This is a genomic window from Halomonas sp. 25-S5 (assembly GCF_029889845.1).
Classification (GTDB): domain Bacteria; phylum Pseudomonadota; class Gammaproteobacteria; order Pseudomonadales; family Halomonadaceae; genus Halomonas.
In genome coordinates this window covers 1-57671 of the sequence record NZ_JARANV010000023.1, presented here as the reverse complement: position 1 = coordinate 57671, position 57671 = coordinate 1, and the positions used below count along the sequence as shown (strand labels likewise).

Below are 57671 nucleotides of genomic sequence, written 5' to 3'. Positions count from 1 at the left end.
AATACTCAGGACTGGCCGCCGACCCCCGCCGGCTGAGCCGCTGGACCGCGGATGAATCAAGGAGAACGACACCGATGAAATACGAAACCCAGAAGGTGGCGCTGCCATTCTTCATGGTGGCCATGGCGCTCTTTGCCCTGCAGATCGTCTTCGGGCTGCTGGCCGCCAGCGTCTATGCCTGGCCCAACTTCATGTCCGAGCTGATGCCCTTCAACATCATGCGCGTCAGCCACACCAACCTGCTGATCGTCTGGTTGCTGATTGGCTTCATGGGTGCCACCTACTACCTGATGCCGGAAGAGGCCGAGCAGGAGATCCACAGCCCCACCATCGCCTACATCCAGCTGGCGATCTTCGCCTTTGCCGGGGCCGCGGCACTGGTCGGCTACCAGTTAGGGATCCACGAGGGGCGCGAGTTCCTGGAGCAGCCGTTCTGGGTCAAGGTGCTGATCACCATCTCCTTCCTGATGTTCTTGTTCAACACCAGCATGACCCTGCTCAAGGGCCGCCGGACCGCCATCAACCTGGTGCTGATGCTGGGCCTGTGGCTGGCCGCGGTGTTCTGGCTGTTCGCCTTCTACAACCCCTCCAACCTCGCCGTGGACAAGCTCTACTGGTGGTGGGTGGTGCACCTCTGGGTCGAGGGCGTGTGGGAGCTGATCATGGCGGCGCTGCTGGGCTACCTGCTGATCAAGATGACCGGCGTCGACCGCGAGGTGATCGAGAAGTGGCTCTATATCATCGTCGGCCTGTCGCTGTTTTCGGGCCTGTTGGGTACCGGCCACCACTATTACTGGATCGGCGCGCCGAGCTACTGGCAGCCCATCGGCAGCATCTTCTCGACCCTGGAGGTGATCCCCTTCTTCGCCATGGTGGTGTTCGCCTTCACCATGTTCTGGAAGGGCAGCCGTAACCATCCCAACAAGGCCGCCATGCTGTGGGCCCTGGGTTGCCCGGCCGTGGCCTTCTTCGGCGCGGGTGTATGGGGCTTCATGCACACCCTGTCGTGGGTCAACTACTACAGCCACGGCACTCAGGTCACCGCCGCCCACGGCCACCTGGCCTTCTACGGGGCCTACGTGATGCTGATGCTCGGCGTGATCACCTTCGCCATGCCGCAGCTGCGCCGCGTCCAGCCCTACAACCAGGTGCTGAACATGTGGGGCTTCTGGGTCATGACCGGTGCCATGTGTTTCATGACCTTCACGCTGACCTTCGCCGGTGTCGTCCAGACCCATCTGCAGCGCGTGCTGGGCATGAACTACATGGAGGTGCAGGACCAGCTCGGCCTCTTCTATATGATGCGTCTGGGCGCCGGTATCGCGGTGGCCGTGGGAGCGGTGATGCTGCTCTACGCCTTCTTCGGCCCGGCCCGCGAGCAGGTGCCGGCTGGTGGCACCCAGCTGACCGCAGGCCCCGAGCGCGCCTGACCACCCGAGGGCCCCGCTCGGGGCCCTCTTTCGTTCGGTTCTTCGTAAATCACCCTGACAGGAGTGATCTTCATGCCCCTTTCTTCCGTGGCCGCCAACGCCAGCGAGCAAGAGATTCCCTATTACCAGAGCGTGGGCAACGAGTGCGCGATGTTCGAGCAGGCGTTCCAGCAGCGCCTGCCGCTGCTGCTCAAGGGGCCGACCGGCTGCGGCAAGACCCGCTTCGTCAGTCATATGGCGGCGAAGCTCGGCAAGCCGCTGTTCACCGTCTCCTGCCACGATGACCTGACCGCCGCCGACCTGACAGGGCGCTACCTGCTGCAGGGCGGCGAGACCCGCTGGGTCGACGGCCCCCTGACCCGTGCGGTGCGCGAGGGCGGCATCTGTTACCTCGACGAGGTGGTGGAGGCGCGCAAGGACGTCACCGTGGTGATGCACCCCCTCACCGACGACCGGCGGCTACTGCCGCTGGAGCGCACCGGCGAGCTGCTCGAGGCGCCGGACGACTTCATGCTGGTGGTCTCCTACAATCCCGGCTACCAGCACATCCTCAAGTCCCTGAAACCGAGCACCCGCCAGCGCTTCGTGGCGATGTCCTTCGACTTCCCGCCGCCGGCGGTAGAGCGCGACATCGTCGCCCGGGAGAGCGGCCTGCCAGCCGACCAGTGCGCCGCCTTGGTCAACCTGGCGGCCAGCCTGCGCGCCATGAAGGGCCAGGACCTGGAGGAGGGCATTTCTACCCGCTTGCTGGTCTACTGCGCGACCCTGATCGGCGCCGGCATGCCGATCCTTGATGCCGCCCGCGCCACCCTGGTGGAGCCGCTCTCGGATGACGCCGACGTCCAGGAGGGGCTGATGGAAGCCATTCACGCCACCTTTGGTTGAGATCTGATCATGCTGGACTTTCTTGAGGTCGAGGAGACCGTCGGCCGCTTCTGGCACCGCTGGGCCTCCGGCGCGGCGAGCTACCCGGACCACCCCGAGGCGGCGGTGACCCTCGAGAGCCTGCGCCCCATGCTCGGCGTCTTCTTTCGTGCCGGCGGCGGCGAGGCCGGGGTCGAGGTGGCCGCCATCGCCCGGCGTGGTTCCGCCCACCGGCTGAGCCTGCGCCAGCGCCTGGGCCTCGACGAGGAGGACCTCGACCAGGCTCGCCGCGACGAGGAGCACCTGCTGCTGCCGCCGCGCCTGGCGCTCTTCCCCGAGGCCGCCCTCAACCGCGACCTCTACCTGTGGCTCACCGCCTTCCTGGCCGAGGCCCGGCCGGTGACGTTTCCCGCGGACCCGCTGCAGGCCGATCTGGCGCGCCTGCGCGAGGCACGACGCACCGCACGGGCCGCCCTGGCCCGCTTCCCGGGACTGACGGATCGCTATGTACGCCTGTGCGGCGAGTTGCTCGCCATTCGCCCGCAGCGCAAGCGCCTGCCGCCCATGGAGGCGGCCCTGGAGGCGGTACTCTGCGCCGAGCTGGGTGCCCCCGACCCCGACGAGGCCTGGGCCGCGGCCATGCAGCGCGCCATCCGCGAGTCGGACGTTTCGCTCGCGGCATTTCGCGCCCCGCGCGGCTACCGCCCGCCGTTGCCGGTGCCGCTATGGGGTCAGGCCGTGACCCTCGGGACCCGCGACGGAGCCCGCGAAGCCACCGTCGACGACGATGACGACATGACGACTGCCGGCGACTCCCCCGAGGATGACCAGGGCAAGCGCAAGGCCGACCGACGCGAGCAGGACCAGGCCGACCGCGACGACCCGCTGATGCTCAACAACATGGAGAAGATGCTCTCCTGGGCCGAGATGGTGAACCTCAACCGCCTCGTGGACGACGATGAAGAGGAAGAGGCCAAGAAGGCCGCCGACCAGATCGACGAGATCGTGCTGACGCCCAACCGCAAGAAGGCGGCCACCCGACTAAAGCTCGACCTCGACCTGGCCCCGGATGAGGTCGCTGGTGGTCGGCTGACGGGGCGTCATACCTATCCCGAGTGGAATCACCGCAAGCAGGCCTACCTGCCCGATCACTGCGTGGTGCTCAGCGACGTGCAGAGCGAGGAGGGGGAAAACTGGACCCCCGACGAGGCGACGCGTCGGCGCATCCGCCGGGTGCGCCGCGAGTTCGAGGCCCTGCGACCGCGGCGCGAGCTCCTGCGTGGCCAGCTGGACGGCAGCGAGCTCGACATGGACGCGGTGATCCGCGCCCGCTGCGACCTGGCCGCCACCGGCGAGTCCAGCGACCGGCTCTACGTGGACACCCGCACCCAGGCCCGCGACCTGGCGGTATCGATCCTGGTGGACGTCTCGCTCTCCACCGAGGCCTGGCTGCAGGATCGCCGAGTGCTGGACGTGGCCAAGGAGGCGCTGCTGGTGCTGGGCCATGGCCTGGCCGGCTGCGGCGATGATTATTCGATCCACAGCTTCACCTCCCAGCGCCGCCACAAGGTGTGGGTCAAGACCTTGAAGGACTTCGACGAACCCATGGGCGATCGGGTCTCGCGGCGTATCGCCGCGCTCAAGCCGGGCAGCTATACCCGCATGGGGCCGGCGATCCGCCACCTGACCGGGCAGCTGGCCGAGCGACCCAATCGCCATCGTCTGCTGCTGATGCTCACCGACGGCAAGCCCAACGACAACGACTACTACGAAGGGCGCTACGGTATCGAGGACACCCGCAAGGCAGTGCTCGAGGCACGCCGCCAGGAGGTGAAAGTGTTCGGGGTGACCATCGACCGCGAGGCGGGGCAGTATATCCCCCACCTGTTCGGCCGCGGCGGCTATGCCATCGTGCAGCGTCCCGAACACCTCTCGCTGGCGCTGCCGGGCATCTACCGCCAGATCATCGCCAGCTGAACCAGCGCCCGTCGAGACCCCGATCCATGAGGAGTTCCGCCATGACCACACAAACCCGACTCATCCTCGCCATGGCGGCCTGGTGCCTGGTCGCCGTGGCGCTGGTGCTGCCGCTGGTATGGCTGATCAACAATCGCGACTGGGGCGTGGCGCTGATGCTCGCCGTGCCCTTCGTGGTCTACGGTCTCATGCGCCTGGGGCGTGCCCTGGAAAGCTGGGCTCGGGCGAGCGAGCCGCCAGGTTCAAATCGCAAGGCTTGACGCTGTGGCACGGGCAGAAATCTCCAGCTTGGTACGATGATAACTTTGGTATTCCCGAGTCTAATCTCCGATCGATTTGAGCAGCGCGTCCCGGGCATCCAGGTAGAACTGGATGCCGACCTTGGTGGCCATCTCGTCGGAGAGGTCGAACAGCAGTTTGCGGCAGGTGACCGGCATCAGGATCGCCGTGGCGCCTTTCTCCACGGCAATTTCCACCAGGGTCACCGGGTTGTGGATGGGTTCGATGGAGCCGCCCAGGTTGATCTCGCCGATCACGATCAGCCCCCCGCGCAGGCTGCGCTTGAGCAATGCTGAACTCATGGCGATCAGCGCCGCGACTCCCAACTTGGTGCCGGCCTTGGCGGCATCGAAGGCGCGCAGTTGGATAGTGAACTCATGCTGTCGGGGTTCCTTGTCGCCGACCAGCTGGCCGGCGCGGGTGTAAAGGTTCTGTTCGGCGTAGCCGATGCTTTCCTTGAAGGCGGAGGGCACCGGCTTGTTGAGGATCTTGACGCCGGTGCCCGGGCCCTCGTTGACCTCGATGCGGTACAGGCCCGGATGCTCCTCCTGGCCGTTGCTGGCCTGGCCACCGGGGCTGATGCTCCATACTTGGCCGGGCTCCAGTGGATCGCTGCCGATGCTGTTGTCGCTCTGCAGCTCTGGGGTGGCGACAAACGTCTCCACGCCATCCTCGCCCATGGTGTAGCTGAAGTGGGTGTTGCGGAACTCGGCGGCGCCGATGCGTTTCTGCTGCTCCTTGACCCGCCGGCGCGCCTCCATGGCGATGTGAATCGCCCACTCCAGGTCATTGTCGCTGAGCGGGAGGTCATCGCCAGGATAGAGCAGTTTCAGCAGGCCGCTGGCGGTCTTGTTGACCGCGTTGGTATCACGGCCGGATAGCGCCCCCCCGAAGAAGACCCGCCCCTGCCACTGCGAGACGCGGCTCTGGTTGCGCAGCTGGCTCCAGCACTCCGAGAGGAAGTCGCTGACCAGGCCGAAGTGGTCAGTGAGCAGCTCCTTGCTGACCTTTGGCACGTCCCAGCCGGGCAGGAAGGCGTGGATGCGGTCCATGAAGGCGGTATCGTGGCGCATCTCCTCCGGCAACGGACCGAACAGGTGGCCGATGCGCTGCTGATGCTCCACGTCCACCTCGAAGTTGCCCACCAGCACGATGGAGCCATCGGCGCGGATGCTCTCCTTGCCGCGGGAGAACTCGCCGCTCTCCATGTAGCCCTTCATGATGTTGACGCCGTCCTTGTTGTCGAACGAGATGCCGGACACCTCGTCGAAGCAGACCACGTCGTACTGGCACACCAGGCCTCTGCGACCAGAATTGTTATCCACGAACATCTTGGCCACGGTGGCCTTGCCGCCGGAGATCAGGTGCGCGTAGGGCGAGACCTGCTGGAACAGGTGACTCTTGCCGGTGCCGCGTGGCCCCAGCTCGACGACGTTAAAGTTGCGCTCCACGAAGGGCACCATGCGCAGCAGCAGGGCGTCCTTCTGGCGCTCGGTGAGGCCTGCTGGCTCGATGCCGGTGGAGCGCAGCAGGAAGGCCTTCCACTCTTCGGTGGTGAAATGACGGCGGGCAGTGGCCAGCTCGTCGAGCACGTCGCGCTTGGAGAGCTGGATCTCGCGCAGGGCGCGGATGCCAAAGGGGCGCCCGCCCTGTTCCTGGGCGATGCTGGCGTCGTACTCCAGGGTCAGCTCGGCGTAGAAGCCGCCGGTCAGCATCCGCTCGTGCTCGCTGACCAGGTCATCCGGGATCCGCACGTCGGTCAGGCGCAGGCTGGGCAGGCTGGCCATGTAGGTGTCGTTCTTGGTGTCCAGGCGGGCCTGGATCAGATCGATGATCTTGATTTCGCCCTTCTCGCGGGCGCGGGCCTTGAACAGCTCCTCCTCGCCGGCCTTGATGGTGCGCGACTTGAGCTGCCGCTGCACCACCTCCAGGCCCTCCTCGATCTCTTCCGGATCGGTGCTGGCACAGTAGCGGCCGAGCAGGAACTCCACCACGTAGGTGGGAACCGGAAACTGCCGAGCGAAGGTGCGCACCAGGTCCTTGCGCACCAGGTACCCATCCAGCAGCTCAGCCGCCTTGCGATCCAGTTCATCGAGTTCCATGACGTCTCCGTATGTCTGTTCTCAAGGGCGTCTGTTATCAAAGGCTATTCACTGCCGCCGATGGTGGTGGAGCGCTGGGCGATCACCTGGCCACCGTCGTCCAGCACCACGGCGTAGGCGGTCTCTCCTTCGAGGTCGTCGTCCTCGACCACCACCGAGGCCTTGCCACCGGCCTTGAACGGCTTGGGTGAGAGCACCAGGCTGCTGGCCGCGTCGCCGGCATGACGGCGAACATCCAGCGTCAGCCCGTCGCTGTCGCCTTCCACTACAAGGGTACAGCGCAGCCCCTTCCACACCAGATCATCGATCAGCACCGAGGGCTTGGCGCCGGCGCTGCCGGTCACCACCAGTTCCGGTGTGACGCACTCCTGAAGGCTGAGGCCACCATGGGTGTAGGTCTCGCCCGCCTTGAAGCAGTGAATGCTCTCCGCCAGGGCGAAGTGTACCTGTTCGTTCCAGTACCAGGGGAAGCGCGCTGCGTCTGTATGGGCTCCCGGCTTGAGCGCGGCACAGCGCCCCCACTTGGTTTCCGCCAGGCTCGCCGGCAGCTCGGTCTTGGGCAGCTCGCCCGGCAGCAACAGCCAGCCGTGATCGGTGACTATGCGAATCTGTGACCAACCCTGGGCCAGCAGCACCTGGATGCGCTCTGCCACCTCCGCCAGCATGTCATCCACGTGCTGGGCCAGCTTCCAGCCGCGCTCATGGCCGGCATGATCGATATCGCCGAACTCGCACCAGGCCGGTCGGGAAGTGTCCAGGGTCTCCTTGTGCAGCTGTTCCACCTGGCGGCGTTCCAGCACCTGCCAGCCGTTATCGCGCAGCAGTTTCTGGAAGATGTGGCGGGTGATGGGGGTGAACTGATAACCGTCCGGTTCCTCCTGGATGGCGTTGCTACCCAGGATGGGCGCCACGGCGTACTTGCCGGTGCCGGTCACGCTGGGCAGTGCCGACCAGGTGCTGTGCTCGGCGACCTCCAGCCCTTGGGCGACAAGGCGCTGGGATAGCCGTTTGCCGCAGTCCATGCGCAGGCCATCCACGAAGAGCACACACTCGCCTGGCTGGGCATGGGGAGATGCCTCGCCGCGCTTCAGGCCATCAACACCCGGTTGCCATACTTTCTGAAGGTGGCGGGCGGCCTCGTCGGCCCAGCGCAGGTACATCGCGCGTATCGCCGCGAAGATGGCCTCCTGTTCGCGCTGGCCGGTGACCTGCTCCAGTGCTCGGAGCAGGGCATCGTCGGCCTTCCAGCCCTTGTCCAGGTACGCCTGGCGCATATCCTCCGCCTGGCCACCCGCCAGGCTGCGCGCCGTCACCCTTGCCAGCTCGGCCAGCGGTGCCAAGGCCATGGCCAGCGGGCTTTCGCCCAACTCCGCCCATACCCAGTCGCGGCGATGGCCGTGTTCCTGCTCCAGGGCTCCCAGCCGTTCTCTCGCCTCATGGGCTGGAAGCTGACCCAGCGCGCACAGCGCATGATAGAGCCGCTCCTCCTCCTGGCGGTTGAGCTGTGGCCAGACGGCCATGTCGTCAGGCTCGGGGAAGAGCCCAAGATCCGGTGGCGTAAGCTGCGCAAGCTGCTCGATCAGCTGTGGGTAGCGGCGGGGGGCCTCGGTGAAACGCGCCCAGACTGTCTTCCAGTTGCCCTGGCGCTGGGTAAAGCGTTCCAGCGCATCCAGTACGCTCTGCTTCTCCGGGTGTACGCCGTAGCGGGAGAGGCACACCTGGCAGAAGGCCTGCCATTCGTGGAGGGGCCAGCTGGAGCGCATGGCGTCGGGCTGATTGAGCCAGTCCAGCAGGTCGCGCACCGGGTCGCCGCCGGTGAGCAGGGTATTGAAGGCCTCGGCGTCCAGATGACGGCCTTGAAGGTCGGCTAGTGATTCCCTCAGTAGCCGGGGCAGGGCGGCCAGCAGCGCCTGGCGGGTTGCAGCGTCCCCGGCGATCTCAAGGCCGAGCCCACCCTGCTGGGAGGAAAGAAACGCCCGCGGCGTCCAGTCCTTGGCGTTGATCTGAGACCAGAGCGCTCCTCGATACTGCAGCTCCGCCAGCGGTTTCAAGGCTTCTGGGCACTCGCTGACGGCGCGCAGGTCCTGGCGCCCCACGCCCGGCAGGTAGAGGATCGGCGGTGTCTCCTCGTCCAGCTCGATGTCGTCTATCGTTCCTGCAATGGCGCAGCGCAGCCAGATTGCCGGGCCGCGACGCTGCTCGGGGGCATAGTCGCCCAGCACCAGGAGCTCAGGCAGTTCGGTCTGTATCTGCGCGATCACCGGCTCCCACAGCCGCTCGCGGTCCGGCCACAGGATGCAGGCCGGGGCGGCCTGCACATCGGGGTTGTAGGCGGCGGCGCCGCGGATGGGGTGTCTAAGTTGGTCGAGCAGCGTCATGGCAGCAGTCCTTGTCGCAGGGCTTCCCGGTACACGAAGGGAGAGCGTTTGCGCAAAAACGCGGCCGTGTACTCGCCTTCCAGAAATTCCTGAAAGTGCCTGGCACGGAGTTCCCGGTTGCCCGCATCGTCGAGTCCGAGTCGCTCGATGGTGTCTGCCACCTGCTCTTGCTGCTTACCCTCAAGCTCGGGCGATGGGTAAATGCTGCCGCTGACCAGTTCCAGTCGAAACCAGCCATCCTGCACCTTGAAGGGGTCCAGGACCTTGCTGTAGTCCCTCTTCCGGCTGTTCATGATCGAGCAGGCCAGGCGATAATTGTTCCATTCGTAGGCCAGGTCCGGTCGTGGCGACTTGGCCACGAAGTGATCCACCGTAGCGCCGCCGGTCACGCGCTCGATGTAGACACAGAGATAGGCGCAAATACCGCTGTAACGACTATGCAGATCGGTTAGGCACTCTCGCCAATAGGTCGGGAGCTCCTTGCCCGTGCCAGCAGGCAAGGGCTGAGGGCGGAGCCAGCCTCGCTCTTGTAGCCAGGCACTGCCACGCTGACGCACGCGCGCATCGAATTCGGCAGGTTCGGGTTGCGGCACCACAGGAATCATTCCAACCACCCCTTCTGTTCCGCCACAAACCGCCAGCGCATCCAGAAGGGGTCGGTATCGCCGAGGACCTCGCGCAATCGCCTATCCAGTTCCAAGGCTTCCTTCTGGCTCAAATCCTCGCGCTTGAGTGCCTCGGAGGCGTCGCTCAATGCCTGCTCGGCCTCCTCGGAGCGAGCGCTGGATAGATCGAAGGCCTCGCTGGTCAGCCAGCGGCTGGCGTCGCCGCGGCGAATGAACTCCCGGCGGGTCAGCTGTACTCGAGGTACTTTGTTTTTCTTGTCTCGGTGGATATCCAGATCGAACCAGGCATCCTGCTGGTGATCGAACCAGGGTTCGACAGAGGCCATGATCAGCGGCGAGTGTGTCGCGGTGATCAGCTGCGTCTCGGCCTCCTGGGCCAGGCTATCCATCAGCTTGAGCAGCGCCGGTACGATCTTGCGCTGCCAGCTGGGATGAAGGTGGGACTCCACTTCATCGATCAGGAAGATGACCTGGTGGGTCTCGGACTGCTGGAGCAGCCGGGAGGCCTGACGGTGCTCCTGCCAGGCCCAGACCAGGAAGTAGGCCAGCGCCATGATACGGCGCATGCCGGAAGAGGCATGGATCACCGGCACGTCCTGCTGATAGGGCATGCGTACCGTGGGGATATCGCGCACGTCATCCAGGCTGACCCGGGTCAGCTCGCCAGGTGCCAGCAGCTCCTCGGGGGAGGGAGACAGTACCTCCAGCACCGTCTTCAGTTGCTGGAACGCCTGCCCGTTCTCCTTCTGCCACCCCGCCCAGTCGCGAATCAGGCCGTTGCATAGCCACTTGCCGTCATCGGTGCGTAAGCCGTCCCAGACCTCGGCCGGGCTGAAGACATAGGCCGGCTGCCGTTCCTGGGTATCCAGGTTCTTATGTGCCACCCAGTAGTTGCGTGCGGGGTCCCAGACGGCAAAGCTGCCGTCGGACATGGCATAGAGGACAAGACCCGGGTTGGCGGGACGTCCCTGTCGCCCCGTCCAGTCCTGCTCCTTGGGCTTGAAGGTGCTGGTGTAGCGTTCCGCCTTGGCCTTGCCCGTGAACTCGAAGGTGATCTTCCCTTCACCGCTTGTGGGCCTGGCCATGTTGCCGGATGTCAGCTTGGGGTTGATCTGCGCCGGCCACTTGCGCGTCAGCGCCCACCAGGCGATATCCAGCAGGAAGCTCTTGCCCAGGCCGTTGTCACCGGTCAGCAGGTTGAGTCGCGAGCCGAAGTCCAATGCCATCTTCGGCGCCGGGCCGACCCCTTCAATAATTAGGGATTTGATCATTGCCAGGCTCCTTCGTGGTTTGAGCTCGCGCCTGCCGCTTCGCCGCCAGCGTGAGGTGGTAATCGATGATCTGTCCCGTCCATATTGACTCTGCTTCGCCAGAAAGAGCTTATTCATTCTGGAAGGATTATGGTGTCAGCGCCCCGATAGACACCGACACTTTGGATCCCCGGCGCGCCTCCCGCAGTAACTGCAGGCCGCATACCATGCCCGCTCTTCGCGCTGTATCGGGCTTAGCTCCTCGATACGGTTGAAGTGGCCACCAGGCTTGGTCATCTCTTTCCTGATCAGGGCCTCTCCAGGTACCAGCGAGATATCCTCGTACCTGGCCACATTGGGTCGCAGCAGGACGCTGCCTACCGGCTGCTCGCTCTGGCTGCTGCGACCCTTAGGCTTTTTTGCCGTTTTCTCGGCCCCGCGGCTCTGCTTTTGTGGTTCGTTCATTGAATGACCGGTGATTCCCTGCATGATGTCCAGGCCGAATTCCAGCTCGTGAATGGGCCGGTAGTCGTTGTCTCCTTTGATGGCTGACTTCGCCGAGGCATGCAGGATCAGGTCATCGTCCACCTCCAGGTCGAGCATGATCCGCTCGAACAGTTGCTGCATCGAGGGCTCGACCTTGATGTTCAGGGATGCCAAGGGCTGGCGAGAATCGTTGGGCTGCACCTGGCGCCCGTGGCGGATGGGGGAGAGCAGGCTGATCTTGCCGACTCCGTCCCGAGGATCGGTACAGTAGAGCGTCAGCCTCTCCGCTTCGCTGACATCCCCGGCGGTGGGCATTTCGTAGCCTGCGCCAATGACGGGAAAGTATGCGTTACGCGCCACATGGACCTCGATGTTCTTGGCCAGGCGCAGGCGTGCGCGATCATGAGCGATCCAGGCGGCCCCTTCCGAAATAATGGAAAAGCCACGTTCAGAGATCTCGACCCGGGTGGCGCCGAACATCTCATAGAGGCCCGACTTGACTGCCGGCATGTTGACGATACCGCCGGTCGCCAGGCATAGCGAGATATCCGAGGTGGTCAGGTCGGCGGATTCGATCAGGGTCTTGGCACGCTTCACCCCCTGGCGGATCTTCTGACCGATGATCTCCTCCAGCTCGCTGCGGGTCAGCAGGATGTCGATATCAGGGTCCTTCACGTCATTACGGAAGTATGCCGGGATGTAGATGGGCTCCTGCTCCCGCGAGGAGAGCTTGATTTTGGCTTCCTCGGCCCGGGTCAGAAGGCGCAGGCTGGCATCAGGGTTAATGTCCGCCTCATCGGAACCGAGCCCTGCCGCTTCGACGGCGCGTTTCTCGACCTCACGGCGGATCGCCTCGTCCATCACATCGCCACCGAGCCCGTGAGTACCGTCGTTTCGTATCTGCACGAGCATGCCTTTTTGCACCTGGCACAAGGTCAGGTCCAGGGTGCCGCCGCCCCAGTCGAATACCAGCAGGTATTGCCCTTCAAGGCGGCGGATCTCGTTTTCCGGATCTTCCTTGGTGCGCAGGTAGCCGTAGAGTGCGGCCATGGGTTCATGCACGAACTGCTCGATGGTCAAGCCCGCCTGGTGAAAGGCCTCACGCAGCTCGCGACGTTGTCTGCCATCCATATCGACGGGAATCGTGACGACGGCCCGACCGATACCCCGATCAAGCTTGTAACGCCGGTCTTCCTCGGTGGCCCTCACGACGTGTTTGACGACATCAGCGACCATGTCGCGGGGGCGCCGCGGCACTCCATCGACATGCACATGTTCCCGGTCCAGCAGCATCTTGGGTGAGCGGACGACGTTGCCGATGACACCAATCTCGTGGGTGGCTAGGCGCTTCTTGGCCTCGCTGCCACAGATGACGCTGTCGCCCTCGTAACACACCACGGAAGGGTAGGGCTCATCCCCCTGGTCGAATACCACCGTTTGACCGCCGATGACCTGGCTGATCAGGCTGTTGGTGGTGCCGAAATCGAAGCCGAAGACCTCCATATCATTCTCCTTCCGTATCGCGCAGGATCTTCTTCAGATGGCCAAGCGTTTCATCCACGTAGTGCGAGACGATATGCAGCTTGGGCGGGTCGCGTTGCAGAGCGGTCAGCGCCTCCTCCAGGCGGGGCACCTCGCTCTTCAGTGCCTTGGTCACCTGGGAGCGCAACCGGTGCTTGTCATCCTCAAGGTGGACGCTGGTGGTCTGGGCGTTCTGCTTCTCCCGATTAAGCGCCTGCCCAAGCTCTTCAATCCTGGCCAGCAGGGCTTCGTGCTCATGGCGCAGGGCCGTGTGCTCCTGGCGTGCCTGATCGCGCTCGGCAGTGAGGCGCTTTGCGTCTCGCTCCAGCCGTTCCAGCTCGCTTTCCTGTCTGGTCCTGGTGTTCTCGATCTGGCGCGACAGCCAGCCCAGCGGAGAGAAGTCGGCAGTGACCTGGGTATAGGCCGCCTTCAGTAGTGCCTCCTTGGCCTGGGTGGGGTAGTGAGTGCTGGTGGTGAACACGCCCTCCGCCCTCAGGAAGCGCAGGATCTCGTCTTCTCCGGCCCACCCCTGATTGGCTTGCCAGATCAGGCTCAGGAACAGCATATTCCGCAGCTTGGCCAGACGCTCCTTCTTGTCCTTGTCCTTGTCCTTGTCCTTGTCCTTGGCCTGTATATCCTTGTCGGCTCCCACCTGCTGCGCTCGGCTGGCGTAGCGCCTGAAGAGCTCCTTGGCGGGGAGGCGATCTTCGTCGCTGAGCGGTAGCCAGTCATCCGCAGGCTCCATGGGGAGATCGAACCCTTCCCGGCCAGCGTCGATGGCGAACTTCAGCAGCAGGTCCTTGATGGTGCGATTGCTGTGGACCTCGAAGGCGGCGAAGGCCAGGTTGACGGTACGGGCGAGCGAGTCGTCCTCGCGCTGGGCAAGGTCGAGAAGCTCCGAGCGCTGAGCTGCCGAGAGCGTCCGCTCCTCCAGCTTCTTCAGGGCCGGTTCGGTGATCGTCTTAGGAGTGCCCGAGGAGGCATAGAAACGCTTGATGATATCAAAGACACGCGTGACCGGCTTACTGCCCTTGGGACCCTTGCCGGAGGAGTTGTCATTCTTGTTGGTCCCTTCCTGCCCTGATGAAGGCGATACCGTCGCTGCGTCCTGGTCAGTTTCGCTTGCGAGATAGTGCCCACTGGGCCGCCTGTCCCGGCCAGTCGCTGACGTCTGCTGGGACGCAGTCGACGATGAGGTATCGGTTCCCCGATGGGACTCGTCGTTGTTGGGCTTCTTCCCGCGAGACACGCCTCCTGAGACGGCGCCGGTCGCCTTGTTCATGATTGGCACAGTCTTGCGGTCTTCCTTAGGGGAGTCACTCATTCTCTACGTCCTCGATGATGCGGGTGGCCAGAGTCTCGAATAGCGGGCTGTGGCGAAGCTTTTTGGCCCAGGCGGCAGCCTGTTCATGGTCGCCCGCACCCCAGCAGGTATTCATGGCCAGTACTTGGATCTTTACCCGGTCGTGGTCGGTGGTGAACCGCTTGCTGGCCAGTTGCACAAGCTGCGGAAGCTGCTCCTGCTGCTCTGCCAGCGGCAGGCTGCAGAAGCGCATGACCTCGGCGGTCAGGGTATCCACCGGTAGGCTATGGCCGGAAGCAACCCTGGTATCGGGGGCCGGGCAGTGCTTGCCGGCGCGTAGCCCGTTCAGCACCCGGCAGGCGATGGCGACCTGACCAGCGAGTGCCAGGGCTTCCGCCTCGCTGAAGGCGTTATCGTTGAAGTTGACCAGCGCCTTGATCAGGTTGGCCAGTGGGCGGTAGAGGAAGCGGAGTGCCTCGCGGGCAGCGTGGTATTTCGCCGAGTAGCCATCGTGGCCAAGGCTGGAGCCGCCCCGCTGATCCTTGGCCAGCACGCCGTAGAGGAAGTCGCTAACGCCTTCCAGGTAGTACCTGGCACCATCCTTCTGTTTGGCCTCCGTGATGAACTGGGCGATACGATCACTTTCCAGCGGCTGGTTGACGATCAGGGTGTTGAAGGCCCGCTCCACCGCGGCCAGCTGTGCCTCGGTAGGGATTTCGAATTCGATATGGTAGGTCACCGAGTAGTCGGCGCTGGTCAGGGTGACCTCATGGAAGCCCGAGGTGATCTCGTTGAGTCGGCGGCATGCCTGCCGGTTGGTCACTTCTTGCTGGTCGATCACGATCCGCTCTGCCTGCTGGATCACCCAGTCCGCCAGCGGGAACGGGCTGGCCACCACCTCGCCCCGCTCCTTGACCATGCGGCTGCCTATGAGCAGCTGGGGGCGCTTGAAGGGGTGCTGGTCAAAGACGTGCTGCCGCCGCGCCTCACGGTCCGCAAAGAACTCGCCGCATTTGTCACATTTGAAGGTGACGGGGCGGTTGGGCTCCGTCGGAAACTCGGGGATCAGCACGCTGCCCCCGGCATTGCCGGGGTCCACTGCATCGGTGATCTTGGCCATTGCTAGCCTCCCTGCGTATTACTAAACGATTTTTATTTCCTCAGCACCACCTTTAAATAATCATCTGTTAGTTCAAACTGTGGCTCAGTGCCATTGTGCTCGCGCATGGAAGGAATGATTTTTGTTCGTACTCCCATGCCGCGAGCATCTACATAGCCATAGTCACGTAAAACTTCGATAATAAGTGGGTTTCGTGGCGAGCGTTGCCCTGCGATCATCTTCTCTATCGTCATGGAGTTTTGCAGCGCCCCTGGGCTTATGACTTCCAGTCGATCCGAGTAACACGCGACTTCGATATCCACAGAGCGAGTCCAGTCACGGTGAGCAAGCGCATTGATAAGAAGCTCTCTGATAGCTTCGCGAGGATAGTGCCATCGGCGCTCACGCCGGAATCCCGAATCAATATCTGTATCTTCTTCGGAAATAAATGGCTCGATAGTGTCAATAAAGCGTTCTACAAGTCCGTAGTCATTCTCTGCAAGGCGCCGGCTACCCTGCTCATCTCGCCGCCACAGGCCTACAATGGGAGCATCCAGAATACTATCAAGCTCGGCGCGGTAGGTTTTATCCTCACCATCAAAGGCCAGCACACGAAGGCCCGACTGACGAAGATAGCGACGCGGGGATACACCGAAAAGCACAAGTCCGGCAATGGTACAGACCACCTGGTCGCCAATACCTTCCACCATAAAGCCCAGCGCAAGAAGACGATCTACCCACTCGGCTTTATCCTCGGGTACGTCAGGGTCTTCGATGACATTGCGCAAATAATCATCCAGACGATCAAGGTTGAGCGACTGAAAGTTTGTGCCGGTCACCGGCAGCGTTTCCGGGTGTAGAATGCCACCACTGGCAAATAGGCGCGCCTGCTGTTCACGAGTGGCAAGGCGTGATGTCGAGCCTACTCGGATGTAAATCTCTTCACGGCCTTGGTGGCGAAGGACGTAAGGTTTGGTGATGCCTTGGGTAAAAGAGACAATCGCGACACGGCGTTCATCGTCAATCTTCACTTCTTCGTAGAAAGGCAGGATTAGGGGGTGTATCTTGGCGCCAAAGACACTATCCATTACCCATTCTTCAAGATTCGGCCGCTGAATACCACTGACGGTGCCGTCATCTTCGACACCCAGTATTACCATGCCACCGTTAAGGTTGGCCATGGCCACGACTTCTTTGGCGAGCTGTTCAGGTCGAATATCGTCTCGTTTGAATTCGACACCTGAATTTTCGCTATTGGCGATAATCTCCAGCAGTTCGGTTTTTAACATGTGAATGTCCTACTCGAAGCCATATTTTTCACGCCGTTGGTTAAAGGCACTCTCGCCACCTTCGAGAATCTCTGCCGCCAAGCGCTTAACTTCAGGAAGGTCTATGGCGCCTTGCTGGTTGCTGGGTATCTCGCCCTTACCTTCAGTAACATTGAGCACTCCAATCCATTCAGCGTCTCCAAATACGGGGATGTTAGCATTATGAGTTGCAAAGAGAAACTGGCGAGCAACTTTAGCTGATCGTAGCTCAGTGACGATGCGATCGGCTATAAAAGCATTGTCCAAGTTATCCTCGGGCTGATCGAGAATAAGTGGGTCTTGGTTTTCCAAAAGAAGCAAGTGGAGAATTGCAGTGCACTGCTGGCCTGTGGATAATCTTTCTAATGGGCGGTAGTTTTCCTCATCCTCAGTGTGTCCAACATTTAATTCCAGCTGAATAGAGTCTGGAAGATCCAGCTCTTCAAGCTCTAACAGTTTACTCCGTGGCAGCTTGGTTAGTGCTTCGGCTACGGATGGTGTGACAATGCCACTTAGGCTGATTTTTAATTCACCAGAACCACTGCGAATTAATTCCGCCAGGCTCGCAGGAGACTCTGAACACTCGTCTCGAATACTGGCGAGGCGTTTTGGGCCGACACCTTCCAGGGCGCAACTGCTAAAAAACTGGAAAAGCGGCTCTCGATCACCTTCTGTCACGATCATCAGTTTTAGCTTACCCTTTAGTTTTTTGTTTAGTTTCTTCAAGGCTCGATGTAGTGTGGTGGAGCGCTTGGTGCGTGCCTCTCCAAGGTCGGCTAATAGAGATTTTCTTTTATTTTCTAGTTCGGTAATCAGAGCTTGCCGCTGGGTAAGGGTCATTTTCATGGGCTTGATACGCTCAATCTCACGCAATAACGACTGGTACTGGGCCCCGATTTCTCGACCGCTCTTTCCCTGACTAGCAGGTATTTCCTTAAAATCTTTTTCCAGGTCTTCTTCCGAAGAGGTAATGTGACCAGTGAGCTGGTGTTGGAGTGGCTGTAATACCTGTTGGGTGGTTACTACCTTCTGGTTGGCTTGGTTGAGCAGGTCTTTGACTTGGGTCCCAACTTCGTCTAACAACTTGCGCTGTTCTACGAGAAGGGCAGCATGAGGTAATTCTTTAAGCGCCTGATCACTTAAAAATATAGTATCTGGTAAGGTGTCATAAGTTGACTCAATAGCTTGTTGAAGCTGAGTCAATTCCTCGGCAATGCGGGCGGAAAGACGCTTTTCTGTTTCCAGTTTGGGTATGGCTTTTAGCTTTTCATCAAGCCCCAGTGATTGAAACTGAGAAACCTGATCCTGCAGCTTGGGTAGCTGAGATACCTCGGATTCAACGTCACCTAACTGCTGATAGGCACGAATTATCGCCTGCCGATTTTCTTTTAACTTTGTCAATATCTCCTGGCTTTTTGATTCGTAGGATGCTTGTCCTCCTTCTAAAAACCGACCTAATAAAAGGTGGAGGCGACTGCTGTCTTGGGACAGTTCATATATTTCGTTTTGTCCGAATATTTCTAGCCTAGGTAACAAATCACAAGGGGTGTAAGGTGATAGCGCACCACTTTCATCCTTGACTACCGGTTGATCGCCAAAACGCCGGGAAATCTGGAAAGTTCGCCCATGCATGGCAGAGGAACGAACCTTGAGTTTTATCTGGCCTTTTTCACGCCCCAAGTTTTCCTTGATGATTTGATCATGCTGCCGTTGGGCGGATTGTCCTAAGGGGCGGATGCTCAGAGCAAATCGGATACACTCCAATAGCGTAGACTTTCCAGTTCCTCGTCCGCCAATTACGGCATTTAAGTGGTCAGAAAACTCGATTTTTACTCCGTCGAGATAGCCTCCAGTAAACTCTACAGCCTCAATAGCCGACGAGTGATTTTTTGGTACATCAGAGTTTAAGCGTACCCGGGATTCTGGATCAAGAAAAGCAAGCTTGAAAGATTCAAAGCAGGGGGTTGTCATCTTTATCAGGCAGGATGCACCGGGTTCTTTCAACGTTTCCGGCGCTTCTACATCCTTGGCATTTATCACGGCTATAGGCCGCTTTCGCTGGTATTGAGTATTCTTGTTCAGTAGTACCTTGCGATAGAAATCATCCTCGATGCCCCTGAGGTCCTCAATGCCGTTTGAGATTTGTGCAGCTCGTAATTTTGTGTTTTTCCAGACATGATCTAATCGGCGTTTCAATAGCCCATTGTCATTGGTGCAGTGTGCTGAATAGATGAATCCCCCAAGTTGATCAACTTCATCGATGAGTTGTTCTGCACTTAGGCGTGAGGGGCGAATGCCATCTTCTGTATCTAGAAGCTTGAGGTTGCCAAGATACCGTTCAAGCTGTTGTGAGCTGGTATTTTCAGCGAATAGGCAAACGAAATGCACCTTCTCGCTGGAGGCAATCTCGAATCCAGGGAAGACCACAATATCATGCTGAGCCATCAGGTATCGAATGGCATCAACACCAGTCACGTCGCCGTGATCAGCGATACCCACGACATTGATGTTTTCTTCTAGGCAGATGTTCAATAACTTTTGGTTATAGTCTCCCTCTGTTGAGGATTGCTCCTGACCACGATACTTAATATAACCGGCCGGATTAACCTGCAAGGCACATTTCCAAAACCGGGCTTTGGTGTATTGTTTAGCCATGCTTAGCTTCCTCGATTTCGCGGGCAGCACTTTTCGCCATAAGTGTCAAATGGTAGTCGTTGATCCGGTCGCCCTTGGCGCCGCCCAGCTGGGGGCCGAGGTTATACCAGGGGGCGGATTCGACGTCCTTGCCGCGGTCTTTCTTCCAGTGGATGTTGGGCTTGTGGACGAGCACGCCGGCGCCTTTCTTCTTGACGTCGGGGACGGACAGGAAGGGGCGGATATTGAGGCGCACGCCGTCGTTGAGGTCCGGGTGCCAGCCGATGGGCTGTTCCTCCAATGGCTTCCAGCGCACGAAGATATCGTAGCCGTGATCCTGGTCTGGATAGCCTTCGCCTTCCAGGATCAGCTCCAGGCTTTTCTGCAGCGCTTCAGCGGCGGCCAGGCGGGCCTCGGCGCCGTCGATGCTGTCGTTGATCTGCTTCTTCTGTTGGGTGATCCAGTCGCCCAGATAGGTGTAGGTAAGGGTCTCCAGGGCCTTATAGTCGAGCCTGTGGTAGTTCACGAGCGCCGAGAAGCCGTCCTTGAGGCCGTCCCAGACGTGCCAGATGAAGGGGCGGTTCTGGAACAGCTTGCAGTGCTGGGCGAAGAACTTGTCGCGCAGCCAGCTCTCCAGGTCCTTGCCGGCGTGATCGACGCTCTCCAGCAGCTTGCTCTGGATGGAAGCAGACCACTGGTCGCCGTAGGCGTCGGCCAGCAGGGCCACTAAGCGATCCACGGCTCGGCGTTCACCGCGCACCGCGGGCAGGCAGACGATGCCGTCGCGGTCGGCATGGCCGAGCAGCGCCTCACAGCGGTTGACCCACTCTCGCTGCTCCTCAGCCAGCTCCATCTCCGGGTCCCGCTCTGCCGGCCAGCGGTATCCCAGCAGCCGGGCCACTGCGACCTGCAGCACCGTATCGTCGGTGCGCAGCGGGCCGTGGGCAGTCCATTTGGCCTCCTCGTCCCAGATCACCGAGCCGCAGGGGTGGCCGTGGAAGATCCATTGGGTGGGGTCGTCGGAGTAGGCCTCGGGGAGGCCGTGGGGGTAGTTTTCTTCAGCAACATTTTTCCAGTGGTTGATGTCGAATCCAACTTTACCTAATGTTGAATTTGTTACATTAAGTTTTTGGTCAACCTCTCTTATTTTGTTTCTGAATATTGAAGATAAGCAGAAGCATAAAATGGCGGCTGTATTTTTTTTATCGTTAGGTATTATTGCTGACACGTTGCTATCGAACGCTGTTCCAGAGTAAAGGGATGCAGGCAATTCGCCCATCTGGCTAATCACTACACCTTTCATCCCCCAGACATCAACGCCTCTTTTCCATGAGCCGCCCAATCTTCCATTTAGTGACTTGATATATCTTAAATACTCTCCCTCGCCTTTTTGCCATTTGAAAATCTGTGAGAAACCATTGTAATGGCCAGGCTCATTCGTCGTGCTTTGTTGATACTCCCAGGTGTTATTTTTTTTTCTTATTTCCCAAAAATATTTTCCCCACCTCGGGTAGTCACCAGTATTGACTCCAGCTAAAGCAGAAGCGTGCTCATTGAGAAGAGATGACGCTTCAAGTTCGCCAAGAACCACTCGTGCGTCGGGGTTTTTTAATTGATCGTTCTGTTTGTTGTATTTTATTTCGTATTTGATCAGCCCTAGTGCTTTTTTATCAGCTGTTCGAGGTTCCGAAACATCCAGCCCTCTTAGCAAGTTTCCCTGAGCATCTGAATTCAGAAGGTCTGCTGGCTGGCCAGCCTCATTCCCACGGCTCAAGGTGATCAGCTGAACGTTAAAGTCCCACATAGGCGTCTGAAATCCTTTTGGGCCTAGTCGCGCTATCAGATGCCAGCGATCATTCTTCAGCAGCTTTTCCCGAAACTTTTTGTAGCTGGCGAGGAACAACCAGTTCTGCGGCAATACATTGCTGGTGGTGCCACCCTCCACACATAGCTCCAGGCAGTGTTCGAGGAACACCGTGGCCAAGTCATTCTTGGCGGCGGGGTAATAGTCGGCACAGAATTCCTGAAGTCTTGGATGCTGCTTGCCACGCGCCAGGTAGGGCACATTGGTAATCACCCAGTGGTAGCGATCCCCCAGCAGAGTGGCCGCCTTGGCCAGGCCTTGGGCGGTCACCGCCGTTTCATGCTGCTCATCGCTGCCTTCCTGGACTCTTTCTTGGGAGAGGGCCTGATTCAGCGCCTCGGAGAGCTCCTCCCACTGGGCGATCTTGGCGGCGCTGGTGCGGGTGGGGTCGAGCAGGCTGCCGAGGATGGGGGCGTCCTTGAAGCTGTCGTAGAGCCAATCCAGGGCGATGGTCAGATTCTTCTTGCCCAGCCCTAATGCCTTCCACTCCTCCTTGGCCACGCTGATGGGCAGGCCGGAGCAGGCCAGGTGCAATTCGGGCAACTTGCGATAGCCGCCGGCTTCCGGATAGCGCCAGGCGGTAAGGGCCAGGGCAAAGGCGGCAAGCTCCACGCAGCGCTGGTCGATCTCCAGGCCATGCAGGTTGTCGCGCAGCACCGCATCCACGGCGTCGCGGGCGTTCAAGCCCTCCAGCTCCATGCGCATGGGCACCAGCATCAGCAGGGCGGCGACCAGAAAATGGCCACTGCCGCAGCAGGGGTCCAGGGTCTTGAGCTCGGCGAGGTTCTGTGGCCAGGCGTCGAAGGTGCCGGCGGCAGGGGTCCAGTTTCCGGTCTCCTCGTCCTTGACGAAGCGCAGGTATGCCAGCGGCACGCCGGGCAGGCTGGCCTTGTCGCGCAGTTCCTGCTCGCTTTCGGCGCTGGCCAGGTCGGCTTCCGACAGGCGGCGGGCGGCCCACCAGGCGCCCAGGCTGTTATCCAGCAGGAAGCTGACCATATAGGGCTCGGTGAAGAGCTGGGTGACCGCGGGCAGCTCGTCGGCGCCGATCTTCACCTCGGAGCGGTTAATGCGCTCCTTGTTGTCGGTCTGCCAGAACTGGTAGACCCAGCCCAGGCTGTCGCTGGCGTGGAAGACCTCCACCGGCAGGCCGGCCAAGAGTTCTTCCAGCTCGCACTGGTATTCCGCGGCCAGGGTGAGCTCGAACACCGGGCTGTCGACGCGGAACACCTGGGGCAGCATGGTGCTGGCCAGCCGGGCGGCCAGGGCCCAGCCGCTGGTGCGCTGGCCCTGTTCGGCTTTCTCCTCGTTCCGTTCGTCGGCCAGCTCCTCGCACTCCTCCAGGGTGACGGCCACGCCGTCGTACATCAGCAACTCGTTCTCGGCCAGGAAGCGGGCGAACAGCATGCGGTGCCAGTGCTCGTAGGCGATCTCGGCGATCAGCCGGGTGACCGCCTGGGCGCCCTCCTTGAGCGGGTCACCGAGGCTGCGGGCGTGGGCGCGCAGCCGGCGGCGCAGGGCCCGCTGGTCATCACTGAGGTAGCTTGGCGGGGTCTCTTCGCCGACGCCGAGCTGCTCCAGGGCGGCCTCGGCGGCCTGTTCGGCCACCGGGCGGGCCTTACGCACGGTGCGGTCGAGCCGGTTGCGGAGTGTCTTGTCGAGTGGCTGCATGCTGCTGTCCATGTTGTTTCCTTCCACGGTGTCCCTGCGAATGCGTGTTCCTTTGCACATAAGCATTGCTGTGCGCATTGGGCGGCGTTTAATGCTCAGCCGTGTGCATTACGGCGCCGGTCGGTCGTAGCCGGCAAGGTGCTGATCCAGCGACCAGATGGTCACCCGGCGCTGCGGGTTCTGCTCACAGAGCCGCTGCCAGTCGTGGATGATGGATAGGTCACCCAGGCCGCTCCCTCGTTTGGCGTGGTCAGGGAATTCCGACAGCCATGCCTGAAGCTGCTCGGCCTCCAGGAAGTTGATTGGCTTGAAAGGGCTCTGCCCGTCTAATGCCGCCTCGACCTGCTTTACGAAGCGCTGGGCACAAGCCCGGCGCTCGCGGCCGTCGCCGTGCTGGCCGATATGGTTGCCGGTCTCCAGGATCGTTGCCATGGGCAGAAACAGGGACTCCTGTCGGGTAAGCCGATCTCCCAGCTCTGCAACGACATCAGCGTGGTTACTGTCCATCCCGGGAACCCTGAGGATTTCCACGAATACCGATGTATCAATGAGACAGATGGCGCTCATCCCTGAGACTCCGTGTCCTGCTTGAGCTCCTCCAGCCAGGCCAGTGCCGCGGCGCGGCGCTGTTCCGGGGAGGTATCGTCCTTGAGGAAGCGCTCCAGCACCTTGCGGGTCATCAGCTGGCCGAGAGGCCCCTGGGCCACCAGCTCGCTGTAGCGCTGCATGTCGCCCAGGCGTACCAGGCGGCTATCACCCTGCTGCGGGTCGCGGTAGCAGCACAGCACATCGGCCAGGGACGCGTCGGGCAGGGCATCCAGCAGGGCCGGGTTGTGGGAGGTCATCAGTACCCGCAGCTGCCGTTGGCTGGCCACCTCACGAATCTGCCTCACCAACACATCGGCCCGGCTGGGGTGCACGCCGTTGTCGACCTCCTCGATGATCAGCAGCGCACCCTCGGGCGCTGACAAGAGCGCGGCGCCCACGGCCAGCACGCGCAGGGTGCCATCGGAAAGCAGCGGGGCATCCACGAAGCGCTGCTGTTCGCCGAAGGTCTCTTCCAGGCTGACCATGACATCCTGGCGGGGCGTCTCGATGAACTGGATATCGGTGATGTCCTGCTCAGGCAATGAGCGGATGAAATCGAGCAGTGCCTGCTTGCTAGCCGAGTGCTGACAGAGCTGATAGACCACCGCGGAAAGGTTGCTGCCGTCCTCCTTTAGGTGCTTGTCGCCGGCGTACTCGTAGTCGCGCATCTGCGCCGGGCGCGGGTCGAGGAAGACAATATTCCGCAGCGTCTCGCGCAGTGTTCGGGTCACCTCGGGAATCAGCTTCTGGGCCTCGGTGTGGGATTGCTGGAAACGGCCGGGCGTCTCCAGTTGATAGAAAACCGCTTGGCGATTGGAGCAGGGGATATGGGGCTTCTTTGGCCCTTTCCGGAAGTTGTTGTAGGCGATGCTGATCTCGTCGCTGTGTTCGTTGGGCACACTGTCCACCCGGTAGAGCGGCACCTTCTGGTCGGGGTGGGTGATCTGCTCGTCCGCCACCACCAGCTGATCACTGAGCTGATCGATGGTGATGGAGAAGTCGCCCCAGCCCTCGGGCGCATCAGCCAGGTGCGCCTCCAGCGTGAACGGCTCGCCATCCTCTCGGAACAGATCACGGGCCTGGCCTCGCACCACGGTATCGCCGCCCTGGATATCGCGCTCGATATCGTCCAGGCGCTTTCCCTTGGCCAGCCAGTTGAGCAGGCGAATGCCCTCCAGGGCGTTGCTCTTGCCCGAGGCGTTGGGGCCGATCAGGAAGGTCAGCGGTGCCAGGTCCAGCCTGGCCTGCCGGTAGCTCTTGAAGTTGGTCAGCTGGATGGAGGTCAGCATGGCATGGCCCTAGGGTGATTGGTATTCCGGCATCTTTGCGTGTTTGGGTTATTGGACTCGGTGATTTGGTACAAATCCAATCCCGAACCAATTTTTAGTAAAATTGGATCAAAAATTGGCTCGAATCAATTTCTGGCCAACTCTGGTTCGCTAGCGTGCCAGCGTGCCGCTGGGCCTTTTCCTTCCAGGTGTGCCAGCCCCTGCTGGCGGAGCTCATTGAGCTGTCGCTTGGCGGCACTGCGGTTGAGGCCGGTCAGCTCCATCAGCTGGCTGATGGAGCTGGGGCCTTGCTGCAGCAGCTCAAGGAGTGTTTCGCGCTGAGTTTCCGGGTCCTGCTCCGTGAGCGGAGCTGACTGGAACGCCCCTGCCAGTCGCCACAGCTGCCCCTCTCCTTTGCCGGTGACGCTGGCCAGGTGTCGCTTGGCAAGAGCCTTCAGCACTTCTTCGACTCGCCGCTTACTCAACTGGGACTCCCAGGCGATGGTGTCACAGTCGGCAAGTGGGTGCTGGCGTAGCGCATGGACGACCAAAAGCTGGTCGGTGGTCAGCGGGGGATCGTCCAACTGGGCGATGCTGTGGCGGAACGCTGCATCCAGCGAGGAACGCAGGAAGGTGACGGTGATCGACTCGCCGACCTCGCGAATCAGCGGCGGGTGCTTGCCTTCGACGAGAAACGCATCGAACATCCGCGCGACCCCGAGGTTGCTTCGATTGACCAGCCTGAGGCGGGTCAGTGCCTCGACCAGGCATGGATTGCGCGCCGCCGGGGGATGATGAAGGATGTTGTCGGGGCGGATGCCGGCGATGAACCCACCACCGTTGCTGATCTCTACCTTGTCGGCGTACCACTTCACCATGACGGGGCCGTGCAGACGGTAATCGGCGTGGCAGAAGGCGTTCATCAATGCCTCGCGCAGCGCTATCTCGGGATAGTCGCGGTACTCGAAGTGGTACATGCCGCGCTCGACGGTGCTGATGGGGTTATAGGCCCGCGAGAGCTCTTCCAGCCGGGCGATGGCGGACGGGATGGCACTGACGCGATCTTCCCGATTGTCGTAGTGGGTATCCGAGCGCATGGCAAGAAACAGCCAGTAGAATCCCGGAAAAACCTCGCGAAGGGTGGCTTCGTTGCCACACAGCAGGATCGCGGCGCGCGTCAGCTTGCCTTTCCTGAGTACACCCAGCGCCTCCAGCAGTTTGCGGTCATCCATGCGCAGCAGGTCACCGGGAGCGTCCTGCTCCTTGGCCATCTGGCGCAGGGATTCCAGGGCCACGCTGGAGATGGCGTCCTGGAACGTGACCGAGACGTTCTCGGCGGTGTAGTCGGTCTCTCCGGTCTCGACGCCGATCTTGCGGCGCAGCGTGCCTGTCAGTGGCTGGCAATCCTTGCCGATGCGTATGGTGCCGCCACCCCTGGTGTCGGTATGGGGCGGCATGCCCGGATACACCTGCATGATCAGCACCCGGCCGGTGCCCTCCGGCACGTGGAGCTCCTCGAATACCGGGGTGATGTGCGGGTCGGTCTGGTCGTAGACGGCCCGCTTCAGCACATTGACGTCGACTTCCGGCGGGACGCCCAGCACCGCGTTCTCGCGTCCGGAGACGCGGTCGGCCACGCCGAACACCACGCTGCCGCCTCCGCCATTGGCCATGCAGATGGCCATTTCGACCACCTTCTTCACGGCCTTGTCGCGGCTCTGGGTGTTCCACTGCTTGAAGTCCAGGTCCTGCTCTTCCAGGTCATCGGCGATGCCGTGCTCCAGTTCCGCCAGCAGCGCCTCGATGTCACGGCGTGATCTCATGGCCTGTGGGCTCCTACTGGGTGATCACCGGCCCGTCCTGCAGGGCCTCGCTCAGCTCATTGCGAACGTCCTCCAGCCAGGCGTCGATATCGTCCTCGCTCTTGAGGGTGCGGCGCGGCAGGCTGACGAACTGCACCTCGGGCTCCATCTCCTCGGCGGCCTTGACCAGCACCTCATCGAAGCGGCTGGACAGCGCGGCGATGCGGTCGGCCAGGGCGTCGGGGCGCACATGGTTCAGGGTTTCCAGCACCTGGTCGGTGCCGCCGAGGGTGATCTGGGGGGCGTCGTGGGCCGTCAGGCGTTTGGCGGCCAGCAGGTCGTGGCGCTGGTCCGGCGAGAGCTGCTGCCAGTTGTCGTCCGCCTCCAGGCGCTGCATGCCGGCGGCATGCTCGGCCGCATAGCGCTGCTGCAGCGTATTGAAGGTGTCGCGAAACTGCTGGGTGAGGTTGGCCAGCAAGGGCTGGACGGGGTCGGGGTCATCCAGCAGCGAGCGGTGCTCGCGAATCTGGCTGACCTGGGCCAGCAGCGGCTCGGCGTCGGGCAGGCTCCTGGCGTGGTCGGCCAGTTGCTTGAGCGTGGCCCAGGCGGGGCGGCGCTGCTGGAGCTTCTCGGCGGTGGCCCGCCACTCGTCGATGGCGGCCAGCAGCTCGGCCTGGTTGCTGACGATGGCCTTGAGCTGGTCGTTACCGCTGCTGGTGCGCACGGCTTCCAGGGCATCCAGGCGCGGGGCCTCCGGGGCCGGCGGTTCGCCACCCGCCTGTTCGGCCAGGGTTCGGAGCTTGTCGGCGAACTCCGGCGCCTTGGCGGACTCCTCGCCGGACTTGGCCTGCACGCCCAGCTTCTGCATCACCTTGCGGATCTTGATGCGCTCCCCCGCGGAGATGGTAGTGGCCTCGACGCGGAACTCGGTCTTGCCGATGGCGCGGCGGTCGAGCTCCTGGGGGGCGGTGCCGTCGGCGGTGCGGATCTGGCCGGCGACCAGTAGCACCTGCAGGGCGCCATCGATGGCATCCTGGGGCCAGCCGTAGTCGCCATGCTCGAAGCGGTCGCGGATCTCGCTGCCCTTCTTGCCGTTCCCGAGGTAACTGAGGATGGCCTTGCAGACAGCGTGGCTCTGGGGCTCGCCGTCGTAGCCAACGGCCTTGAGGGCATCCGGAGCACCCTGCTTGGCCTTGGCGTAGACCTTGTCCCAGCCGGCGTGGTCGGCCAGGTGGAACTTGGGGTGCAGGCGGGCGAGGGCGTTCTCGGCGCCTTCCTGAATGGCCTCGCGCAGGGTGGCACCGACGATCTCGTTACCGCCGCCCTGGAACACCTGGGCGCCGTTGAAGGCTTCGTCGAGCAGCTCGCGGATGCGCCGCTGGGCGGCGTCGCGGGTGGTCTGCATGGCGGCTCGCGCCTCCTCCCCTTCGGGAGTGCCGGGGGTGCCGCGGGTCTCCAGGGTAGCGCTGGCGGCCTTGAACTCGATCAGCTGGTTGCGCAGCTCATCGGCGGAGCGCTTGGGAATGAACACGAACAGGGTCGGAGACTCCGACCCCGCCTGGCGCGCATCGGCGCGCACCTGGCTGATGTCGTCCGACCAGCCGTTACGCACCCACACATAGAGCCTCTCGGCGGCATCGCGGGGCAGCGTCATGTCGAAGACCGGCGAGAGCGGGCGCGGCACCCTGGACTCGCCGTGGTTCACCGTGAGGTTGCCGACCTGCTTGGCGAAGTGCTGGCGGATCAGATCGTCGCGCTCGGTCTCGATCTGGTGCGTGGCGTTGCCCAGGGTGCTCTTGTGGGAGAGGAAGGCGTCGTTCCAGGCGGCGCTCTCCTCGGTCTGAATCCGATACTCGTCACCCACCTTGATGATGAACTCGCACGTGTCGAGTAGCCCCGGCAGGCGACAGCGCAGCGAGCTGCTGCCGGCCTTGAGGTCATCGACCAGCAGGTCGGCGATATTGGCAAGCGTCGGATGCAGGCCGAGCTCGGTGTTGGTGCTGGCCACCTTGTTGATCAGGAACACCACGGCGCAGGCCCGGGCCATCAGCCGCTCGTCGTCGCTGCCGCTGCGCCACTGCTGGGTAGCGTCGTGGAGCTTGCGCGGCAGCATGCGGAACTGCAGCAGCTTGTCGGTGGCGTCGAAGTAGAGGTAGTCGCCGGGGATGATGTTGCCCAGCGGCGTGTCCAGGTTGGTCTGGATCGCCTTGTGGATCATGCTGAGCTGGTTGCGCAGCTGGCTGTCGGTACCGGTCTGGTCGAGCACGCGCAGGGCGGCATCCCAGAAGCGGCGGCGTACCGGCAGGATGGGGTAGTCCTGGGCGAAGTGGCGGGTGTCCTCCTGGCGGTGTGCGATGGAGGTCTCGGCTAGGTGGCGGGAGATCTCGCCGAGGTTGCTCTCCATCACCTCGGTGACGGGCGCCTTGGCCTCTGGCTTCTTGGCCAGCACCACCTGGCGGATGACGGCATCGACGTCGGCATCGGAGAGCTCGATGCGGGTGGTGAAGCGGCCCTGCAGGCGCGCCAGATTGCTGGTGCCCGTAATGGCGGTCTGGCCGGTACCGATGAACATCAGCCGGCTGCCGATCTCCTTGCAGCAGGCTTCCACCGCTTCCTGGACGTCGATGGAGCGCTGGCCATCGGTGCCAATGTACTGCTGCACCTCGTCCAGCACCACCAGGGTGAGCGGCATCTTGCCGTCATGGCTCAGCGCCTGGCGGATGGCCTTGAGCATCTCATCGCTGCTGATGTCGTTGACGTGGGGGTAGAGGTGGCTGAGAGTCTCGGCGCAGGACTCCACGCTGCTGAAGATCTTCGGCTTGGCCTGGACCAGTGCCTCGTGCAGCGACTCGGCGACATAGAAGTTGTCGAGCTCCTCCTGCCAGTCGTCGCCGCGGCTTATGAGGTCGTCGCGCACCTGGTCGAGGATGCCCTCGTCGCGCAGCCACATCACGAAGCGGGCTACTGGATAGTGTTGGGGCAGACCGGCGGCGCGGAAGATCACCGAGAGCAGCGCCAGGCGCACGCTCTTGTCGCGGGAGCTCGCCCCCAGGGTGCCGGAGGCGGCGAACAGGCCGCCGTGGCGTTTGCCCTGGGTGGAGAGCTCCTTGAACAGGTCCTGGATCTCCTGGGGCAGGTGGGCGAGGCCGCGTGCGGTGGCACCGTCGTCGAGACTGACGTCTTCCCACAGGTTGCGCAGCATCTTGGCCATATGTGACTTGCCCGAGCCGAAGAAGCCGCTGATCCATACGCCGGGCTGCTGGGAGGCACCGCTGCCGAGGTTTCGCAGGTAGGTGTCCAGGATGTCCTGCATGCCCCTGGCGTACTGGCCGTCGCAGACGAAAGTCTCCAGCTCGTAGCGCAGCACCTTCTGGCCTCGGCTGCTGGTGTCGTCGTTGACGTAGGCGACGCCTTGGTTTTCCAGGCGTTGCTGGGCTGGGTCCTTGGCGTAGATATCGCGGTTGCGCATGCGTCCTTTCCCCTGCGGAAGCGAAATTCGAATTCGTGCGGTGCGGCGGCTCAGCGGGCCCCGTCGGCGGTGATGGGCGTGGCCAGGTAGTTCCAGCCGTCGTAACCGTTCAGCAGCCGGTAGTTGTTGTTCTCGAAGCTGCCCGGGAACAGCACGGCTAGCCGGCCGCTGACATGAGGAGCCAGACGGTCCACCACCTCCTTGACCTTCAGCAGGCCAAACAGGCTGCCCACGCCATACAAGGTGACGACGTGGTTGTCGCCGGCGCCTTGGGCGGACAGCTCTGCGGTGAAGCGGGCCTCCAGCCAATCCAGGTAGCGATGTATCACCGTAGCCAGCTTGGCCGGCGACCTGAAGTATCCTTTGGCATATTTCTGCTCGGCCATCCACAGGGCAAAGGTGTCTGTGAGGTCGAATGTCATCCACTCATGGTCGTTCTGACGCGTCACCAGCTCGAACTCCCCGAGGTTGGCGCGCAGGCGCAGCTCCTCGGTTTCCGGATAGACGCAGAAGACCACGCGCTGGGCCGCTGCGGCGTCGTCGCGCCAGGGCAGGGCGATGAAGCGGCCGTAGGAGTCGATCAGGCGCTTAACCTTGCTCATGGAAGATCTCCTGCTGGGCGGCAGTCGCGGGTTCAGAGGTGTTCAAGGCCTGGGTGACCACCTGGGCCAGGGCCGGGAAGTCGATATCGATCACGTTGTCGATGCGGCGCATGACCATCCAGCCCTTCGCCGAGGCCTGAGCCGCCAGCTCCAACAGGCGGTCCTGGCTGGCGTCCAGAAGCTTGCAGCAGGGGCTCTGCAGTAGCAGCTCGCCTCGGCCGCCCTGCAGCCAGGCAAGGTAGAGGGCATAGGCGACAGCGCCTGTCGCGGGTTCCAGATGAACGCGCACCTTCTTGATGGGGCCAAGCAAGTAGCCCACCTGTACCAGGCTACTGTTGACCCGCTGGGCGATGGATTCCCGAGTGACATCACTGAAGCGCCCCGGCCAACGCTGCTCGATGGCCGACTCGACCGATTCACGGGTGATCGAGGTACCGAGCGGCTTGGCGAGAATGGCCGGGGCGAGATCCCTGAGCAGGGAGTCGCGGGCAGCCGCCGCCAGCAGCGCGAGCTCGGGGCGTGCGGCCTCGTCTCGTGACCAGAAATAGCGCAGGCCGGCGTGAATGGGGTTGGCAGGGTCGAGGCCATAGAGATCGGCCAGGTGGCTGGCCGTCAGCTGGCGACTGCGACCGGAGCGCTTGGCCAGACAGTTGGCATCGCGGATGGCGGCCAGGTATGCATCCTTGTCTGCTTCAGCTGGGACATGGTCGAAGAGAGTGCACACCTCGCTGAGCATCAGGGTGCGGGCCGTATGGGTGCTGCCCTGCCGGGTCATGAAGCCCAGCCGCTTGAGGGTGGCCTGATCACGCATTGGGCTTGCTGCCCTCGCTGGCACCGCCGTTGCGGACCCAGTCATCCACCTCGTCGCGCTTGAATTTCCATAGCCGCCCGATACGGTGGGCGGGCATCGCCCGCTCGGAGATCCAGCGATAGACGGTGTCGCGCTTCACGCCAAGGTACTCGCCGATCTCATCGACGGAGAGCCAACGGTCTTCCATGGTGGGGTGGTCCCGGCTATAAAATTAAACCCATTTCAAGCGAGTCTAGCCGAGTTTGGTCGATTATCGAACCGTTGGAGTCGATCTTGCTCTTGAAAGGTGTGCGGCAGATCCCAGGCAAAGCGTGTGATCTGCTAGCCGTCGGCAATCAGCGCCAGCATCAGGATCAACAGACTCCTAGGGAGTTGAGCCCACCCATCAGCGGGTTGAGGTGTCTGAGGTGTCCGCGTCACTCGGGCGAGCCGTCCCTGGCATAGACTCGCTTCCCTGACACGAAGGTTTGCTGCGGCTGGAGGTCGCCGTCGAGCAGGGTCACGTCGGCGTCATGGCCGACGGCCAGGCGGCCTTTCTGGCCATCGAGCCCGAGCACTCGTGCCACGTTTCCCGAGATCACGCCCAGGGCCTGCTCCAGGGGCAGCACCTCCTCGCGTACCAGGCGCTGCCAGTCCGCGATCAGGGTGGTGTTGCCCGCCACCCGCATGCCGATATAGGCGCCCCGGGCGTCGAACTCGGGCAGGCTGCCGTTGCAGTCCGAACTCATGGTGATGCGCTCGACCGGGACGCCGCGCCTGAGCAACCGCGACACCGCACCGAAGCCGCTCATGTCGTCCTCGTCGGCGTCGTCGAAGGCGGTCACATCCACGTTGGCGTCGAAGGTCAGCGCATAGTCAGCGGCCTCCTCGAGCAGCTCGCGATGGCGGTTCACATGCGTCGGGATCACCTGCTCGGCGGGGATCTCGGTCTCGCTGAGCAGGCGGCGCAGCGGCGTCAGCCCCCGCTTGCCATCGCCGACGTGGAAATGACAGATGCCCAGCTTGCCGGCCAGCATGGCACCGACTCGCACCTCGCTGACCAGTCGCTCGATCTCGTCCTGGCGCGGCTGGCTGGAGCGATGATCCGAGATGGCGATCTCGCCCAGGCCGATGACCTCGGGGATCCAGGCCAGATCGCGCTGCAGGTCGCCGGTGAGAGTCGGTGGCGGAACGCGATAGGACCCCGTGTACATGTAGGCGGCGATACCCTCGGCCCTGAGCCCGCGCACCTTGGCCAGCAGGTCCGCCGGCGAGCGGCTGATGCCGTCGGTGCCCAGCACGCCCACCACGGTGCCGATGCCCATGGACGCAATCTCGTGGGCGGTGATCTCCGGGCAACGGGTGCCGCAGCCGCCTTCGCCGCCGCCACCGGTCACATGCACATGCTGGTCGATGAAGGCGGGAACGGCGACGAGATCGCGGGCTTCCACGACCCGCACGGGCCACCCTTCCGGTACGGCGAGATCTCGCCCCAGGGCCGCGATTCGGCCGTCGGCGATGAGGATCTCGGTGGCCTCGAGCGGTTGTGGCGCGAAGATGCGTCCAACGCGCAGCAGAGTCAGCAGGGGGGCGTCCCGATCCTCGCGGGGCATCATGGCAACGCATCCGTGGGGGGCGTCGCCGCTGGCGGCGAGAAACGACGACCCTTCAGGCGCTCGATGGCGCCTTCGACATCATCGATCAGCAACACCAGCAGGTCGCCTTCACTGGCCTCATCGAAGGCCCTGTCGACGGCCTGGGACTCTTCCATGATGATCTCTACCCGGCAGGCGCCCGGCACGGATTCGGCCCCGTCGCGCAGCAGGCCAGCGGCGTCACCAATGGCACGACCGCGGGCATCGGTTTCGTAGATGAACAGGACGTCGTGCATCCGGGCAAGCAGCCTGCCCAGCGTGATCAGGTCCTCGTCGCGGCGATTCCCCGGGGCGCTGGCCACGCTGACGCGTCGCCGGGCCGGGATAGCGCTCACCAGTTCGCTCAAGGCCTCGAGAGCCGGGACATTGTGGCCGTAGTCGATCAGCACCTTCATGCCGTCGGCGTCGATGAGGTTGGTGCGGCCGGGATTCTGCCCCGGCGTCGGGTGGAAGGTCTGCAGACCCCGCTGGATATCGGCGATCGACAGGCCCAGGGCATAGCCGGCGGCGCTGGCGGCCAGGGCGTTGGCGACATTGAAGCGTGCGTGCCCCTCGAAGGTGATCGGTACATCCACCACCGGGATCACCTCGGCCTCGACATGGCCCTGGCGCATCACGATGCGCTCGTTGTGGACGGTAAAGGCGACGCCGTGTTCGCGGACATGCTGACGGACGGGGCGCGAGTCGGGGTCCAGCGTAAAGAAGATGATCTCGCCCCGCGCCCACTCCTGGCCCTCCAGCACCCTGGGATCATCGGCATTGAGCACGGCCGTCCCGCCCTGGCGGACGGCATCGATCACTACCGTCTTGCAGCGCGCCAGTTCATCGAGCGTATGGATGTCGTGCTCGCCCAGGTGGTCGCTGGCGATATTGAGCAATACCCCGACGTCGCACTCGTCGAACCCCAAGCCGCGGCGCATGATGCCGCCGCGGGCGACCTCGAGCACGGCGCACTCGACCGTGGGCTCGCGCAGCACGATCGCGGCCGCCTGGGGACCGCTGTAGTCACCGCGCAGGATCACATGGTTGTCGACCTCGATGGCCCCGGTGCAGGCCATGCCGACATTGCGTCCCGCCTGGCGCAGCAGGTGCGAGAGCAGGCGCACCGTGGTGGTCTTGCCGTTGGTGCCGGTGACCGCAGCGACGGGAATGCGCCCCGTGTCTTCGCTGTCGGGGAACAGCATGTCGATCACCGGGCGACCGACATCCCGGCCCTCCCCGTGGGTGGGCGAGAGGTGCATGCGAAAGCCGGGCCCGGCGTTGACCTCGACCACGGCGGCGGACTGCTCCTCCAGCGGCCGGGTCAGAGTCTCGGCCAGCAGGTCGATGCCGATGATGTCGAGCCCCACCAGTCGCGCGATGCGCTCTGCCGCGTAGCGTACCTCCGGATGGACATCGTCGGTCACGTCGGTGGCCGTGCCGCCGGTGCTGAGGTTCGCCGTGGGCTTGAGGAAGACCATCTCATCGGCTGGTATGACGCTCTGCAGGGTCAGGTTCTGCTGGCCGATCATCCTTAGCGACTGCTCGTCCAGCGGGATCTGGGTCAGCAGGTTCTCGTGGCCGATGCCGCGGCGCGGGTCCCGATTCTCTTCGTCGACCAGGGCCTGCAGGGTATCGACTCCGTTGCCGACCACATGCGCCGGGCGGCGCCTCGCGGCGGCCACGAGCCTGCCGTCGATGACCAGCAGGCGATGATCCTCGCCGCGGATGTATTGTTCGACGATCACCGAGGGGTTGCGATGGGCGGCGATCCCGAAGGCGTCATGCAGCGCCTGATCGTCCTCGATGTTGGTGCTCACCCCGCGGCCATGGTTGCCGATGACGGGCTTCACCGCGACGGGATAGCCGATGGCGCCCACGGCCTCGAGCGCCTCGTCGAAGGAGTCGCACACCCGTCCCTGGGGCACAGGAATCCCGGCATCGCCGAGTACCTGCTTGGTCCACTCCTTGTCGTCGGCGATGCCGAAGCCGATCAGGTCCGTATGGCCGGTCACCGTCGCCTGGATACGCTGCTGCCGATGGCCATGGCCAAACTGGATATAGCTGTTTTCCTCGCTCAAGCGGGTATGGGGAATGCTCCGCTGGTTGGCAGCGCCGACGATGGCGGCGGTGGACGGCCCCAACATGTGGGCGTCGCGCACCTGCTTGAGGCGGTCGATGATCGCCGGCATGTCGACTTCCTCGCCGGCGAACAGTCGCTGGACGAGGTCGACGGCCTCGACGCCGGCGGCCAGGCCACAGGCCTCATCCCGGTAGCGGTACACGACGTTATAGATGCCTGTCTCATAGCTGTCGATGGTCTTGCCATAGCCCACCGAGAAGCCGATCAGGTTCTGCATCTCGATGGCAACATGTTCGACGACATGGCCGGCCCAGGTGCCGCGCTCCAGCCGCTCGAGGAAGCCACCGGGCCGGCCCACCGAGCAGCGGTGCTCGTGCAGGGTCGGCAGCAGGGCGCTAAGCCGTTCGACGATGCCGGGGACGAGGTCGCTTGGCGTCTCCTCGAGGTCCTCGATGTCCAGGCGCAGGAAGATCGCCGGGTAGCGGCTGTAGTAGTTCGGGCCGCGCAGGGCCCGGTGCTCGAGAATGTTCATTGACTCTCCGCGAGAATGGCGCCGAGTTCCTGGGGAACGAGATAGCGCCGCGCCTCGACATCGAAGCCATGGCCGCTGACCAGCGCATGGAGAATCATGTGCTCGATGGCCACCGGTTCGCCCATGGAAAGGTCGGCGATGTTCGAGCTCGTCAATTCCCGGCTATCGATGAGGATGACATGGCCCGGACCGATGGCCTCGAGAATGCCATGGGGGTGGATGATCACACCGGCATCCTCGCCCAGGCCCACCCCGAGGTGTTCCGGGTTGCTCGCTCCGACCTCCATCAGGCGGGTGAAGCGCCCACGCTCGAGAAAGTGGCTGTCGATGATCAGGCCATCGACCAACCCCAGGCCGAAGGTCATGTTGACGGCGCCCTTGCGCAGGGCATCGGCGGCGGCACCATTGTAGATCATGGTGCCCGGCATGGCCGCCGCGCCGGCACTGGTTCCGGCCACCACCGCGCCGTCTTCCAGGCGCTGGCGGATGGCAGACAGCACCGGGGAGCCCCCCAGGACATTGGTCAGGCGCAGCTGATCACCGCCGGTGAAGAAGATGACGCCGCTTTGCTCGATCAGGCGTATCGCATCGCCGTCGGCCGCCTGCTGGCGATCCCGGATCTCCAGCAAATGGACGCGGCTGGCGCCCAGGCGAGAGAAGGCCGCTTCGTAGTCGGGCAGCACTTCGTCGGGAATGCTGCTTGCCGTGGCGATGACCGCCACCTCGTGGTTACCCGCAGGGGCCAGGGTGAAAACCCGTTTGAGGATCTCCAGGTCGGATTTCCTGTCCTCGGCACCGCCGATGGCCACGAGGGTGCCGGATGTCGAGGAGGGTGGCGAGGTCATAATCCTTTCGTCGCCCAGCGACGCTTTTGAGCCAACGCAGAAGCCACGTTCGCGTGAGTCACTTGCCGAATGGCAGGATGCTTGCCGCCTGCACTTTCACTTATAACAGGCATCCCGACGCGGGGCACGTTCTCGCTGGCTCGGGAGTAACGGTAAGCGGCGATGCGATACCGCGGCTGGCCAGGAGGCGCCAGGTGGAGGCTCGCGCGTTCGATCCGCGGCGGCGATACCCGGGTGCTGGAGTCGGCGTCAGCCGGCCAGCCGCGCCACCAGGTGGCCGCCGGCGATCAGTGCCAGCGTCAGCACCACCAGGCCCACGAAGGTGCCTTTCCAGGCCGGGGTGGCGGCGCGCAGATTGAGATAGACCATCAGCAGCCGGTGGGCCTTGAAGCCGGTGGCGGCGATCACCAGGCCTGCTGACCAGAGCGGCAGCGCCTGCCAGCTGTCCTGGTCGAGGCGCGCCAAGACCATCGAGAGCAGCGTCAGGGCCATCAGCGTGGCCCAGGTCGCGAGCAGGCGGCGGGTGCCGGGCAGGGCGGTCATGGTCACCTCAGTAGGGAGCCTTCAGCTTGAGGGAGAGCCCTCAGCTTAATCGAGAGCCCTCAGCTTGATAGAGAGCCCTCAGCTGGATAGAGAGCCTTCAGCGTAATAGATAGAGCAGCGGGTAGAGCAGGATCCAGATCAGGTCGACCATGTGCCAGAAGGCGGCAGCGGTCTCCACGTTTTCGGGGGAGGTACGCCAGGTCACCAGCGCCAGCAGTGCCAGGCCGAATAGCACGTGGGCGAAGTGGAAGGCGGTGAGCCCGTAGTAGAAGCCGAAGAAGGTGTTGGTTTCCGGGGTGATGCCGGCGGCGAACTTGCTCGAGTATTCGACCACCTTGATCACGCCGAACAGCACGCCCAGCGCCATGGCGGCGCCCAACCACTGGCGGGCACGGCGGACCCGTTCGGTGTTCACGGCCTCCACGGCCAGGGCCACGCAGAGCCCGCTGGTCAGCAGCACCAGGGTGTTGAGCCCGCCCATCAACGGGTCGAGCTCGCGCTGGGAGGCGTCGAACATGGCCGTCGCCGCCACCCGCTCCGTGGCATACAGGGCGAAGAAGGCGCTGAAGACCAGCATCTCGCTTAAGATCAGCACCCACATCAGCGGATTGCCGGGCAGCGCCGAGAGTGGCCCCCACCCAGGGTTAGGCAGCTCGCGTGACAGGGCGCGCTCGTTCATCCGTCCGCCAGGGTCACCCGGGCGCCGCCGAAGGCCAGGCTGCACGGGTTGGTCACCGGCTGGTTGGCGGTCAGGCGGCTGATGCCCACGCCACAGCGCGCCACCATCCAGATCAGACAGGCGGTGAAGTAGATGTAGCCCAGCGCCCAGGGCGCCACGGCAGGGGCGCCCACCAGCCCCAGTAGTTGCCAGGTGGCGATGAAGAGACCGCCGCCCAGCACGCCCAGCCAGAAGGTGCGGATCTGGAACTGCAGGTGGCTCTGCACCCAAGGCTCGGCGCCTCGGCGCTTCAGGTGGGCGATCAGCACGCCGACAGGCGCGGTGACGACGGCGAGCACGCTGCCCAGGAAGAGCATATAGACGACGATGGCCGCGCCGCGGCCGCGGTCGGCCTTGTGGGGGTTGGCGGAACCTTCGTGGGCCAGGGTGTGGGACATGGGAGACACCTCGCATCTGGCATATGGCCGGGACCCGCATCGGGGGTCGGCCTATTGATGTATTTCAGATGCCACTATAGCGCGAGGCGCGGCAGATTTTCCTGGCCTGGATCAAGACACCTCGCCGAAAACGAGAATGCCACCCGCAGGTGGCATTCTCGACGCTTGGGATGCGGAGTCACTCCTCGGTCTGCTGGGTCCTTCTGCGCTCGGCATAGTGCTCCGCAGGCCCCTGGATCTCCGGCAGGTAGCGATAGCGCTCCTCGCCGAGTTCGGGAACCCTCTGGCGCTCCATGCGGCGAATGGCGCCATGCATCCAGGCCAGCGAGACCGCCACCAGTACGAACAGCACCATGTAGGAGCTGGTCCAGACGCCGGTGAGGTCGAGCACGATGCCGAACATGATCGGCAGGAAGAAGCCGCCCAGGCCGCCGATCATGCCGACCAGACCGCCCACCGAGCCGACATTCTCGGGATAGTAGACCGGGATGTGCTTGTAGACGGCGGCCTTGCCCAGCGACATGAAGAAGCCCAGCAGCACCGTCAGCACCACCACGCCCCACAGCGGCATGGCCAGGGTGAAGGCGATCTCGCCCTCCTTGCCTTGCACTACGTAGCTGGTCTCGGGGTAGGCCAGCAGGAACAGGCACAACAGCGAGGCGATGAAGGTCATATACATGATCGACCGGGCGCCATAGCGGTCGGACATCCACCCGCCCAGGGCGCGAAACACGCTGGCCGGCAGGGTGTAGAGGGCCGCCAGGCTGCCGGCTACGGCGATGCTGACATCGTAGGCGCCGACGTAGTAGCGCGGCAGGTAAGAGGCCAAGGCGACGAAGGCGCCGAACACGAAGAAGTAGTAGAGGGCGAAGCGCCACACCTGCAGGTGCCTGAGCGGCTCCAGCTGTTCGCGGGCAGAGGAGCCCTTGCCGCCTTGGCCGCGCCGGGCGCGGGTCAGTGGATCCTCCTTGGAGAAGACCCAGAAGCCCACGGCGACCACGGTCAGCACGATGGCGTAGACCACCGCGGTCTGCTCCCAGCCCAGCGCCAGCAGCAAGAAGGGCGCGCCGAAGTTGGTCACCGCCGCACCGGCGTTGCCGGCACCGAAGATGCCCAGTGCGGTGCCCTGCTTCTCCTTCTCGAACCAGTAGGAGGTGTAGGCGATGCCGACGATGAAGGAGCCCCCGGCCAGGCCCACGCCGAGCGCCGCGACCAGGAACATGGCATAGGTTTGGACGTAGGAGAGCATGAAGACGCAGACCGCGGTGATCAGCATCAGCAGGCTGAACACGCGGCGGCCGCCGAACTGCTCGGTCCAGATGCCCAGGAAGATGCGGCTGATGGAGCCGGTCAATATCGGCGTGGCGACCAGGATGCCGAACTGGGTCTCATTGAGCCCCAGGTCCTGCTTGATCTGGATCCCGATAATGGAAAAGATCGTCCACACCGCGAAGCAGGTGGTAAAGGCCAGGGTGCTGAGTCCCAGGGCCCGGTATTGCTGGGGTGGGGTCACCCCCTCGAGATGTTTCATGGTATTCCCCTCAGGCAAGCATGAATGGTGCTGTCCAGTGTGGCGGTAGCCTGTCGATTGCCCTTGATATGCATCAAGCGTCTGCCGCCAGTACCCCCGATGTGTCTATCCGCTACCCCTTGGTAGGCAGCGCCTGCGGTGGCAGGTCACTGCCGGGCCCCTCGGACCCGGCAGTGTCCATCAGGGGTTCTTTACGTAGGCGTTCTTGCGCAGATAGAACCACCAGTTGACGACCAGGCAGAGTGCGTAGAAGACCGCGAAGCCATACATGGCCATCTCCGGGGTGCCGGCCTTGATCTGCTCGCCCATCACCCGCGGGGCGATGAAGGCGCCGTAGGCGGCCACGGCGGAGGTCCAGCCGAGCACCGGGCCCTTCTGCTGCAGGTCGAAGATGAAGCCGATGCTGCGGAAGGTGGAGCCGTTGCCGATGCCGCTGGCGGCGAACAGCGCGATGAACAGTACCAGGAACATCCAGAAGTACTGGTTGGGGTCGGTGGCGTTGTAGGCCAGCATCATCACGTAGCCCACGGCGGCGGAGGCCAGCACCATCACCACGGAGATCGCCTGGGTGACGATGGCACCGCCCACCTTGTCGGAGATCCAGCCGCCCACCGGGCGGATCAGCGCGCCGACGAAGGGACCCATCCAGGCCCAGGTGAGGGCGCTGGGGGCCTCCGGGTTGGCCACCCGAGTGATGGTGCCGTCGGCGGCCACCTCCATCATGTTGCCGAAGATGACGCTGATCGAGAGCGGCAGCGCCGCGGAGAAGCCGATGAAGGAGCCGAAGGTGGCAATGTAGAGCACCGTCATCGCCCAGGTATGCTTGTTGGAGAAGATCGCGAACTGCTTCTGGATGTTCGGCTTGATGTCACCCGGGATCAGGCGCAGCAGGAACAGGGTCAGCACGATGGTCAGTGGCAGGGCGAGCCACATGTTGAGCCAGCCCAGCGCCACCACGCCGAGGATCGAGGTCAGGAGGCCCACCGCATAGAGGCCCAGGATCTTGCCGAAGGCCTGCAGGGGAGAGCCGGGGTTGGGCGTGATGGCGCGGATATTGTTCATGCCGAACCAGCCGGCAAAGGCCAGTGGGATCAGGAAGATCAGCCAGATGAAAGCGGCGTTCTGGATCCAGGTATCGGTGCCCGCCTCGATACGCCCGATCAGGGTGCCGCTGGCCTTCTGCAGCTCCATTGGCTCGCCGCCCAGGGCGCCGAAGATGCCCACGGTCATCACCAGCGGGATCAGGATCTGCATGGTGGTGACGCCGAAGTTGCCGAGGCCGGCGTTCATGCCCAGGGCGTAGCCCTGCTGCTTCTTGGGAAAGAAGCTGGAGATGTTGCTCATCGAGTTGGCGAAGTTGCCGCCGCCGACGCCCGAGAGCAGCGCCAGGGCCTGGAACACCCAGAAGGGCGTGCCCGGGTTCATCAGCGCGATGCCGGTGCCCAGGGCGGGCACCATCAGCAGGGCGGTGGTCAGGAAGATGGTATTGCGCCCGCCGGCGATGCGGATCATGAACGAGGCCGGGATGCGCAGGGTGGCGCCGGCGAGGCCGGCAATGGCGGTCAGGGTGAACAGCTGGTCCACCGTGAACGGGAAGCCCAGGTTGCGCATCTGGGTGGTGATCATGCCCCACATCAGCCAGACGGCGAAGCCCATCAGCAGGCTGGGAATGGAGATCCAGAGGTTGCGGTTGGCAACCTTCTTGCCCTCCTTCTCCCAGAACTCCTCATTCTCGACATCCCAATTTTCGATGTCGGCATTCTTTCTGGTCATGGCATTTCCCCTCAGAGAGCTTGCGTGGGGCCCCGGCCCACGGTCACGGTTGACCAATATCAAGGCGTGGGGCTTTGCCGCGAAAGATACGCCTCGTGGGGAAACGGCGAAACGGGGGAAAAATGCCGGAAAATCCGCAGGATACCTCCAGAGTGGTAGGAGGTATCCAGCTATAGCTCATTGATCTGCAAGGAATTAGTCGTGTCGGGCGGGGTGGTGGGTGCGGCGGCGGAGGCCGCGGGAGTCTTTGGAGGTATCCACACAGGATCTACTTGTCCACACCCTCCTGGACGGCCCATACCGCGGCCTCCACCCGCGAGCGCAGGTTGAGCTTCTTGAGCAGGTGCTTGACGTGCACCTTCACCGTGCCCTCGGTGATGTCGAGCTTGCGGGCGATCAGCTTGTTGGAGAGACCGGCGGCCAACTCGCGCAGGATCTCGCGCTCGCGCTGGGTCATGCTGTGGATATCCGGGGCCGCCGGCTGGTTGCGCTGGCTGCGCAGCGCCTCGGCCAGCAGGGCGGTGAGGCTCTCGCTGATCACCATGCGCCCCAGGGCCGCCTGGTGCAGCTGGCGCACCATCTCGTCGGGGTCCATATCCTTGAGCAGGTAGCCGTCGGCGCCGCTGCGCAGGGCGGCGACCACGTCCTCCTCGTGGTCCGAGACGGTGAACATCACGATGCGCCCGGCATAGCCCTGCTCGCGCAGCGCCTTCAGGGTGGCGATGCCGTCCATGCCGGGCATGTTGAGATCGAGCAGGATCATGTCGGGGTCGAGTTCGCCGGCGAGCCGGAGTCCGACCTCCGGTTCGCCCGCCTCGCCGGCCAGGTCCAGGTCGTCTTCCAGCTCGAGTAGCTGCGCCACACCGCGCCGCAGCAGCGGATGGTCGTCGATGAGCAGGATCGTGGCAGGGGTGTCGTGATCGGTCCGGGTCATCCTGGCTAGTCCCTGTGTCCGTGTTGAAGGGCGGTGGTCTCGGAGCCGCTTGCCGGCTGCTGGGCGATCAGCCGCGCGGTCTGGGGAGAGAAGGTGAGCTCGACCAGGGTGCCGCCGGCCTGGCGGTTGCGTACCGCGAACTCGCCACCCAGGGTATCGGCCCGGTCGCGCATGATCACCAGGCCGTAGTGCATGGGCGGTGAGCCGTCCGCCGGCAGGCCGATGCCGTCGTCCTCGACCATGACATGCAGCCGGGCCTGCTGGAAGCGCACCGTAACTGCCGCCCAGTGGGCCCGGGCATGCTTGTGGACGTTGGCCAGCGCCTCGCGGACCACCTGCAGCACATGGATCTCCTCGTTGGGATTGAGCAGGTGCGGCGGCACGTCGAAGAACAGCTCGACCTTGAAGCCCAGCCGCGCGGCGAACTCCTCGGTGGTCTGGCGCATGGCGCTCTGCAGGCCGGGGCCCTCGAGCTTGAGGCGGAAAGTGGTGAGCAGCTCGCGCAGCTGACGATAGGCGCTGTCGAGCCCGGTGCGCAGCTCGCCGAAGACCGCCGTCTGGGCCTCGCGTGGCATCTCCTTGGCCTGCATGCGCTCGAGCCTGGCGACCTGCATCTTGAGGTAGGAGAGCGACTGGGCCAGGGAGTCGTGGAGCTCACGGGCGATGATGGTGCGCTCGTTCATCAGCGTTACCTGCTGCTGCTCCTCGATCCGCCGCTGCAGGTAGATCGCCGTGGCCAGCTGGTCGGTCAAGGCGTTGAGCAACCGGCGGGTGCTGTCGGTGAGCTCGCCCCCCTCAGAGTACCGGACCTCCAGGGTGCCGAGCAGGGTCGCGCCGACGCTCACCGGCAGCAGCAGGCACTCCGCCCCCTCGCGCTTGGAGAGCTCCAGGGGCTGGGGATCGATCAGGCAGGCGTGGCACTCGTGGTCGCGACAGTAGGTCGGGCGGCTGCGCGAGTGGGTGGCGAGTATCGGCACCTCGCGGTCGTCGAAGGGGTCATGCAGCGAGAGTCGGATCGGGCCGAGGTCGAGCAGCTGCTCGATGCGGCGCAGCATCGGGGCGGCGCTGGCGCAGAGGTCGTTGCCGCCGCCATAGAGAGCCCGGCTGCTGTCGTGGAGCACCTGCATGACCCGGTTGCTGCGCTCGAGCTCCAGCTTCTTGCGCGAGACGCGCTCCTCCAGCTCGGCGTAGCTGGCGGCGAGCTCGCCGGCCATGGTATCCAGGGTCCGGCCCAGCAGGGCCAGCTCGTCGCTGCCCTTGAGCCGGGTGCGATACTGGAAGTTGTGGCGGCCGGCCTCCCGGGCCAGTACCACCAGCTGGTGTAGCGGGGCCACCAGGTTGTGGCGGATGTCGTAGAGGGCGATCGCCACTACCACGGCGGTCAGCGTCAGGAAGAGGATCTGCAGCACGCTGAGCAGGCGAATCTTGGCCTCGCTGTTCTGCTCCAGCTGGGTGACCAGCTGGTCGATGTCGCCCACCAGGTCGTCCAGGGTCTGGCGCAGGGCGTCGACCTCCAACCCTTCGCCGGCAATGGCGCGGGTCACCTGGGGCGCCAGCGCCTCGTCCCAGCGCGCCTTGAGCATCCGGTACTGCGCCTGCAGGGGATGGTCCTCGGCCCCGGGCAGGGCCGCGGTCAGGCGGGGGCTGACCAGCCGTTCGTGGAAACGCTCGCTCAGCGCCTGGACCCGTTCGCGCTGCGCCGCCTCGGGTTGCTGTTCATAGCGCTGCAGGGCAGCGACGATCTGGTAGGTGTTCATGCGCAGCGAGCCGGCCACGTTGATGGCGGCGGCATCACCGCGGCTGCCGTTGGCCACCACCATGGTCACCACGATGCTGATCAGTGCCATGGCGCTGATCGCCAGCAGCGAGGCGATGATGCGGGCCACCAGGGAGCGTTGCAGCAGTTTCATCGGCAGGATCGCCCTCCGCATGCGGCGCTGGAGTTGGGACTCAGGTTGCTACTATACCCTAGTGGGTAGTCGTTGCTCCCTCAAAGGTGTACCTCCCTTGCCCTTTTGACCCTGTCCCCGGGGCTCCCGAGAATTCAGTCATATCCCTCGAGCCCCGGCGCCATGTCCTGCGACCCCGATCCCCTCCCGAACGAGCCCCGCGATGCGCCGGTCGATGGCGAATCGGCGCCCCCGGGCTACCGTTCGCTGGTGGTGGTCGTGCTCTCGCCACTGGCCTTCGCCCTGGTCTTCGCCTGCTGGACCCTGTTCGCCGTGCTCGGCGTGGAGCTGCGCCGGGACCTGGCCCTGGGCAGCGTCGGCTTCGCGGTGCTGCTGGCCATGCCGATGCTCGCCGGGGCGCTGGCCAGCCTGCCCATGGCACTGCTGGCTCGTCGCCTCGGTGGGCGTCGGGTCATGCTCGGCTGCCTGCTGCTGATCTGTCCCTTCCTGTGGTGGGTCAGCCAGGCGAATCACTACCTGGAGTTCCTGCTGGCCGGACTGGGGTTGGGGCTGGGGGCCGGCTCGCTGGCCGCCGGCCTGGTCTATGTGGCGGAACTGGGGCCGCCGCGCCATACCGGCCTGGCGCTGGGCCTCTACGGAGCCGGCATGGTGGGGGCGGGGCTGAGCTACCTGCTGCTGCCGCTGGTCAGTCAGGCCTATGGCTGGCGCCTGGCGCCGCTGCTCTATCTGCTGCCGGTGCTGCTGGTGGCGGCCCTGCTGTGGCTGTTCGCCGATGATGGCGACGCGCCCGTCGGTGAGACGCTGGATGACGAGGCGCCGCCGGTTCGGTCGTCGCCGAGCACGCGCGCCGTGTGCTTCGCCACCCGCCTCGCCGACTGGCAGCTTTGGCGGCTGGCGATCACCTACAGCTTCTTCTTCGGCGCTTTCGTGGCCCTGGCGCTGTGGCTGCCGGGTCATCTGGTGGCCCGCTACGGCCTCTCGCTGCAGGCCGCGGCGCTCTTTGCGCTGCCCTTTACGCTCGCCGTCGGGGCGGGCCAGGTGATCGGCGGCGCCCTGGCCGATCGTCGCGACTTCCGCAGCCTGCGCTGGTGGGTCAGCGCCTTCGTGCTGATCTGCCTCTTCCTGCTCTCCTACCCCCCCTTCTCGATGCGCATCGAGGGCGTGCATGGCGAACTGACGCTGCACTATGCGGCCCCGCTATGGGGCTTTTTGGGGCTGCTGGTGGCGATGGGTGTCGCCATGGGGATCGGGCAGGGCAGTCTGATGCGGCTGATCCATCGCGATCATGGCGACGACATGGCGCTGGTGGGCGGGCTGGCGCTGACCCTGGGCGGGCTCTTCGCCGCCCTGCTGCCGCCGGTCTTCGTGCTGGGCAGCGAGTGGTTGGGGGTGCGTACCGCGGGCTTCATGTTCCTCTACGCCGCCCTGGTGGTGTGCATGCTGGTGATGCTCGCCGACCATGCGCGAGGCCCGGGTCGCGCACGCTGAATGCGCCGTCTAACCCCTCCCACGGCGCCGTCTATCCCCTTGGAGGTAGGGGGCATGTATATGGAGGTAACCGGGCAGTATTCCGCCGTTCATTCCGCCAGAATTCCCCCCATGGAAGCTGCCTGAGCCCGGCGAGGGAGCGGCAGTCCGAGTGGCCCGGGGTGGCCACGCATCTTTTCAGGAGCCTGGAGAGCGACCATGAGTCACTTCATTGATCGGCTGAACTTCTTCCGCAAGGCCCGCGAGCCCTTCGCCAACGAGCATGGCGAGGTCCGCCAGGAGTCCCGCGAGTGGGAGAACGGCTACCGGCAACGCTGGCAGCACGACAAGGTGGTGCGGTCCACCCACGGGGTGAACTGCACCGGGTCGTGCAGCTGGAAGATCTACGTCAAGAACGGCCTGGTCACCTGGGAGACCCAGCAGACCGACTACCCGCGCACCCGACCCGACCTGCCCAACCACGAGCCACGCGGCTGCCCGCGGGGCGCCAGCTACTCCTGGTACATGTACAGCGCCAACCGCCTCAAGTACCCGCTGATCAGAAAGCCGCTTCTCAAGCTGTGGCGTGAGGCCCTCGAAGCCAAAGGCGACCCGGTGGACGCCTGGGCCTCCATCGTCGAGGACCCGGCCAGGGCCAAGCAGTACAAGCGCGCCCGCGGCATGGGCGGCTTCGTGCGCGCTGACTGGGACGAGCTCAACGAGCTGATCGCCGCCTCCAACGTCTACACCGCCAAGCAGTACGGCCCGGACCGCGTTATCGGTTTCTCGCCGATCCCCGCCATGTCCATGGTCAGCTACGCCTCCGGTGCTCGTTACCTGTCGCTGATCGGCGGCGTCTGCCTGTCGTTCTATGACTGGTACTGTGATCTGCCACCGGCCAGCCCCCAGACCTGGGGCGAGCAGACCGACGTGCCCGAATCCGCCGACTGGTACAACTCCGGCTATATCATCGCCTGGGGCTCCAACGTCCCCCAGACGCGTACTCCGGATGCCCACTTCTTCACCGAGGTGCGCTACAAGGGCACCAAGACCGTCTCGGTCACCCCGGACTACGCCGAGGTCTCCAAGCTCACCGACGAGTGGCTCTCCGCAAAGCAGGGCACCGATGCCGCCCTGGCCATGGCCATGGGGCATGTGATCCTCAAGGAGTTCCACCTCGACAATCCCAGCAGCTACTTCACCGACTATGTGCGCCAGTACACCGATATGCCCTTCCTGGTCGAGCTCGAGGCTCGCGAGGACGGCAGCTACGCGCCGGGCCGCCAACTGCGCGCCAGCGACTTCGACGCCAGCCTGGGCCAGGACAACAATCCCGAGTGGAAGACCGTCGCCTGGGATGAGACCCGCGATCAACTCGTCGTGCCGCGCGGCTCCATCGGCTTCCGCTGGGGCGAGACCGGTGATGAGGTAGGCAAGTGGAACCTCGAGCCGCTGGATGCCGAGGGTGCCGAGATCAAGCCGCTGCTGACCCTGGCCGACCACCACGACAGCGTGGCAAGCGTGGCGTTTCCCTACTTCGGTGGCATCGCCCACGAGCACTTCGACCACGTCAAGAGCGGCGGGGCCAGCGACGAGCTGCTGTTCCACAGCCTGCCCGTCAAGCGCTTGAAGAAGGCCGACGGCAGCGAGGCGCTGGCGGTCACCGTCTTCGACCTGATGTGTGCCAACTACGGCATCGATCGAGGGTTTGGTAAAGAGGGTGAGGATGACGGCGCCACTTCCTTCGACCAGGTCAAGCCCTACACTCCGGCCTGGCAGGAGAAGATCACCGGGGTGCCCGCCGAGCAGGCCACCCGCATCGCCCGTGAGTTCGCCGAGAACGCCGACAAGACCCAGGGTCGCAGCATGATCATCGTCGGTGCCGGCATGAACCACTGGTACCACATGGACATGAACTACCGCGGCCTGATCAACATGCTGGTCATGTGCGGCTGTATCGGTCAGAGCGGCGGCGGCTGGGCCCACTACGTCGGCCAGGAGAAGCTGCGCCCGCAGACCGGCTGGACCCCGCTGGCCTTCGGCCTCGACTGGCAGCGTCCGCCGCGCCACATGAACGGCACCTCCTTCTTCTACAACCACTCCTCCCAGTGGCGCTACGAGAAGCTGGAGATCAAGGAGATCCTCTCGCCGCTGGCCAAGGCCGAGGACTACCCCGGCAGCCTGATCGACTTCAACGTGCGCGCCGAGCGCATGGGCTGGCTGCCCTCCGCCCCTCAGCTGGGCACCAACCCGCTGCGCCTGGCCGGTGCGGCCAAGGATGCCGGCATGTCCACCCAGGACTACGCCGTGCAGCAGCTCAAGGAGGGCAAGCTCGCCTTCGCCGCGGAAGATCCGGACAACCCCCAGAACTTCCCGCGCAACATGTTCATCTGGCGCTCCAACCTGCTGGGCAGCTCCGGCAAGGGCCACGAGTACATGCTCAAGTACCTGCTGGGCACCCGCCACGGCATCCAGGGCAAGGACCTGGGTGACTTCGGCGGCCAGAAGCCGGAAGAGGTCAAGTGGCATGACGAGGCGCCCGAGGGCAAGGTCGACCTGCTGGTGACCCTGGACTTCCGCATGTCCACCACCTGCCTCTACTCGGATGTCGTGCTGCCCACGGCGACGTGGTACGAGAAGGACGACCTCAACACGTCCGACATGCACCCCTTCATCCACCCGCTGACCGCGGCCACCGACCCGGCGTGGGAGTCGCGCAGCGACTGGGAGATCTTCAAGGGCATCGCCAAGTCCTTCTCCGAGGCCTCCGAGGGGCACCTGGGCGAGGAGACCGATCTGGTCACGCTGCCGCACCAGCACGACTCCCCGGCCGAACTGGCCCAGGTCGAGGTCAAGGACTGGAAGAAGGGTGAGTGCGAACCGATCCCCGGCAAGACCATGCCGGCGCTGATCGAGGTCAAGCGCAACTACCCCGAGACCTACGAGCGCTTCACCTCCATCGGCCCGCTGCTCGAGACCGTCGGCAACGGCGGCAAGGGCATCAGCTGGAAGACCGAGTCCGAAGTGGACCTGCTCGGCAAGCTCAACCACCGCAAGACCGAGGGACCGCACAAGGGTCGTCCGCGTCTCGACAGCGCCGTGGACGCCGCCGAGATGATCCTGACCCTGGCGCCGGAGACCAACGGCCAGGTGGCGGTGAAGGCGTGGGACGCGCTCTCCAAGATCACCGGGCGGGACCATACCCACCTGGCGCATCCCAAGGAGGAGGAGAAGATCCGCTTCCGCGACATCGTCGCCCAGCCGCGCAAGATCATCTCAAGCCCCACCTGGTCCGGCCTCGAGGACGAGCACGTCTCCTACAACGCCGGCTACACCAACGTGCATGAGCTGATCCCTTGGCGCACCGTCAGCGGTCGCCAGCAGTTCTATCAGGATCACCCCTGGATGCGCGCCTTCGGCGAGAGCCTGCTGGTCTACCGTCCGCCCATCGACACCAAGGCGGCGGTGAGCGTGGCCGAGCCCAAGGGCAACGGCAACCCGGAGATCGCGCTGAACTGGATCACTCCGCACCAGAAGTGGGGCATCCACTCCACCTACAGCGACAACCTGCTGATGCAGACCCTGTCGCGGGGCGGCCCGATCGTGTGGATGTCCGAGGATGATGCGAAATCCATCGGCGTCGAGGACAACGACTGGATCGAGCTCTACAACGCCAACGGTGCCATCGCCGCCCGGGCCGTGGTCAGTCAGCGGGTCAAGAACGGCATGGCGATGATGTACCACGCCCAGGAGCGGATCCTCAACATGCCGGGTTCCGAGCAGACGGGCACCCGCGGCGGTATCCACAACTCGGTCACCCGCGTGTGTCCCAAGCCGACCCACATGATCGGCGGCTATGCCCAGCTCTCCTACAGCTTCAACTACTACGGCACCGTCGGCTCCAATCGCGATGAGTTCGTCATCGTGCGCAAGATGAAGAAGATCGACTGGCTGGATGGCGAAGGCAACGATTACGAGCAGGAGGCCGTGAAATGAAGATTCGTTCCCAGGTAGGCATGGTCCTCAACCTCGATAAGTGCATCGGCTGCCACACTTGCTCGGTGACCTGCAAGAACGTCTGGACCAGCCGCGAGGGCGTCGAGTACGCCTGGTTCAACAACGTCGAGACCAAGCCCGGCATCGGCTATCCCAAGGAGTGGGAGAACCAGCACAAGTGGAAGGGCGGCTGGCTGCGCCGCAAGGATGGCCGCATTGAGCCGCGCATCGGCGGCAAGTGGCGGGTGCTGGCGAACATCTTCGCCAACCCCGATCTGCCGGAGATCGACGACTACTACGAGCCGTTCACCTTCGACTACCAGCACCTGCACACCGCCAAGCAGGGCGAGCACCAGCCCACCGCGCGGCCGCGTTCGCTGATCTCCGGCCAGCGCATGAACAAGATCGAATGGGGCCCGAACTGGGAAGAGATCCTCGGCACCGAGTTCGCCAAGCGCCGCAAGGACGCGAACTTCGAGAAGATCCAGGCCGACATCTACGGTCAGTTCGAGAACACCTTCATGATGTACCTGCCGCGCCTGTGCGAGCACTGCCTCAATCCGACCTGCGTGGCATCGTGCCCGAGCGGCGCGATCTACAAGCGTGAGGAGGACGGCATCGTCCTGATCGACCAGGACAAGTGCCGCGGCTGGCGGATGTGCATCTCCGGCTGCCCCTACAAGAAGATCTACTACAACTGGAAGACCGGGAAATCCGAGAAGTGCATCTTCTGCTATCCGCGCATCGAGGCCGGCCAGCCGACCGTCTGTTCCGAGACCTGCGTGGGCCGGATCCGCTACCTCGGCGTGCTGCTCTACGACGCCGACCGTATCGAGGAAGTGGCCAGCTCCCCGGACGAGCGTGACCTCTACCATCGCCAGCGCGAGATATTCCTGGATCCCAACGACCCGGAAGTGATCGCCCAGGCGAAGAAGGACGGCATCACCGACAACGTGATCGTCGCCGCCCAGGCCTCGCCGGTCTACAAGTTGGCCATGGACTGGGGCCTGGCGCTGCCGCTGCACCCCGAGTATCGCACCCTACCGATGGTCTGGTACGTGCCGCCGCTGTCGCCGATCCAGTCCGCCGCCGAGGCGGGCAACGTCGAGTTCGACGGCGTGATGCCCAAGATCGAGTCGCTGCGCATCCCGGTCAAGTACCTGGCCAACCTGCTCACCGCCGGCGAGGAGGAGCCCGTGGTGCTGGCGCTCAAGCGGCTGATGGCCATGCGCCTCTATATGCGTGGCAAGCATGTCGAGGGTAAGGCCGAGACCGAAGTGCTGGAGAGCGTGGGGCTCACCGAGGCCCAGGTGGAATCCATGTACCGGTACCTGGCCATCGCCAACTACGAGGACCGCTTCGTGATCCCCACCAGCCACCGTGAGATAGCCACCGAGGCCTTCCCGGAGCGCGGCGGCTGCGGCTTCAGCTTCGGCGACGGCTGCCATGGCGACAGCGGCCAGAGCCTCTTCGGCGGTCGCAAGACGACCACCACCCTGGTCCAGCCGGTCGAGACCTTTGATCCGCAGAGCGATGAGAAAGCCGAGGAGGTGCGTCATGGCTGAGGCAGCACTGCAACACCCCGCCGCGGAGCCGGACATGCTGAGCCTGCGCGTGCTGGCCCGGCTGCTCGACTACCCCTCCGCGGAGCTCCAGGCTGCCGCACCGGAGATGATCGAGCTCCTCGACGCCGAGCGCCGCTGGGAGGCGGCGCTGCGCACCCGCCTGATGGACTGGTGCCAGCGCTTGCTGGAGGCCGACCTGATGGAGCTGCAGGCTGAGTACGTGGCACTGTTCGACAAGGGGCGCAGCACCTCGTTGCTGCTTTTCGAGCACGTCCACGGCGAGTCCCGCGATCGCGGCCAGGCCATGGTCGACCTGATGGCTGAGTACAGCGCCGCGGGCTTCGAGCTCGATGCCCGTGAGCTACCCGACTACTTGCCGCTATTCCTGGAGTACCTCTCGACCCGCCCGGAGGCCGACATCGGCCGCTGGCTGGGCGAGATTCGCCATATCCTGGCACTGATTGCTGCTCGGCTGGAGGAGCGTGACGCCGACCATGCCCTGGTGCCGCTGGCGCTGCTGGCGCTGATCGGCGCCGAGGGGGACGTCGACGCCCACCGCGAGACGGTGAAGGAGGAGGCGTCCGATGACACCCCGGAAGCGCTGGACGAGGTGTGGGAGGAAGAAGCGGTGCGTTTCAGTGCCGCCTCCGACGAGGACTGCGCCCTGCAATCTGCCGAGGGCCGGCGACTCGCCGAGCGCAAGAACGTGACGCACAGCGAGGCGGTGCGGGTCCTCGATCCCGCCTCCGTCGCCGCCAGGCATCAAGGAGACCAGTCATGAGCTACTTTAATACCCTGCTGTTCGGGCTCTACCCCTACCTTGCCGGCACCATCTTCCTGGTCGGTAGCTTGCTGCGTTTCGATCATGGCCAGTACACCTGGAAGACCGGATCGAGCCAGATGCTGACTTCCCGGAACATGCGCATGGCCAGCAACCTCTTCCATGTCGGCATCCTGGTGATCTTCTTCGGCCATCTGGTGGGCCTGCTGACCCCGCACTGGGTCTACGCGCCCTTCATAAGCGCCGGGACCAAGCAGCTAATCGCCATCCTGGTCGGCGGCATCGCCGGCGTGATGTGCCTGGTGGGAGGCGCCATGCTGGCCCATCGCCGCCTGACCAACCCGCGGGTGAGGGCCTCGTCCAGCACAATGGATACCGTCATCATCGTGCTGTTGGTCGTGCAGGTCTCGCTGGGCCTCCTGACCATCATCCCCGCCCTGGGCCACCTGGACGGCAGCGTGATGATCCAGCTTGCCGGCTGGGCACAGTCCATCGTCTTCTTTCAGGGCGGTGCGGCCACCTACCTCGAGGGCCTGAGCTTCATCTACAAGCTGCACATCCTGGTGGGCCTGACCATCATCTTGGTCTTCCCCTTCACCCGTCTGGTCCACGTCTGGAGCGTGCCCTTCGGCTACGTGACGCGTCGTTACCAGCTGGTGCGCAAGCGGGGCTGAGACCAGGCCTTTGCCCATACTGCTGGCAAGGGGCGCCGGGGGCAGGGCGTAGAGGAGGTCCTACGCCAGGGATGGCGTCGGTAGCGCCCAGGGAAGGGTTCACAGCGCCTCCTCGTAGCCCTGCCCCCGGAAAAGCCCTCTTAACCGAGGCCGGTCGAAATGAGTTTCAAGGATTTAGCCATGCAGAAGATCGATATCGAGATGATCCCCGGGGGCGCGAGCCCCCCGCCCATCCGGGTCGGCGAGGCCACCATCGAGGAGGCCGCCATTGCCGAGGAGATGCAGCACCACCCGGCGGACAGCGCCGGCACCGCCCAGCTCAAGGCAGCCCGCGCCCTGGTGGTGCGCGAGCTGCTGCGCCAGCGGGCGGCGGCCCTGGGAGTGGCCGAGGCGGTCGATGAGGCGGATGCCGCCATCGCCGAGCTGCTGGAGCGGGAGCTGGATGTGCCCGAGCCCGCCGAGGCGGACTGCCGCCGCTTCCACGCCGCCCATCCCGAGCGCTTCAGCGAACCCACCCGCCTGCGGGTACGCCACGTGCTGCTGGCCGCTGCCCCGGACGACGCCCCGGCCCGCGACGCCGGCTATCGCCTGGGCGAGACGCTGGTCCGCGAGCTGCAGGCAGTGCCTGAGCGCTTTACCGAGTTCGCCCAGCGCCACTCCGCCTGCCCCTCGAAGGAGGAGGGCGGTGACCTGGGCTGGTTGGCGCCCGGACAGACTGTGGCCGAGCTGGACCGTGCCCTGCAGCATCTGCCCGAGGGGCTCCATGACCGTCCGCTAGCCTCGCGCTATGGCTGGCATATCGTCACCATCGATCAGCGCATCGAGGGACGCGAGCTGCCCTATGAGCAGGTAGCCGAGCACGTCCGCCACAGCCTTCGCGAACAGGCCACCCGTCGTGCCCTGCGCCACTACCTGCTGGCGCTGGAGGCCGAGATCGGGGTCGAGGGGATATCGCTCGACGACGAGGGCGGCAGCGCCCTGATGCAGTAGCCACATGAAGGGGGCCGGCCTGGCCCCCGACGCTTCCGACTCTCCTTTCCATGACGCCGCTCGCGCCGCGGGCGGCGAGGAGGACCCCATGGCCCACGTTCATGCCAATACGCCCTTCGCGCCCCTGGGCATCGCCGTGCTTACCGTCTCCGACACCCGCGGTTTCGACGAGGACGGCAGCGGCGACCTGCTTGCCGAGCGCCTCACCGAGGCGGGCCACGCCCTGGTGGAGCGGCGCATCGTGCCTGACGATGTCTACCGCATCCGCGCGGTGGTCTCGGCCTGGGTGGTCCGCGAGGACATCCAGGTGATCCTGGTTAACGGCGGCACCGGCTTCACGCCCCGTGATACCACCCCCGAGGCGCTCGCGCCGCTGTTCGACAAGGCGGTCGACGGCTACGGCGAGCTGTTTCGTCAGCTCTCGCTTGCCAGCATCGGCACCTCCACCCTCCAGTCCCGGGCGGTGGCCGGGCTGATCGACCGCACCCTGGTGTTCGCCATGCCGGGCTCGCCGAAGGCCTGCGCCACTGCCTGGGACGGCATCCTGGCCGCCCAGCTCGACGCCCGTACCCGGCCCTGCAACTTCGTCGCCATGGTGCTGCCCGAGGCGAGGCACTGCGCGTCCCGGCAGGTGAGCGCCGACGAGGACATGGCGGAAGGGGCCGGGGCATGAACTGCGGCTGCGCGGAGGTCGTCACTCCCGGCCTGCTGGATCTCTTCGACGCCCGCGCCCTGATGGTGGCGGGCGGCGTGGCGGTGGCCGGCTGCGAGCGGGTCGCCCTGGTCGATGCCGTCGGCCGGGTACTGGCCGAGGATGCCCGGGCCGGCCTCGACCTGCCCGGCGTCGATAACAGCGCCATGGATGGCTATGCCCTGCGTCGTCGCGAGCTCGCCGCGAGCCCGGATGGCCTGCCAGTGGCACTGCGTGTGCCGGCCGGCGCCGGCGTGCTCAGGCTGCCCGACGGGGGTTGTGCGCGCATCTTTACCGGTGCGCCCGTGCCGCTGGGGGCGGACGCCGTGGTGCCCCAGGAGAGGGTGAGCCTGGACGACGCGGGGAGAGTTCACGTCGAGGGGGAGTTGGCCGAGGGCGCCAATATCCGTTGCCGAGGCGAGGAGAGCCGCGCCGGTGACGTGGTGTTGGTCGCGGGTACCCGACTGAATGCCGCGGCCATCGCCCTGCTGGCCAGCCAGGGCATCGATGCCGTGACGGTGCGCCGACGGGTCCGCGTGGCCCTGGTCAGCACCGGCGACGAGCTGATTGAACCCGGCCAGGCCTGGGTGCCCGGCCAGGTCTACAACAGCAATGGCGCCATGCTGCGTGCCCTGCTCGCCCAGCAAGGCTGCGAGGTCCTCGACCTGGGCGTCGTCGCCGACACCGCAGCTGACCTGGGTCAATGTCTTGCCCGGGCGGGCGAGCAGGCCGATCTGGTAGTCTGTACAGGCGGGGTCTCGGTGGGGGAGGAGGACCACGTTCGCCCGGTGCTGGAGCGCCTGGGGGGCATCTCCTTCCACGGCGTGGCGATAAAGCCCGGCAAGCCCTTCGTCCTTGGCTGGCTCGGCCCCTCCCTTCGCGACGGTACCCCGCTGATCGGCCTGCCCGGCAACCCGGTGGCCTCGCTGGTGGGCTGGCAGTGGCTGGCGCTGCCCTTCGTGCAGGGGCGCCAGGGGCGCACCCCGCCCGCGCTGCAGCGCTTCCCGGTCACCGCCGGCTTTTCCCGGCGGGCGCCGAGGGGCCGGCGCGAGCTGCTGAGGGTGGTGCTGGACTGGACCGGCGGTGCCCTCGTGGCACGCCTGGCCGGCGGGCAGGGCTCCCATATGCTCGGGGCCGCCAGCCAGGCCCATGGCTACCTGATCATCGATGCCGACACCCCTGTGGAGGAAGGCCATGTCTACGGATACTGCCCCGGTACCCAGTTCCTCGACTGAGCTGCTGTTCCGGCCCCGGCAGCTGCGCGAGCTGGTGCGTGGGGTGCCCTGGCTGGGCGACCTCGACGAGGACCAGCTCGAGGCCCTGCTGCAGGACACCGAGGTGCGCACCCTCAAGACCCGTGAGTGGCTGTTCCGCCAGGATGCCCCGGCCGAGTGGCTCTACGTGGTGATCAGCGGGGCGGTGCGCCTGGTGCGCAGCGCCGGCGACGGTCACCTGGCGACCATCCGCTGCGTGGAGCGCGGCGGCACACTGGGCGAGCTGAGCATGGTGTCCAGCGCCGGGGTCTACCTCTATTCCGCCGAGGCCCTGCGCCGCACCCATGTGCTGACCATCCCCGCGGCACGCTGCCGCGAGATCATGGACCGCCAGCCGGCCTGCCGGGCGGAGTTCATGAGCCACCTGGCCCTGGAGCTCACCGAGCGCCTCGAGGACATGGCGCTGTTGACCCAGGCCGACGCCATGGCGCGCCTGGTCAGCTACATCCTGCGCCAGCTCCCGGCGGGCCGTGCCAGGGGGCCCCGGGTGGTGCGGCTGACGATTCCCAAGCGCTGGCTGGCCGCCCAGCTGGCCATGACCCCGGAAACCCTGTCGCGCCTGCTGGCCAGGCTGCGCGAGGAGGGGGTCATCAACATCGACCGCCAGCGCCTGGTGGTGCTCGACGAGCAGAAGCTGCGTGACCACATGCTGAGCGACGATTGACCACGTCGTGCCGGAATCGCTGGGAGGCCTCATGCCTCTGTGCGATGCCGATGGCCTGATGCTGGGGATGGGATTGCATTCGACGAGGCGAGCCCAAGCTCGGGTATAGTGGCGTCCTCTCGTGACCCTGGAGACGTCGATGCTGCTGGAAAGCCTGTCACCGTTGTCGGGCGGCATCAACCTGGTGCTGGTGCTGCTGTCGGTGTTCACCTCGGCGTTCACCGCCGCGGTGGGCGTTGGGGGCGGGGTGCTGATGATCATGGCGCTGGCCCAGGTGATGCCGGCGGCGGCGCTGATTCCGGTCCAGGGCTTAGGAGGACCTAGAGAATGCTATTCATGCTATACACGCTAGTAAAATAGGGAGCTCAGGTACCTCTAGGTGGGGGAGCTACAGGTACGTGTATGGTTCGGCTGCTCGGATCATTTGCCAGGTAGTGTTCCGTCGAGTGGTGTCACAGAGCTGGTGGCCCGAATTCCACACCCGGCGTCGAAGAGCCGATTTGGCTATCAGGCAGTCGGCGTGGATCGAATCCGAGACGAGGCCGGCGTCTCGAAGATGACGCTCTATAACCACTTCGCCAGCAAGGAAGCGCTGGTGGAGGTGGTGTTGGAACAGCGGCATGAGCGCTTCATGGCGTCCCTTAAGGCTGCCGTGGAGGATCGGGAAACAATTCAGGAAAGACTACGTGCCGTCTTTGACTGGCATGCCCGCTGGTTCGCCTCCGAGCAGTTCCACGGATGCATGTTTCTCAGAGCGACCGAAGAGCACGCCCGGGAGCCGGCCTCCTTGCTGTTGCTCTCGCGTTGGCACAAAAATGAAGTAAGGGGACTGATCGAGGAAATTTTGGCGGAACAGTGCGGCAAGCCAGATGCGCACCTGGCTCGCCTCGTGCAGATAATGCTGGATGGAATGATAGTCAATGCTTACCTGTTCGGTTCCGAAGCCGTGGACGATGCCTGGGCGGCGCTTGCGCCATTGCTGGCACTGGACACCCGGCCGTTGACGCATGAAGGCGGGGCGAACTGGGCGATCCCTTGATGGCACCAGAGTTAAGCTGGTGGTAAAAAGAGAGTTGTATCAATGGATAGCGATAGCTCCAATTCGCAATTTTACCTTTGTCACGTTTCCCGACATAGCGCTTATGTGTGACCGAAGGATGCAGGCTTAGCGTCTAGCCCGAATTTCTGGGACCACTTCAATCACCCACACGGACCTCGACGATTAATGAATAAACACCATTATTACCTTCTCGATGTTTTCACTGACCGAGCATTTTCTGGAAACCCGCTCGCAGTATTTCCGCAATCCGACGAACTAGATTCCAACAAGATGCAGGCCATAGCCAACGAATTGAACCTAT

General features: G+C 64.1%; 44 protein-coding genes (1 of these 44 running past the window's edge). 17 read left to right on the top strand and 27 right to left on the bottom strand.

The window, feature by feature from the left end:
• The 5 genes from OP498_RS14915 to OP498_RS14895 all read left to right on the top strand — a co-directional run.
• Window positions 1-36, top strand: partial view of a cytochrome c gene (locus tag OP498_RS14915; RefSeq protein ID WP_280554186.1) — the final stretch only. Its footprint begins 417 nt before the window's first position; 36 of the gene's 453 nt are visible here — the last part of the coding sequence; its start codon lies beyond the left edge, outside the window; its stop codon occupies window positions 34-36.
• Window positions 37-74: 38 nt separating this feature from the next.
• Window positions 75-1430 carry a cbb3-type cytochrome c oxidase subunit I gene (locus OP498_RS14910; protein ID WP_280546951.1) on the top strand — a complete coding sequence of 452 codons (1356 nt, stop codon included), beginning with the start codon at window positions 75-77 and terminating at the stop codon, window positions 1428-1430.
• 72 nt (window positions 1431-1502) lie between these two features.
• Window positions 1503-2315 carry a CbbQ/NirQ/NorQ/GpvN family protein gene (locus OP498_RS14905; protein WP_280554185.1) on the top strand — a complete coding sequence of 271 codons (813 nt, stop codon included), beginning with the start codon at window positions 1503-1505 and terminating at the stop codon, window positions 2313-2315.
• Window positions 2316-2324: 9 nt separating this feature from the next.
• Window positions 2325-4271, top strand: coding sequence for a VWA domain-containing protein (locus OP498_RS14900; RefSeq protein ID WP_280554182.1), 1947 nt, complete (start codon window positions 2325-2327; stop codon window positions 4269-4271).
• 41 nt (window positions 4272-4312) lie between these two features.
• Complete coding sequence (locus OP498_RS14895; protein ID WP_280554181.1) at window positions 4313-4531, top strand: hypothetical protein; 219 nt, start codon at window positions 4313-4315, stop codon at window positions 4529-4531.
• Window positions 4532-4591: 60 nt separating this feature from the next.
• On the opposite strand, the gene brxL is transcribed toward OP498_RS14895, so the two are convergent.
• The 27 genes from brxL to OP498_RS14760 all read right to left on the bottom strand — a co-directional run bounded on the left by brxL (window position 4592) and on the right by OP498_RS14760 (window position 44208).
• Window positions 4592-6652 (bottom strand): BREX system Lon protease-like protein BrxL, encoded by a 2061-nt coding sequence (gene brxL, locus OP498_RS14890; protein WP_280554179.1) that lies wholly within the window; start codon window positions 6650-6652, stop codon window positions 4592-4594.
• A gap of 44 nt (window positions 6653-6696) precedes the next feature.
• Entirely contained in the window at window positions 6697-9030 is a 2334-nt protein-coding gene (pglZ, locus tag OP498_RS14885; RefSeq protein ID WP_280554177.1) for a BREX-1 system phosphatase PglZ type B, read from the bottom strand.
• Window positions 9027-9635: a hypothetical protein gene (locus OP498_RS14880; protein ID WP_280554172.1), complete on the bottom strand. Its 609-nt coding sequence runs from the start codon at window positions 9633-9635 to the stop codon at window positions 9027-9029. The genes pglZ and OP498_RS14880 overlap by 4 nt, the downstream gene beginning before the upstream one ends.
• On the bottom strand, window positions 9632-10927 hold the full coding sequence (locus tag OP498_RS14875) for an ATP-binding protein (protein ID WP_280554170.1): 1296 nt from the start codon (window positions 10925-10927) through the stop codon (window positions 9632-9634). The genes OP498_RS14880 and OP498_RS14875 overlap by 4 nt, the downstream gene beginning before the upstream one ends.
• Window positions 10928-11062: 135 nt before the next feature.
• Window positions 11063-12895, bottom strand: coding sequence for an Hsp70 family protein (locus tag OP498_RS14870; RefSeq protein ID WP_280554168.1), 1833 nt, complete (start codon window positions 12893-12895; stop codon window positions 11063-11065).
• A gap of 1 nt (window position 12896) precedes the next feature.
• The gene (locus OP498_RS14865; RefSeq protein ID WP_280554166.1) at window positions 12897-14237 is read right to left on the bottom strand and encodes a hypothetical protein; all 1341 of its coding nucleotides are present in this window, start codon (window positions 14235-14237) and stop codon (window positions 12897-12899) included.
• Window positions 14230-15336 carry a hypothetical protein gene (locus OP498_RS14860; protein WP_280554164.1) on the bottom strand — a complete coding sequence of 369 codons (1107 nt, stop codon included), beginning with the start codon at window positions 15334-15336 and terminating at the stop codon, window positions 14230-14232. Before OP498_RS14860 ends, OP498_RS14865 begins: the two co-directional genes overlap by 8 nt.
• Window positions 15337-15368: 32 nt before the next feature.
• Entirely contained in the window at window positions 15369-16604 is a 1236-nt protein-coding gene (locus OP498_RS14855; RefSeq protein WP_280554162.1) for an RNA-binding domain-containing protein, read from the bottom strand.
• A gap of 9 nt (window positions 16605-16613) precedes the next feature.
• A complete protein-coding gene (locus OP498_RS14850) occupies window positions 16614-19277 on the bottom strand; it encodes a TrlF family AAA-like ATPase (protein WP_280554159.1) in 2664 nt (887 codons plus the stop codon).
• The gene (locus OP498_RS14845; protein WP_280554158.1) at window positions 19270-22800 is read right to left on the bottom strand and encodes an N-6 DNA methylase; all 3531 of its coding nucleotides are present in this window, start codon (window positions 22798-22800) and stop codon (window positions 19270-19272) included. The genes OP498_RS14850 and OP498_RS14845 overlap by 8 nt, the downstream gene beginning before the upstream one ends.
• Window positions 22801-22896: 96 nt before the next feature.
• Entirely contained in the window at window positions 22897-23355 is a 459-nt protein-coding gene (locus OP498_RS14840) for a hypothetical protein (RefSeq protein ID WP_280554155.1), read from the bottom strand.
• Window positions 23352-24665, bottom strand: a complete 1314-nt coding sequence (locus OP498_RS14835; RefSeq protein ID WP_280554154.1) for an AAA family ATPase — start codon at window positions 24663-24665, stop codon at window positions 23352-23354. The genes OP498_RS14840 and OP498_RS14835 overlap by 4 nt, the downstream gene beginning before the upstream one ends.
• Before the next feature lie 125 nt (window positions 24666-24790).
• Window positions 24791-26467 carry an ATP-binding protein gene (locus OP498_RS14830; protein WP_280554152.1) on the bottom strand — a complete coding sequence of 559 codons (1677 nt, stop codon included), beginning with the start codon at window positions 26465-26467 and terminating at the stop codon, window positions 24791-24793.
• A gap of 13 nt (window positions 26468-26480) precedes the next feature.
• Window positions 26481-29915, bottom strand: a complete 3435-nt coding sequence (gene brxC, locus OP498_RS14825; RefSeq protein ID WP_280554150.1) for a BREX system P-loop protein BrxC — start codon at window positions 29913-29915, stop codon at window positions 26481-26483.
• 50 nt (window positions 29916-29965) lie between these two features.
• A complete protein-coding gene (locus OP498_RS14820; protein ID WP_280554148.1) occupies window positions 29966-30517 on the bottom strand; it encodes a BREX protein BrxB domain-containing protein in 552 nt (183 codons plus the stop codon).
• Window positions 30504-31328 (bottom strand): hypothetical protein, encoded by an 825-nt coding sequence (locus OP498_RS14815; RefSeq protein ID WP_280554145.1) that lies wholly within the window; start codon window positions 31326-31328, stop codon window positions 30504-30506. Before OP498_RS14815 ends, OP498_RS14820 begins: the two co-directional genes overlap by 14 nt.
• On the bottom strand, window positions 31321-31515 hold the full coding sequence (locus tag OP498_RS14810) for a helix-turn-helix domain-containing protein (protein WP_280554143.1): 195 nt from the start codon (window positions 31513-31515) through the stop codon (window positions 31321-31323). Before OP498_RS14810 ends, OP498_RS14815 begins: the two co-directional genes overlap by 8 nt.
• A gap of 229 nt (window positions 31516-31744) precedes the next feature.
• Window positions 31745-32923: a beta-aspartyl-peptidase gene (iadA, locus tag OP498_RS14805; protein ID WP_280554140.1), complete on the bottom strand. Its 1179-nt coding sequence runs from the start codon at window positions 32921-32923 to the stop codon at window positions 31745-31747.
• Window positions 32920-35556, bottom strand: coding sequence for a cyanophycin synthetase (gene cphA / locus OP498_RS14800; protein WP_280554138.1), 2637 nt, complete (start codon window positions 35554-35556; stop codon window positions 32920-32922). Before cphA ends, iadA begins: the two co-directional genes overlap by 4 nt.
• Window positions 35553-36401, bottom strand: coding sequence for a cyanophycinase (locus tag OP498_RS14795; protein ID WP_280554137.1), 849 nt, complete (start codon window positions 36399-36401; stop codon window positions 35553-35555). The genes cphA and OP498_RS14795 overlap by 4 nt, the downstream gene beginning before the upstream one ends.
• Window positions 36402-36650: 249 nt before the next feature.
• A complete protein-coding gene (locus tag OP498_RS14790) occupies window positions 36651-36944 on the bottom strand; it encodes a cytochrome C oxidase subunit IV family protein (RefSeq protein WP_280554135.1) in 294 nt (97 codons plus the stop codon).
• Window positions 36945-37041: 97 nt separating this feature from the next.
• The gene (locus tag OP498_RS14785; RefSeq protein ID WP_280546959.1) at window positions 37042-37623 is read right to left on the bottom strand and encodes a cytochrome c oxidase subunit 3 family protein; all 582 of its coding nucleotides are present in this window, start codon (window positions 37621-37623) and stop codon (window positions 37042-37044) included.
• Window positions 37620-38060, bottom strand: a complete 441-nt coding sequence (locus tag OP498_RS14780) for a hypothetical protein (RefSeq protein ID WP_280546960.1) — start codon at window positions 38058-38060, stop codon at window positions 37620-37622. The genes OP498_RS14785 and OP498_RS14780 overlap by 4 nt, the downstream gene beginning before the upstream one ends.
• 178 nt (window positions 38061-38238) lie before the next feature.
• Window positions 38239-39591 (bottom strand): nitrate/nitrite transporter, encoded by a 1353-nt coding sequence (locus OP498_RS14775; RefSeq protein WP_280554133.1) that lies wholly within the window; start codon window positions 39589-39591, stop codon window positions 38239-38241.
• A gap of 180 nt (window positions 39592-39771) precedes the next feature.
• The gene (locus OP498_RS14770; RefSeq protein ID WP_280546963.1) at window positions 39772-41364 is read right to left on the bottom strand and encodes an antiporter; all 1593 of its coding nucleotides are present in this window, start codon (window positions 41362-41364) and stop codon (window positions 39772-39774) included.
• A gap of 268 nt (window positions 41365-41632) precedes the next feature.
• Window positions 41633-42298 carry a two-component system response regulator NarL gene (gene narL, locus OP498_RS14765; protein WP_280546965.1) on the bottom strand — a complete coding sequence of 222 codons (666 nt, stop codon included), beginning with the start codon at window positions 42296-42298 and terminating at the stop codon, window positions 41633-41635.
• A gap of 5 nt (window positions 42299-42303) precedes the next feature.
• Window positions 42304-44208: a type IV pili methyl-accepting chemotaxis transducer N-terminal domain-containing protein gene (locus tag OP498_RS14760; protein ID WP_280546966.1), complete on the bottom strand. Its 1905-nt coding sequence runs from the start codon at window positions 44206-44208 to the stop codon at window positions 42304-42306.
• A gap of 162 nt (window positions 44209-44370) precedes the next feature.
• Here OP498_RS14760 and OP498_RS14755 point away from each other — a divergent pair, with 162 nt between their 5' ends.
• The 12 genes from OP498_RS14755 to OP498_RS14700 form a co-directional block, all read left to right on the top strand.
• Entirely contained in the window at window positions 44371-45696 is a 1326-nt protein-coding gene (locus OP498_RS14755; RefSeq protein ID WP_280546967.1) for an MFS transporter, read from the top strand.
• 198 nt (window positions 45697-45894) lie between these two features.
• On the top strand, window positions 45895-49671 hold the full coding sequence (locus tag OP498_RS14750) for a nitrate reductase subunit alpha (protein ID WP_280554130.1): 3777 nt from the start codon (window positions 45895-45897) through the stop codon (window positions 49669-49671).
• A complete protein-coding gene (gene narH / locus OP498_RS14745) occupies window positions 49668-51236 on the top strand; it encodes a nitrate reductase subunit beta (protein WP_280546969.1) in 1569 nt (522 codons plus the stop codon). The genes OP498_RS14750 and narH overlap by 4 nt, the downstream gene beginning before the upstream one ends.
• Window positions 51229-52017 carry a nitrate reductase molybdenum cofactor assembly chaperone gene (gene narJ / locus OP498_RS14740; RefSeq protein ID WP_280546970.1) on the top strand — a complete coding sequence of 263 codons (789 nt, stop codon included), beginning with the start codon at window positions 51229-51231 and terminating at the stop codon, window positions 52015-52017. The genes narH and narJ overlap by 8 nt, the downstream gene beginning before the upstream one ends.
• The gene (narI, locus tag OP498_RS14735; RefSeq protein WP_280546971.1) at window positions 52014-52691 is read left to right on the top strand and encodes a respiratory nitrate reductase subunit gamma; all 678 of its coding nucleotides are present in this window, start codon (window positions 52014-52016) and stop codon (window positions 52689-52691) included. Before narJ ends, narI begins: the two co-directional genes overlap by 4 nt.
• A 180-nt stretch (window positions 52692-52871) precedes the next feature.
• Window positions 52872-53681, top strand: a complete 810-nt coding sequence (locus OP498_RS14730) for a peptidylprolyl isomerase (RefSeq protein ID WP_280546972.1) — start codon at window positions 52872-52874, stop codon at window positions 53679-53681.
• Between the two features lie 88 nt (window positions 53682-53769).
• Window positions 53770-54354 carry a molybdenum cofactor biosynthesis protein B gene (gene moaB / locus OP498_RS14725; RefSeq protein ID WP_280546973.1) on the top strand — a complete coding sequence of 195 codons (585 nt, stop codon included), beginning with the start codon at window positions 53770-53772 and terminating at the stop codon, window positions 54352-54354.
• Window positions 54351-55607, top strand: a complete 1257-nt coding sequence (gene glp, locus OP498_RS14720; protein ID WP_280546974.1) for a gephyrin-like molybdotransferase Glp — start codon at window positions 54351-54353, stop codon at window positions 55605-55607. The genes moaB and glp overlap by 4 nt, the downstream gene beginning before the upstream one ends.
• Window positions 55567-56310 (top strand): Crp/Fnr family transcriptional regulator, encoded by a 744-nt coding sequence (locus tag OP498_RS14715; RefSeq protein WP_280554127.1) that lies wholly within the window; start codon window positions 55567-55569, stop codon window positions 56308-56310. Before glp ends, OP498_RS14715 begins: the two co-directional genes overlap by 41 nt.
• Before the next feature lie 139 nt (window positions 56311-56449).
• Complete coding sequence (locus OP498_RS14710) at window positions 56450-56662, top strand: hypothetical protein (RefSeq protein WP_280554124.1); 213 nt, start codon at window positions 56450-56452, stop codon at window positions 56660-56662.
• Between the two features lie 111 nt (window positions 56663-56773).
• A complete protein-coding gene (locus tag OP498_RS14705) occupies window positions 56774-57349 on the top strand; it encodes a TetR/AcrR family transcriptional regulator (protein WP_232911876.1) in 576 nt (191 codons plus the stop codon).
• Between the two features lie 186 nt (window positions 57350-57535).
• Window positions 57536-57671 (top strand): PhzF family phenazine biosynthesis protein (locus OP498_RS14700; protein ID WP_280554191.1); only part of this gene is annotated, 136 nt, incomplete at its 3' end.

What these genes read in the sequence shown, in the direction of transcription:
- OP498_RS14865 (WP_280554166.1), bottom strand. Translation starts at nt 14,237, where the DNA reads ATGAGTGACTCCCCTAAGGAAGACCGCAAGACTGTGCCAATCATGAAC.
- OP498_RS14790 (WP_280554135.1), bottom strand. Translation starts at nt 36,944, where the DNA reads ATGACCGCCCTGCCCGGCACCCGCCGCCTGCTCGCGACCTGGGCCACG.
- OP498_RS14855 (WP_280554162.1), bottom strand. Translation starts at nt 16,604, where the DNA reads ATGTTAAAAACCGAACTGCTGGAGATTATCGCCAATAGCGAAAATTCA.
- OP498_RS14750 (WP_280554130.1), top strand. Translation starts at nt 45,895, where the DNA reads ATGAGTCACTTCATTGATCGGCTGAACTTCTTCCGCAAGGCCCGCGAG.
- OP498_RS14850 (WP_280554159.1), bottom strand. Translation starts at nt 19,277, where the DNA reads ATGGCTAAACAATACACCAAAGCCCGGTTTTGGAAATGTGCCTTGCAG.
- OP498_RS14835 (WP_280554154.1), bottom strand. Translation starts at nt 24,665, where the DNA reads ATGCTGACCTCCATCCAGCTGACCAACTTCAAGAGCTACCGGCAGGCC.
- OP498_RS14780 (WP_280546960.1), bottom strand. Translation starts at nt 38,060, where the DNA reads ATGTCCCACACCCTGGCCCACGAAGGTTCCGCCAACCCCCACAAGGCC.
- OP498_RS14755 (WP_280546967.1), top strand. Translation starts at nt 44,371, where the DNA reads ATGTCCTGCGACCCCGATCCCCTCCCGAACGAGCCCCGCGATGCGCCG.
- iadA (WP_280554140.1), bottom strand. Translation starts at nt 32,923, where the DNA reads ATGATGCCCCGCGAGGATCGGGACGCCCCCCTGCTGACTCTGCTGCGC.
- narJ (WP_280546970.1), top strand. Translation starts at nt 51,229, where the DNA reads ATGGCTGAGGCAGCACTGCAACACCCCGCCGCGGAGCCGGACATGCTG.
- cphA (WP_280554138.1), bottom strand. Translation starts at nt 35,556, where the DNA reads ATGAACATTCTCGAGCACCGGGCCCTGCGCGGCCCGAACTACTACAGC.
- OP498_RS14730 (WP_280546972.1), top strand. Translation starts at nt 52,872, where the DNA reads ATGCAGAAGATCGATATCGAGATGATCCCCGGGGGCGCGAGCCCCCCG.
- moaB (WP_280546973.1), top strand. Translation starts at nt 53,770, where the DNA reads ATGGCCCACGTTCATGCCAATACGCCCTTCGCGCCCCTGGGCATCGCC.
- OP498_RS14845 (WP_280554158.1), bottom strand. Translation starts at nt 22,800, where the DNA reads ATGGACAGCAGCATGCAGCCACTCGACAAGACACTCCGCAACCGGCTC.
- brxL (WP_280554179.1), bottom strand. Translation starts at nt 6,652, where the DNA reads ATGGAACTCGATGAACTGGATCGCAAGGCGGCTGAGCTGCTGGATGGG.
- OP498_RS14820 (WP_280554148.1), bottom strand. Translation starts at nt 30,517, where the DNA reads ATGAGCAAGGTTAAGCGCCTGATCGACTCCTACGGCCGCTTCATCGCC.
- narH (WP_280546969.1), top strand. Translation starts at nt 49,668, where the DNA reads ATGAAGATTCGTTCCCAGGTAGGCATGGTCCTCAACCTCGATAAGTGC.
- glp (WP_280546974.1), top strand. Translation starts at nt 54,351, where the DNA reads ATGAACTGCGGCTGCGCGGAGGTCGTCACTCCCGGCCTGCTGGATCTC.
- OP498_RS14760 (WP_280546966.1), bottom strand. Translation starts at nt 44,208, where the DNA reads ATGAAACTGCTGCAACGCTCCCTGGTGGCCCGCATCATCGCCTCGCTG.
- OP498_RS14880 (WP_280554172.1), bottom strand. Translation starts at nt 9,635, where the DNA reads ATGATTCCTGTGGTGCCGCAACCCGAACCTGCCGAATTCGATGCGCGC.
- OP498_RS14895 (WP_280554181.1), top strand. Translation starts at nt 4,313, where the DNA reads ATGACCACACAAACCCGACTCATCCTCGCCATGGCGGCCTGGTGCCTG.
- OP498_RS14775 (WP_280554133.1), bottom strand. Translation starts at nt 39,591, where the DNA reads ATGAAACATCTCGAGGGGGTGACCCCACCCCAGCAATACCGGGCCCTG.
- narL (WP_280546965.1), bottom strand. Translation starts at nt 42,298, where the DNA reads ATGACCCGGACCGATCACGACACCCCTGCCACGATCCTGCTCATCGAC.
- OP498_RS14715 (WP_280554127.1), top strand. Translation starts at nt 55,567, where the DNA reads ATGTCTACGGATACTGCCCCGGTACCCAGTTCCTCGACTGAGCTGCTG.
- OP498_RS14905 (WP_280554185.1), top strand. Translation starts at nt 1,503, where the DNA reads ATGCCCCTTTCTTCCGTGGCCGCCAACGCCAGCGAGCAAGAGATTCCC.
- OP498_RS14770 (WP_280546963.1), bottom strand. Translation starts at nt 41,364, where the DNA reads ATGACCAGAAAGAATGCCGACATCGAAAATTGGGATGTCGAGAATGAG.
- OP498_RS14870 (WP_280554168.1), bottom strand. Translation starts at nt 12,895, where the DNA reads ATGGAGGTCTTCGGCTTCGATTTCGGCACCACCAACAGCCTGATCAGC.
- brxC (WP_280554150.1), bottom strand. Translation starts at nt 29,915, where the DNA reads ATGCGCAACCGCGATATCTACGCCAAGGACCCAGCCCAGCAACGCCTG.
- OP498_RS14785 (WP_280546959.1), bottom strand. Translation starts at nt 37,623, where the DNA reads ATGAACGAGCGCGCCCTGTCACGCGAGCTGCCTAACCCTGGGTGGGGG.
- OP498_RS14710 (WP_280554124.1), top strand. Translation starts at nt 56,450, where the DNA reads ATGCTGCTGGAAAGCCTGTCACCGTTGTCGGGCGGCATCAACCTGGTG.
- OP498_RS14900 (WP_280554182.1), top strand. Translation starts at nt 2,325, where the DNA reads ATGCTGGACTTTCTTGAGGTCGAGGAGACCGTCGGCCGCTTCTGGCAC.
- pglZ (WP_280554177.1), bottom strand. Translation starts at nt 9,030, where the DNA reads ATGACGCTGCTCGACCAACTTAGACACCCCATCCGCGGCGCCGCCGCC.
- OP498_RS14875 (WP_280554170.1), bottom strand. Translation starts at nt 10,927, where the DNA reads ATGATCAAATCCCTAATTATTGAAGGGGTCGGCCCGGCGCCGAAGATG.
- OP498_RS14795 (WP_280554137.1), bottom strand. Translation starts at nt 36,401, where the DNA reads ATGACCTCGCCACCCTCCTCGACATCCGGCACCCTCGTGGCCATCGGC.
- OP498_RS14830 (WP_280554152.1), bottom strand. Translation starts at nt 26,467, where the DNA reads ATGAGATCACGCCGTGACATCGAGGCGCTGCTGGCGGAACTGGAGCAC.
- OP498_RS14840 (WP_280554155.1), bottom strand. Translation starts at nt 23,355, where the DNA reads ATGAGCGCCATCTGTCTCATTGATACATCGGTATTCGTGGAAATCCTC.
- narI (WP_280546971.1), top strand. Translation starts at nt 52,014, where the DNA reads ATGAGCTACTTTAATACCCTGCTGTTCGGGCTCTACCCCTACCTTGCC.
- OP498_RS14815 (WP_280554145.1), bottom strand. Translation starts at nt 31,328, where the DNA reads ATGCGTGATCAGGCCACCCTCAAGCGGCTGGGCTTCATGACCCGGCAG.
- OP498_RS14810 (WP_280554143.1), bottom strand. Translation starts at nt 31,515, where the DNA reads ATGGAAGACCGTTGGCTCTCCGTCGATGAGATCGGCGAGTACCTTGGC.
- OP498_RS14860 (WP_280554164.1), bottom strand. Translation starts at nt 15,336, where the DNA reads ATGGCCAAGATCACCGATGCAGTGGACCCCGGCAATGCCGGGGGCAGC.
- OP498_RS14910 (WP_280546951.1), top strand. Translation starts at nt 75, where the DNA reads ATGAAATACGAAACCCAGAAGGTGGCGCTGCCATTCTTCATGGTGGCC.